This window comes from Lentisalinibacter orientalis, from assembly GCF_040706535.1.
In the GTDB taxonomy this organism is placed as follows: Bacteria; Pseudomonadota; Gammaproteobacteria; order Steroidobacterales; family Woeseiaceae; genus Lentisalinibacter; species Lentisalinibacter orientalis.
This window is the reverse complement of the sequence record NZ_JAPDRJ010000001.1, coordinates 56,667-114,337: the sequence shown is the minus strand read 5'-3', so window position 1 is coordinate 114,337 and position 57,671 is coordinate 56,667. Positions and strand designations below refer to the sequence as shown.

The following is a 57,671-nucleotide window of genomic DNA, read 5'->3' as shown; positions in this document are numbered from 1 at the left end:
GTACCAGAACGTGGATTCGGTCGAGCTGGGCGTCACCACCATCGATCACTACTTCGACACCCTCGGCGGCATCAACCGGGCCGTGAACTCGGCCGCCGGGCAGAGCGTGCCGGTGTACATCGGCGACCAGACCCGGGGCGAGGGCACCGTGCGCACGCTGTCCGAGCAGGTGGCGCTGGAGACCCGCACCCGCATGCTCAACCCGAAGTGGTACGAGGGCATGCTGAAGCACGGCTACGAGGGTGTGCGCCAGATCGAGTCCCACATCACCAACACCATGGGCTGGTCGGCCACTACCGGACAGGTGGCACCCTGGGTGTACCGGCAGCTGACGCAGACCTTCGTCCTGGACGAGGAGATGCGCCAGCGACTGGCCGACCTGAATCCGACGGCCTCGGCGCGGGTGGCGAGCCGCCTGCTGGAGGCCCACGAACGACAATACTGGACGCCCGACGAGAGCATGCTCGAAGCATTGCAGCGGGCGGGCGATGAACTGGAAGACCGGCTGGAAGGCGTGGTCGAGGGGGTAGCAGTAGCATGAATGTAACGAGCGTTCCGATGTCCGAAATCGGCAACCGAAGCCGCGGCCTGGACGGCGAGGGCAGCGTGCAGGTGCACATGGAGCCCGAGAAGATCGGCCGGGCGAAGGTGTTCGCCGTCTACGGCAAGGGCGGCATCGGCAAGAGCACGACGTCGTCGAATCTGTCCGTGGCGTTCTCGAAGCTCGGCAAGCGGGTGCTGCAGATCGGCTGCGACCCGAAGCACGACTCCACCTTCACGCTGACGAAGCGGCTGGTGCCCACGGTGATCGACGTGCTCGAGTCCGTGGACTTCCATCCGGAGGAACTCAGGCCCGAGGACTTCGTGTACGAGGGCTACAACGGCGTCATGTGCGTCGAGGCCGGCGGTCCGCCCGCGGGCACCGGCTGCGGCGGCTACGTCGTCGGCCAGACGGTGAAACTGCTGAAGCAGAACCACCTGCTGGACGACACCGACGTGGTCATCTTCGACGTGCTCGGCGACGTGGTCTGCGGCGGTTTCGCGGCGCCCCTGCAGCACGCCGACCGCGCCCTGATCGTCACCGCCAACGACTTCGACTCCATCTTCGCGATGAACCGCATCGTCGCGGCCATCCAGGCGAAGGCGAAGAACTACAACGTGCGCCTCGGCGGCGTCGTCGCGAACCGCAGCGCCGGCACCGACGAGATCGACCGCTTCAACGAGGCCATCGGGCTGGATCGGGTGGCCCACTTCCCGGACCTGGACGTCATCCGGCGCAGCCGGCTGAAGAAGTCCACGCTGTTCGAGATGGAGGACGCCGAAGGGCTGGAGGCCGTGCGGCAGGAATACCTGCGCCTGGCCCAGGCCCTGTGGGACGGAACGGACCCGATGGATGCCACGCCGATGAAGGACCGGGACATCTTCGATTTTCTGGGATTCGATTGATGACGACCATGACCTACCAGGAACGCCGCGGCGAGCTGGAGACCTATTTCGACCGGACGGCGGTCGACGCCTGGCGTCGGCTTACCTCCGACGAGGCGGTGGGACGCATACGCGCCACGGTGCGCGCGGGCCGCGACCGCATGCGTGAGCAGCTGCTGTCCTGGCTGCCGGAGAATCTGGAGGGCCGCACCATCCTCGATGCGGGCTGCGGCACCGGCGCGCTGGCGGTCGAGGCCGCCCGCCGCGGCGCCCACGTGACCGCCGTCGACCTGTCGCCGACGCTGATCGAGCTGGCCCGGGAGCGTCTGCCGTCCGAGCTTGGCGCCGGCCGCATCGACTTCCGCGTGGGCGATATGTTCGACGAGAGCCTCGGCCGCTTCGACCACGTGGTGGCCATGGACTCCCTGATCCACTACGACGCGCCGGACATCGTCCGCGTGCTCAGTGGCTTCGGCCGGCTCGCCGGCACGTCCATCCTGTTCACGTTCGCGCCGCGCACGCCGGCGCTTGCGCTGATGCATGCCGCCGGCCGCCTGATCCCGAACCGTCATCACCGCGCGCCCGCCATCGTGCCGGTGGGCCGGGGAGCGCTGCACCGGCGCATCGGCGAGGCGCCGGCCCTGGAGGGCTGGCGGACGGGTCGCGACGAGCGCATCGCCAGCGGCTTCTACACCTCCCACGCCCAGGAGTTGATCCACGCATGAGATCCCTGAACGGCAGGCTGGCGAAGAGCTGGCGGGGCGTGAGTCCCGCGCTGCTGCCCTTCGCCGATGCGGCCTCGGCCGAGCTCCCGCTCGGGCGGCTGCTGCGCCTGTCGCTGTTCCAGGTCTCCGTGGGCATGGCCATGGTGCTGATCGCCGGCACCCTGAACCGGGTGATGATCGTCGAGCTCGGCGTGGCCGCCTCGCTGGTGGCCGCCATGGTCGCCCTGCCGATCGTGTTCGCTCCGTTCCGGGCGCTGGTGGGATTCCGTTCGGATACCCATCGTTCGGTGCTGGGCTGGCGCCGGGTGCCCTACATCTGGTTCGGCACCCTGCTGCAGTTCGGCGGCCTGGCCATCATGCCGTTCGCGCTGATCCTGTTGTCCGGCGACTCGAATGGTCCGGCCTGGATCGGCCATGCCAGCGCGGCGCTCGCGTTCCTGCTGGTCGGCGCCGGCCTGCATACCACCCAGACCGCCGGCCTCGCGCTGGCCACCGACCTGGCGCCGGAGGAATCGCGCCCGCGGGTGGTCGCATTGCTGTACGTCATGCTGCTGGTCGGCATGGTGGTGAGTGCGCTGGTGTTCGGCGCGCTGCTGCGCGACTTCAGTCAGGTGCGCCTCATCCAGGTGATCCAGGGGGCGGCGCTCGCGACCTTCGCGCTGAACATGCTGGCGTTGTGGAAGCAGGAGGCGATGCAGCCGGAGAAGACCGACCGCAGCCTGCCTCGGCCGTCGTTCGCCGACGCCTGGCGCGCGTTCGCCGAGGCGCCCGGCGCCCGGCGCTTCCTGGTGGCCGTGGGTCTCGGGACCGCGGCCTTCAGCATGCAGGACATCCTGCTCGAGCCCTACGGCGGCCACATCCTCGGCCTGAGCGTCGGTGCCACCACCGCACTGACCGCGCTGCTGGCCGGCGGCACCCTCGTTGGCTTCGCGCTGGCCGCGCGGCATCTCGCCCGCGGCGGCGACGCCTTCCGGCTGGCCGGCGTCGGCGCGCTGGTGGGGCTGTTCGCCTTCCCGGCCGTGATCTTCGCCGCGCCGCTCGCCTCGGCCAACCTGTTCCGGGCGGGCACCGTGCTGATCGGATTCGGTGCGGGGCTTTTCTCCGTGGGTACCCTCACCGCCGCCATGGCGATGAACCGGGGGCGCTACACGGGACTCGCACTCGGCGCATGGGGTGCGGTGCAGGCCAGCGCGGCCGGCATCGCTATTGCCGCGGGCGGCGCCATCCGCGACCTGGTGTCGGGACTGGCGAGCGCCGGCGTTTTCGGACCGGCCATGAACGACGCCTCGGCCGGCTACAGCTTCGTCTACCACCTGGAAATACTGTTGTTATTTGCGACGTTGATCGCGATAGGACCGCTCGTGCGTCATGCGCCTGCGAGCCCCGAGCGGTCGCCATCGAGGTTCGGCCTGGCGGAATTCCCGGGCTGAGCGGTTTGCCTCAAGGAGATTGACTATGGAAACCGGCGCTATTACTGGCTACATCGACGTAGCACAACTCGTTCTCTACGCTTTCTGGATATTCTTCGCCGGCCTGATCATCTATCTGCGCCGGGAAGACAAGCGGGAAGGCTATCCGCTGGAGTCGGAACGCTCCGGCAGCGTCACCGTGCAGGGCTTCCCGGCGGTGCCGTCGCCGAAGACCTTCCTGCTGCGCGACGGCCATACCGTGCAGTCGCCGCGCCGGGAGGAGCCGGAGACGGACATCAAGGCGAAGCCCGCCGCGCCGTTCCCCGGCGCGCCGCTGATCCCGGAAGGCGACGGCGTGGGCGCCGGCGTCGGCCCGGGTGCCTTCGCCAATCGTGCCGACGAGCCCGATCAGACCTACGATGGCCGCGCCCGCATCGTGCCGATGCGCAGCGTGAGCGAGGCGGAGGTGGACCGCCGTGACGCGGATCCCCGCGGCATGGACCTGGTCGGCACCGACGGCGAAGTGGCCGGTACCATCAAGGACCTGTGGCTCGACCTGTCCGAGCCCCACGTGCGTTACCTCGAGGCCGAGGTGGGCGGTGCGACGGGCCCGCGGCGCATACTCGTGCCGATCTACTTCGCGAAGATCGACGGCGGCCGCGGCCGGGTCAAGGTGGACGCGCTCAAGGGCCATCAGCTCGCGCACGTGCCCGGTACGGCCAACCCGGACCTCGTCACGCTGCGCGAGGAAGATCGCATCATGGGCTACTTCGGCAGCGGCACGCTGTACGCCGATCCGGTGCGCCAGGAGCCGCTGATATGAGTCATCACGACCACGCCCCCGAGTACATGCCCGGGATCCCGGAGCCGCTGCCGGAGGGCGAGCGACTGCTCTGGCAGGGCTCGCCCCGCTGGCAGAACCTCGCGATCAGCGCGCTGCACGTGCGCAAGCTGGTGTTCTACTTCGCATTGCTGGCCGCCTGGCGCATCGGCACCGACCTGGTCGGCGGCCAGGGCGTCGGTGCCGCGCTGGCGGGCGCAGCGGGCCTGGCCGTACCGGCCGGCCTCGCCGTCGGCGTGCTGCTGCTGATCGCCTGGCAGATGGGGCGCACGACCATCTACACGGTGACCACCGAACGGGTGATGCTGCGTTTCGGCATCGCGCTGCCGATGACGGCCAATATTCCGTACTCGCTGGTGCAGTCGGCGGCGGTGAAGATCGGCTCGGACGGTTCCGGCGACATACCGGTGAACGTGAAGCCCGGCAACGGCGTCTCGTGGCTGATCTTCTGGCCGCACGTGCGGCCCTGGAGCTTCGGCAATGCCCAGCCCATGCTGCGCGGCATCCCGGATGCGGAGCGGGTGGCGGGACTGCTGGCCGATGCGCTGGCTCAATATTCGAACCAGACGTCGAACCAGACGGCGGGCCAGAGCGTGGCGCGGTCGCAGGGCGGAGAGCGATTGGCCGACGAGGCAACGGCCGGCTCGTTCGCCGCCGCGGCACGCTGAGGCGGCTCCCGTGAGCGACGCACACGGCGACCGCATCCCCCGCCCGGCCATCTTCGGCGCGCTGGCGCTGGTGGTGCTCACCATACTCGCCGCCGCCGGGGCGCGGCTGACCGGCGTGGGTACGGTCGAGGTGCCTCCCTCGGCCGCGGTCGAGAGCCGCGAACTCGCGTTCGAGGATGCCGCGGACGGCTCGGTGGTCGTGCGGGATCCGGCGGCGGGGGACGTGCTCTACGTCGTCGAGCCGGGCACCAACGGCTTCCTGCGCGGCGTGCTGCGCGGCCTGGCGCGGGACCGCAAGCTCCGCGGCATCGGGCCGGAGCCGGCCTTCGTGCTCACTCGCTGGGCCGACGGCAGGCTGACGCTGGAGGACCCGGAGACCGAGCGCCGGCTGTATCTGGGTCCATTCGGCAGCGACAACGTGAAGATATTCGTCACGCTGCTGCAGGCGGGCGCGGGAGAGACCGCGCAGACGGCCGCCAACGGCGCGGCGACGCAACGATAAAGAGGAGAGAAGGATGGAAGCGACGATGGATGCGGGCCGGGACCGGCCCGGGGTCAACGAATCCACCACGGCGGCGACGACGGAGACGCTGCTGACGCCGCGCTTCTACACCACCGACTTTGCGGCGATGGACCGGCTGGACGTCGGCCCGGTGCGCGAGGAATGGGAAGCGATGATGGACGAGTTCCGCAACGACTCCAATCGCAACCACTTCGTGCGGCCGCCGGAGTTCGAAGACGAGATACGCGAGCTGCCGGAGGCCCTGCGCCAGGAGTTCATCGACTTCATGGTGAGTTCCGTCACCTCGGAGTTCTCCGGCTGCGTGCTGTATGCCGACATCAAGCGCGCGGTGGACAACCCGGACGTCAAGGAGTTGATGGGTTTCATGGCCCGGGACGAGTCCCGCCACGCGGGCTTCATCAACCGCTCGCTGAAAGACTTCGGCGTGGCGGTGGACCTCGGTTTCCTGCGCCGGGCCAAGAAGTACACTTTCTTCAAGCCGAAATACATCTTCTACGCCACCTACCTGTCGGAGAAGATCGGCTACGCGCGCTACATCACCATCTACCGGCACTTCGAGAAGCACCCGGAGCGCCGTTTCCATCCCATCTTCCGCTGGTTCGAGCAGTGGTGTAACGACGAGTACCGCCACGGCGAGGCTTTCGCCCTGATCATGCGCGCCAACCCGCACCTGCTGCGCGGCGCGAACAAGCTGTGGATCCGGTTCTTCCTGCTGGCGGTGTACGCCACGATGTACGTGCGCGACCACACCCGCCCCGAGATGTACGACGCGATGCAGATGGACCCCACCGAGTACGACTACCGGGTGTTCGAGATCACCAACGCGATCACGAAGCAAGTCTTCCCGCTGCAGCTCGACATCGACGATCCCCGCTTCCGCCGCGGGCTCGAGCGGCTGCGCCGCATCTCCGAGTCCGCAGCAGCGGCGAAAGAGCGCGGCGGACTCATGGGTCTGGCGAAGCGTGGCGCGCTCGCGGCGGCCGGCTTCGCCGTCTTCGCCCGACTGTATACTCTGCCGGCGAAACGAAACGAGCTCCCCGCGACGGTGCGGATGGCGCCGGTCTGGTAAAGAGTGAACTGGTAGAGGAAGCGCTGCGTGCCCGAATATGTCCTGCCGGTACTGTATGCCCTGTTCCTGTGGTGGTTCAGCACCGGCGTGGTCTTCTATCTGGACGGGCTGCCGAAGCGCACTTTCCCCTGGAGCATGGCCGGCGCCACGGCGGTGCTGGTGGCCGCACTGGTCGGCCTCGCCGCCGCGGCCGACAATACCACCGTCGGCGGCGCCTACCTCTCCTTCAGCTGCGGGCTGCTGGCCTGGGTGTGGGTGGAGGCGAGTTACTACCTCGGTTATCTGACCGGGCCCCGCAAGCACCGCTGCGAGGAGGGCTGCTCGGGCTGGCGCCATTTCGGGCACGCGCTGCAGACCAGCTACTATCACGAGGCCGCCATCGTGGCCGTGGCGCTGGTGATGGTGTTCCTGACCGCCGGCGAGCCGAACCGGCTCGGCCTGTGGACCTTCGTCGTGCTGCTCGCGATGCACGAGAGCGCCCGCCTGAACGTGTTCCTGGGCGTGCGCAACCTCAACGAAGACTTGCTGCCCGAGCATCTCGGGTATCTCGCCAGTTTCCTCCGGCGCCGCTCGATGAATCTGCTGTTTCCCTTCTCGGTCACGGTCGCGACGCTCGTGACGGCCTGGATGATCGGGGCGGCGGCGACTGCGGCCGCGCCCCACGATGCCGTGGCGTGGACATTCCTGTCCGCGCTGATGGCGGTGGCGGTGCTGGAGCACTGGTTCCTGGTGCTGCCGCTCGACGTATCGGCGCTCTGGCGCTGGAGTCTGGGTTCCCGGGGCGCGGGGGCGCCGGAGCCGGAGGAGCGTGCCGATGACGGCCCCGCGTCGGTTTTCGCCGGCCGCTACTGAAACCCGCGACCGGAGTCTCTGAGATGGCGGCACCTTTCCCGTTTTCCGCGATCGTCGGTCAGGACGAGATGAAACTCGCCCTGATGATCGCCGCCGTCGATCCCGGCATCGGCGGCGTGCTGGTGTTCGGCGACCGTGGCACGGGCAAGTCGACCACCGTGCGTGCGCTGGCGGCGCTGCTGCCGAAGATGCGGGCCGTGACGGGCTGCCGCTACGGCTGCGATCCCGATGCCACGGACGATCTGTGCGACGAGTGCCGCGAGCGCAGTCGGCACGGCGAACTGCAGAGCCGCACGCTGCCGGTGCCGGTGGTCGACCTGCCCCTCGGTGCCACCGAGGATCGCGTGGTGGGCGCGCTGGATCTGGAGCTGGCCCTGACCCAGGGCGAGAAGGCCTTCGAGCCCGGCCTGCTGGCGCGCGCTCATCGCGGCTTCCTCTACATCGACGAGGTGAACCTGCTGGAGGACCACCTGGTGGACCTGCTGCTGGACGTGGCCGCCTCCGGCGAGAACGTGGTGGAGCGCGAGGGGCTCAGCGTGCGCCATCCGGCGCGTTTCGTACTGATCGGCAGCGGCAACCCGGAGGAGGGCGAGCTGCGGCCGCAGCTGCTGGACCGCTTCGGGCTGTCGGTGGAGGTGCGCACGCCGGAGGAACTGGCCACCCGCATCGAGGTCATCCGGCGCCGGGACGAATACGAGCGCGGCCCCGCCGCGTTCGTCGCCAAGTGGAAGCGCCGCGACGGCCGCCTGCGGACGAAGATACGCAAGGCGCGCGAGCACATCGACGACGTCGCCGTCTCCGATGCCATGCTGGAACAGGCGGCCCGGCTCTGCATCGCTCTCGGCACCGACGGGCTGCGGGGCGAGCTGACGCTGGTGCGTGCGGCCCGGGCGCTGGCGGCGCTGGAGGGTGCCGACGAGGTGACAGAGAAACACCTGCGCGAGGTGGCGGGCCCGGCGCTCCGTCACCGGCTGCGGCGCAACCCGCTCGACGACTCCGGCTCCGGCGTGCGCGTGGAGCGGGCGCTGGACGAGGTGCTCGGGCCGTGAGCGCCGCCTGGTCCGACGCGCTGCGGGCCGCGTGTCTGTTCGCGATGGATCCGGCGGGTTTCGGCGGCATGAATCTCAGGGCCCACGCGGGCCCGGTCAGGGACGAGTGGCTCCGGGTTTTGCGCAGCCTGCTGCCGGCCGGGACACCGTTCCGCCGGATACCGGTGCACGTCACCGAGGCGCGCCTGCTGGGCGGCCTCGACCTCGCCGCGACGCTGGGTCAGGGACGGCCGGTGGCGGAGTCGGGGCTGCTGGCCGAGGCCGACGGCGGCGTGCTGCTGCTGACCTCCGCCGAACGGGCGGAGCGCGCCACCGTCGCCCACCTCACAGCGGCGCTGGACACCGGCCGGGTGGTCCTGGAACGGGACGGGATTGCTGCGCGGCAGGCGGCCCGCGTCGGCATCGTGGCGCTGGACGAAGGGCTGGACGAGGACGAGCAGCCGGCCGCCGCCCTGCGCGACCGGCTGGCATTCCACCTCGACCTGAGCGCGATCGGCTATCGCGAGACCCGCGAGGTGCCCGCCGGATGCACCCCCGGCCGGATCGAGGCCGCCCGCCGCGTGCTGCCCGGCGTCACGGCCGACGAGCGCTACGCCGAGGCACTCTGCGGGGCGGCGCTCGCCCTTGGCGTGGATTCGCTGCGTGCCTCCCTGCTGGCGCTGCGGGCCGCCCGGGCGCTGGCCGCGCTGGCCGGTCGCGACGAGGTGACGGACGAGGACGCCGCCGGCGCCGCACGGCTCGTGCTGGCGCCCCGTGCCACCCGTCTCCCGCAGACGGAGACCGAGGAAGAAGAACGGCCCGAGGACCGGCCCGAAGACCGGGAGCCCGACTCGCCGCCGGAAGAGCGTCAGGAGGAGGGCATCCCCGACGGCCCGCTGCCGGATCAGGTGCTGGAGGCGGCTCGGGCGGCACTGCCGGCGGCGCTGCTGGATGCGCTGCTGGCGGCCGGCGGGGCGCTGCGCTCCGGCACTGCCGGCAAGGCCGGTGCCGTGCAGACCTCGCGGCTGCGCGGCCGGCCGACCGGCGCGCGAGCCGGCGAGCTGCGGGACGGCGCGCGCCTGAACGTGATCGAGACCCTGCGGGCCGCCGCGCCCTGGCAGCCGCTGCGCCGGGAGGAGACGGCCCGCGGCCGCGGCGCCGCGCAACGCGGTGCGCGGGTGGAGGTGCGCAAGAGCGACTTCCGCATCACCCGCTTCCGTCAGCGCACCGAGACCACGAGCATCTTCGTGGTGGATGCCTCCGGGTCGGCCGCCATGCACCGGCTGGCGGAGGCGAAAGGCGCCGTCGAACTCCTGCTGGCGGATTGCTACGTGCGCCGGGACCGGGTGGCGCTGATCGCATTCCGCGGGGCGGGTGCCGAACTGCTGCTGCCGCCCACGCGCTCGCTGGTGCGGGCGAAGCGCGGCCTCGCACAACTGCCCGGCGGCGGCGGCACCCCGCTGGCGGCCGCCATCGATTCCTCGCTGACCATCGCGGAGGCGGCACGGCGCCGCGGGGAGACGCCGCTGGTCGTGTTCCTGACCGACGGCCGCGCCAACGTGGGACGCGACGGCGTCGGCGGCCGCACCCGAGCGCGGGAGGACGCCCTGCAGGCGGCCCGGTCGCTGCGCGTGGCGGCTCTCTCCACGCTCGTGATCGACACCTCGCCGCGGGCGCGACCCGACGCGAGGGAACTCGCCGAGGCCATGGCCGCACGCTATCTGCCGCTGCCCCAGGCGGACGCGGCGGCGCTGTCCCGGGCCGTGCGGCAGGAAGGCGAACTGGCGGCAGGAGCCACTCATGCGGCGGCCTGACGCCGGCGTTGCGGTGGCCCGCCGGGACCTGGCTCCGGCCGGGCGGGACGACGGCAACGCCCGCACCGGCGCGACGCTGCAATGGGAGTCCGACGGCCGCGACTGGCCGAACCGGCAGGCGAGCCGCTTCGTGGAGGCCGGCGGGATCCGCTGGCACGTCCAGCGGGCCGGCAACGGCCCGGTGGCGCTGCTGCTCCACGGCACCGGGGCATCCACGCATTCCTGGCGGGATCTGCTGCCGGAGCTGGCGCGCGAGTTCACGGTGGTGGCGCCGGATCTGCCCGGTCACGGCTTCACCTCGGCGGCGGCCGGCGATGGCTATTCCCTGCCGGGCATGGCCGGCGCCGTCGCAGCACTGCTGGCGTCGCTGGACGTATCGCCCCGGCTGGTGGTGGGCCATTCGGCCGGCGCGGCCATCGCGTTGCGCATGGTGCTGGACGGAAGCATCGAACCGGGCGGAGTCGTGAGTATCAACGGCGCGCTGCTGCCGTTCCGGGGGCTGCCGGGCCAGCTGTTCTCGCCGGCCGCGCGGCTGCTCGCGCGGCTGGATTTCGTGCCGCGGCTGGTCGCCCGCCGTGCGGCCGACCCCGGCGCCGTCACCCGCCTGCTGCGGGACACCGGCTCCCGGCTGGATGACGAGGGCGTGGCGCTGTATCGGCGGCTCATGTGCAGTCCGGCACACGTTGCGGCTACCATCGCCATGATGTCCCGCTGGGACCTGGCGCCGATGATCCGGCAATATCCGGAGCTGACGGTACCGCTGCTCCTGGTCGTCGGCGAGCAGGACGGCACGGTCGCGCCGCAGGAAGCCGACCGGGTCGCGCGCCTGGTGCCCGGCGCCCGGGTGGAGCGGCTGGTGGGACTGGGGCATCTGGCTCACGAAGAGGAGCCGGGAACGGTGGCGGAACTGATCGTCGGTTTCGCGCGGAGCGTGGAGGCGGGGGGCGCCGTACGATGACGACTTTGGATACCCGCACGCGAGGCGGGCTTCAATTCCGCGACGCATTGCCGCCGTCGCGGGGCGACGGCGACCTGGCCGCGTGCAGGCAGCTACTCCGCCACGGCTCGCGGACCTTCCACGCGGCCTCCTATCTGCTGCCGCGCCGGGTGCGCGAACCGGCGACGGCCCTCTACGCCTTCTGCCGGCTCGCCGACGATGCCGTAGACGAGATCGCGGACCACACCCGCGGCAACCGGGCCGTGCTGGCCGATCTGGACTACCGGCTGCAGCGCGCCTATGCCGGCGATCCCCTGCCGATCGCCGCAGACCGCGCCTTCGCCCGCGTGGTGCGGGAGCACCGCATCCCGCAGGCCCTGCCCGCCGCCCTGCTGGAGGGCTTCCGCTGGGATGCCGAGGGACGGCGCTACGAGACGCTGGAGGAGCTGCACGCCTATGCGGCGAGGGTGGCAGGCACGGTCGGCACGATGATGGCGATGCTGATGGGCGTGCGCTGCCGGCAGCAGCTGGCCCGGGCCTGCGATCTGGGCGTGGCCATGCAGCTGTCGAACATCGCCCGCGACGTGGGCGAGGACGCGCGGGCGGGCCGGCTGTACCTGCCGCTGTCGTGGCTGCGCGAGGCCGGTATCGTGCCCGACGAGTGGCTCACCCGCCCCACACATTGCGGCGCCCTCGGCGGCGTGGTGGAACGCCTGCTGCGTGAGGCCGACCTGCTCTACGACCGGGCGGAGGCGGGGATATCCCGGCTGCCCTGGACCTGTCGTCCCGGCATCCACGCAGCCCGGTTCCTGTACGCCGGCATCGGCGATCAGGTGCGCCGGCGCCGGCTCGATTCGGTGAGCGGCCGCGCGGTGGTGCCGGCGAGCCGCAAGGCCCGCCTGCTGGCTCGCGGGCTCGCCTCGGCAGCGATGCCGCCCGTGGACGATGCAGCGCCGCCCCTGCCGGCCACCGCGTTCCTGGTGGACGCCGCGGCCGCCGCGCCACCGGCGGCGGCGCCGCAGCCGGCCGGACTGAGAAGCTGGGCCTACTGGCTGCTGGACCTGTTCGCGCAACTCGAGCGCAGGGAACGCGCCGGGCCGGGCGATGCGGTGGCGGTCGCCGAGGAATAACCCCCGCCCTCCCACAGCCGGGTCGGGCCTGAAGGCCCTCCTACATGGTGTCAGCGGCGCGGTGCCCGGAAGGGCAGCAGGCACTGCACCCAGGGGGACGCAAAGCGATCCAGCGACAGGCTCTCGTGGACGCCCGTGAGCGTCTCGCCGAACAGCCGTGCGGCGACGATCGAGCGGGCGTAGAAGGGCGTGTCTTCCAGCGTGCGCAGCACCCTGGCGCCGCCCGGTTCCTCGGCGCGGGTGGTCCGCGCCACGCGCCAGGCCGTGGCGGGCAGCATCGCGGCGGGCGGCGCGTCGAAATCCGCGACACCGCCGTCCCGGGCGAAGCGCAGCGCCAGCGAGTGGCGGCTGCCGTCCCGGCGGACGGCGTCGTAGAGCACGGCCGCGTCCCGGCCGGCGTCCATGCGCGACCAGTTCCAGCCGACGAAGTCGCGCTCCAGGGCATCGTCGCCCCAGTTGCTGTCCAGGTAGCCGCTGCCGCTCCAGCGGGAGGCGGGCGAAGACAGGTCCACTTCCACCCGGGCCCGGGGCGCGAGCGGCTGCCAGTGGTGGCGCCCGTCTGCGTCGAGAGCATAGGGTCCCGCGCCGGGAATCTCCGGGCGCACGCGCACGGTGCCGCGCAGGCGCGTGGGCACCGGCACGGTGACCTCGTCGATCTCGAACAGCAGGTCCTCGCCGTCCCGCCGGACCCGGCTCGGGCCGATGCGGAACTCGTCGGCGCCACGCTCGACCCGCTCGGCCGGCCGCTCCGTGAACGCCCAGCGTTTGGACCGCGGCCGGTACAGCACCGCATTCAGGGCGCAGTGACCCGCAGGGTCGGTTGGTGAGCGCCGGCGTGCCATGGCGTACCAGGGCGAGAAGACGCTGCCGACGAACGCGATCAGGGTCAGTGCCTGGCGGCCGTCGGAGCTCATCGCGTCCACATACCACCAGCGGTAGCCGTCGGCGGGGACCGGTGCGTCGAAAGGCGGGTAGGGCGAGGACAACCGATTGACTCCGTCTCTTCGTGTGTCTATTCTAACTGACACCAAATCTGACAATCTAGCATGACACTCTAATGTGACTACCTGGAGGCGGGCATGGAAGGCATATCGCGGATCGAGTCGGCGCTGGCTGCGGCGCTGGAGCAGGGGAGCGCGCAACCGAAGTGCCCGCCAAAGCTCGCCGAGGCGATGCATTATGCCGTCTTCCCCGGCGGCGCGCGGGTGCGCCCGCGGCTGTGTCTCGCGGTCGCCGAGGCCTGCGGCAGCGAGGCGAGCCGTTCGGCCGTGGCCGCCGCGGCCGCGCTGGAGTTGCTGCACTGTGCCTCCCTCGTGCACGACGATATGCCCTGCTTCGACGATGCCGCGCTCCGGCGGGGCAAGCCGTCGCTGCACCGGGCGATGGGAGAGCCGCTGGCGCTCCTCACCGGCGACGCACTGATCGTGCTCGCCTTCGAAGTCATCGCGGACGGTGCCGCGGGCGCGGACCGCAGCCTGGCGCCGCTGCTGCTCACCGTCAGCCGTGCAGTCGGCGGGCCCGCCGGTCTCGTGGCCGGCCAGGCCTGGGAGTGCGAGCCCCGGGTGGTGCTGGCCGACTACCACCGCGCGAAGACGGCGGCCTTGTTCGTCGCCGCCACCGAAGCCGGCGCCATCGCCTCGGATGCGGATCCCGCGCACTGGCGGGCGCTGGGCGAGCGCCTCGGCGAGGCCTACCAGGTCGCAGACGACCTCCGCGATGCCGCGGGCGATTGCGAGGAACTCGGCAAGCCCGTCGGTCGCGATGCCGCGCTGGGCCGTCCCAGCGCCGCCACCGAACTCGGCATCACACGCGCGCTCGGCCGGATGGAAGAACTGGTGGACGCCGCCATCGCCGCCATACCGGACTGCCCCGGCGCGGAGAGCCTGGAGGATCTGATCCACCACGAGTCCCGCCGCCTGGTGCCGAAAGACCTGGCGCGCCTGGTGGCGTGACGCCGTGGTCCGGCAGCCTGTGCCGGCCCTGAGGGACAGGCTGGCCGGGTGGCGCGACGCACTGCTCGCCAGTGCCCGGTTCCAGCGCTGGGCGGCGGCTTTCCCTCTTACGCGCCCCATCGCCCGTCGCCGCGCGCGGGAACTGTTCGATCTCTGCGCGGGCTTCGTCTATTCCCAGGTGCTGTTCGCCTGCGTCGAGCTGGATCTGTTCGAGCGGCTGGCGGAGGGGCCCCGCGACGGCGCCGCCCTGGCGCGGGACTGTGACCTGCCGGAGAGCGCGGCGACACGCCTGTTCGACGCCGCCGCGTCGTTGCGGCTGCTGAGCCGGCGCCCGGACGGGCGTTATGCGCTGGGTGCCCTCGGCGCGGCGCTGCGCGGCAACCCGGGCGTGGCCGCCATGGTTCGTCATCATCGCCTGCTCTATGCGGATCTGGCCGATCCGCTGGCATTGCTGCGCGGCGAGCGGCCCGATACCGCGCTGGGCGCCTACTGGGCCTACGCCACCGAGGCTGAGCCGGCCGGCGCCGCGGCGGAGCGCGTCGCCGACTACTCGGAACTCATGTCGGCCTCCCAGCCCTTCGTCGCCGCCGAGGTGCTCGCGGCGGTATCGCTGAAGCGCTGTCGCCGCCTGCTGGACGTCGGCGGCGGCCAGGGCACTTTCCTCATCGCCGCCGGGCAGCGCTGGCCCCACCTGCAGCTGGCACTGTTCGATCTGCCGGCGGTCGCCGAGCGTGCGCGGCGCCGTCTCGACGAGGCGGGTCTCGGCGGGCGTGCCACGGTGACCGGTGGCGATTTCCTCCACGACCCCCTGCCCGGCGGGGCCGATGTGATCTCTCTCGTGCGGGTCATCCACGATCACGACGATGCCGCCGCCGCAACGATCCTGGCCCGCGCGCACACGGCCCTCGAGCCGGGCGGGCGGCTCCTGCTCGCCGAACCGATGGCCGGCACCCGGGGCGCAGAACCGGTGGGCGACGCCTACTTCGGCCTCTATCTGTTCGCCATGCGCAGCGGCCGGCCGCGCACCCTCGAAGAGCTCCGTTCGCTCCTCGGCACCGCCGGATTCACCGGCATACGGCCGGTTCCCACACGGGTGCCGCTGCTAACCCGGGTCATCGTGGCGGAGCGCGCACGGACTTAGGCGAAAGTCCTTACACCAAAAGCGTCAATAGAACTTGACAATAGGGACAGTCAAGCTAGACTGACGCATAAGGCGTTAAAGGCTGTCCGTGTCGGGCAGCCGGAGTGTGTGACTCAGTGACTATGGATGCCCTTGCCGTCGTGCTGGAGAAACCGGAGCAACTGGTGCTCAGCCGGCTGGACCTGACGTCGCCCGAAGCGGGCGACGTCGTGGTGGACATCCGCTGGAGCGGGATCAGCACGGGCACCGAGCGTCTGCTCTGGTCCGGTCGCATGCCCCCGTTCCCCGGCATGGGTTATCCGCTGGTCCCCGGTTACGAGTCCGTCGGCGTGGTCCGCGAGGCCGGGCCCGCCTCCGGCCGCCGCGCCGGCGAGTTCGTGTTCGTGCCCGGTGCCCGCTGTTTCGGCGAGGTGCGCGGGCTGTTCGGCGGCGCCGCCTCCCGGGTGGTCGTGGCCGGCGAGCGCGTCATACCGGTGGACGAGGATTTGCAGGAAGATGCGGTGCTGCTGGCGCTGGCCGCCACGGCCTACCACGCCATTGCCGGCGCCGACCCGCCGACATCGCTGCCCGAACTGATTATTGGCCACGGCGTGCTCGGGCGGTTGCTCGCGCGCCTGGCGGTGATGCTCGGCGACCGCCCGGTGACGGTGTGGGAGAAGGATCCGTCCCGGGCCGGCGGCGCGCTCGGCTACCGGGTGCTGGATCCGGCCGAGGACGAGCGCCGCGACTATGCCGTCATCTGCGACGTGAGCGGCGATGCCTCGCTCCTCGACGAGCTGATCGCCCGGCTGGCGCCCGGCGGCGAAATCGTGCTCGCCGGCTTCTATCACGAGCCGGTCTCGTTCTCGTTCCCGCCGGCCTTCATGCGCGAGGCCCGGCTGCGCATCGCCGCCGAATGGCGCCCCGACGACATGGTCGCCGTGCGCGATCTCGTCGCGAGCGGCGGGCTGTCACTGGCCGGCCTCATCACCCATCGACATCCGGCCGGCGAGGCCGCCGATGCCTATCGCACGGCGTTCGGCGATGCCGCCTGCCTGAAGATGGTTCTGGACTGGAAAGACGCGACTGGAAAGAACGCAAGTAGCGGGAGAGATTCATGAGCGAAAGGCGAACCGAGGGCGGCGTGACCGTGCAGCTTCCCGACAGCATGCAGGCCAGGCTGCGGGCCGAGGCTTCCATAGAGCCCGATCCCGTGCCCACGGGCGAGGCCACGAAAGAGACGCAGATCATCGCCATCTACGGCAAGGGCGGCATCGGCAAGAGCTTCACGCTCTCCAACCTGAGCTACATGATGGCCCAGCAGGGCAAGAAGGTGTTGCTGATCGGCTGCGATCCGAAGAGCGACACCACCTCGCTGCTGTTCGGCGGCAAGGCCTGCCCGACCATCATCGAGACGTCCTCGAAGAAGAAGCTCGCCGGCGAGGAGGTCGAGATCGGCGACGTCTGCTTCGTGCGCGACGGCGTCTTCGCCATGGAACTCGGCGGCCCCGAGGTGGGCCGCGGCTGCGGCGGGCGCGGCATCATCCACGGCTTCGAGCTGATGGAGAAACTCGGCTTCCACGACTGGGACTTCGACTACGTGCTGCTCGACTTCCTCGGCGACGTGGTGTGCGGCGGCTTCGGCCTGCCGATCGCCCGCGACATGTGCCAGAAGGTGATCGTGGTCGGCTCCAACGACCTGCAGTCCCTCTATGTCGCCAACAACGTCTGCTCGGCGGTGGAGTACTTCCGCAAGCTGGGCGGCAACGTGGGCGTGGCCGGCATGGTCATCAACAAGGACGACGGAACCGGCGAAGCCAGCGCATTCGCGGATGCCGTCGGCATCCCCGTGCTCTCCGCCATCCCGGCGGACGAGGACATCCGGCGCAAGAGCGCCAACTATCAGATCGTCGGCATGCCCGGCGGTCAGTGGGGGCCGCTGTTCGAGGAACTCGCCAGCAACGTGGCGGACGCGCCGCCGCAGCATCCCACGCCGCTGGAGCACGACGGCCTCCTGAACCTGTTCAAGTCCGAGGACGTCGGCCGGGGCATCCAGCTGCAGCCGGCGACCCAGGCGGACATGTGCGGCAAGAACCACGTCGAGAAACCTTCACTGGAGGTCGTCTACGAGCAGATCTGAGCCGGGGGCAGCAACGACAATAATGACGGACAAGAGCGACAAGACGGACATCAACGTGGAGGCCACCCGCGGGGACGGCCATGGCTGCCACGCCGGCCGCGACAAGATGCGCGAGGCGGCGGCCGCGGCGGGCAACGGCGAGGCGCTCGAGCGCTACGCGGAGGATTATCCGCTGGGGCCCCACGACCAGCCCCAGAGCATGTGCCCCGCCTTCGGCTCGCTGCGCGTGGGCCTGCGCATGCGCCGCACGGCCACCATCCTGTCGGGCTCGGCCTGCTGCGTCTACGGCCTCACCTTCACCTCGCATTTCTACGGCGCCCGCCGCACGGTCGGCTATGTGCCGTTTAACTCGGAGACCCTGGTCACCGGCAGGCTCTACGAGGACATCAAGGAAGCCGTGGAGAAGATGGCCGACCCGGAGCATTACGACGCCATCGTCATCACGAATCTCTGCGTGCCCACGGCCTCCGGCGTGCCGCTCCGCCTGCTGCCGAAGGAGATAAACGGCGTACGCATCATCGGCATCGACGTGCCCGGCTTCGGGGTGCCCACCCACGCCGAGGCGAAGGACGTGCTGGCCGGGGCCATGCTCGCCTATGCCCGCACGGAAGCCGAGCACGGTCCGGTGCAGGCGCCTCGCGAGGGTGTCGAGGACCGGCCCACCGTGACGCTGGTGGGCGAGATGTTCCCGGCCGACCCGGTCGGCATCGGCATGATGCTCGAGCCCATGGGTCTCGCCGCCGGCCCGGTGGTCCCGACCCGGGAATGGCGCGAGCTGTACGCGGCGCTGGACTGCGCCGTGGCCGCCGCCATCCATCCGTTCTACACCGCTTCCTTCCGGGAGTTCGAGGCGGCCGGTCGGCCGATCGTCGGCTCGGCTCCGGTGGGTCACGACGGCACCGCCGCGTGGCTGGAGGCGATCGGAGAGGCCTGCAACGTGCCCGCCGAGCGCATCGCCGCGGCGAAGAACGCGGTGCTGCCGGCAATCCGCGGCGCGCTCGCGGAGGCGCCGATCAACGGGCGCATTACCCTGTCCGGTTACGAAGGCTCCGAGTTGCTGGTGGCACGGCTGCTGGTGGAGAGCGGTGCGGACGTCCGCTACGTGGGCAGCGCCTGTCCGCGCACCCGCTGGTCCGACGCCGACCGCGAATGGCTGGAGGCGAAAGGCGTCCAGGTGCAGTTCCGGGCCTCGCTCGAGCAGGACCTGGCCGCCATGCGCGAGTTCGAGCCCGATCTCGCCATCGGCACCACCCCGGTGGTGCAGAAGGCGAAGGAACTGGCGATACCCGGCCTGTACTTCACCAACCTGATCTCGGCGCGGCCGCTGATGGGCCCCGCCGGCGCGGGCTCGCTGGCGCAGGTCGTCAATGCGGCGCTCGCCAACAAGACCCGCTTCGACGAGATGCGGGCGTTCTTCGAAGGCGTCGGCTCCGGGGATACGGCGGGCGTCTGGGAGGACCGGCCGGCGGAGCGCCCCGAGTTCCGCGAGAACTACCGCCGTCAGCTCGAGAGGCTGGCGAAGAAAAAGGCGTCGGAGGCGATGGTCTGATGCTGGTTCTGGATATGGATCGGGCGGGCGGCTACTGGGGGTCGGTGTACGTCTTCACCGCCATCAAGGGCCTGCAGGTCATCATCGACGGTCCGGTGGGCTGCGAGAACCTGCCCGTGACCTCCGTGCTGCACTACACCGACGGCCTGCCGCCCCACGAGCTGCCCGTCGTGGTGACGGGGCTCGGCGAGGACGAGCTCGGCCAGCACGGCACGGAAGAAGCCATGAAGCGGGCCCACGCCACGCTGGATCCGGATCTGCCTTCGGTGGTCGTGACCGGCTCCATCGCCGAGATGATCGGCGGCGGCGTGACGCCGGAAGGCACCAACATCAAGCGCTTCCTGCCGCGCACCATCGACGAGGACCAGTGGCAGAGTGCCAACCGCGCGATGCAGTGGCTGTGGACGGAGTACGGCACGAAACGCATCCGCAAGCCGAAGAAGCGCAAGGACGGCGAGAAGCCGCTGGTCAACATCATCGGCCCGATCTACGGCTACTTCAACACGGTCTCCGATCTCGCCGAGATCCGGCGGCTGGTGGAGGGCATCGGCGCCGAAGTCAATATGGTGTTCCCGCTAGGCAGCCATCTCGCCGACGTGCAGAAGCTCTCGGATGCCGAGGTGAACGTCTGCATGTACCGGGAGTTCGGCCGGCTGCTGTGCGAGACGCTGGAGCGCCCCTATCTGCAGGCGCCGATCGGCGTGCATTCGACGACCAAGTTCCTGCGCAAGCTGGGCGAGCTGCTGGATCTCGATCCGGAGCCGTTCATCGAGCGCGAGAAACACACCACCATCAAGCCGGTGTGGGACCTGTGGCGCTCGGTCACCCAGGACTTCTTCGGTACGGCGAGCTTCGCCGTGGTGGCCAACGAGACCTACGAGCGCGGCCTGCGGAATTACCTGGAACACGAACTCGGTCTGCCCTGCACGTTCTCGTTCGCACGCAGCGCGGGGAAGAAGCCCGACAACGAAGCCGTGCGTGCAGCGGTGCGGGAGAAGACGCCCCTGATCCTGTTCGGCAGCTACAACGAGCGCATGTATCTCGCCGAGAACGGCTCACGGGCCATGTACATCCCGGCCTCGTTCCCGGGCACGGCGATCCGCCGGCACACGGGCACGCCGTTCATGGGTTATGCGGGCGCCACCTACGTGGTGCAGGAGGTGTGCAATGCGCTGTTCGACGCGCTGTTCCACATCCTGCCGCTGGCCACCGACATGGACAGCGTCGAGGCCACGCCCACGCGGCTGCACCAGGAGCTGCCCTGGGAGGACGCCGCCAAGGCGGACCTGGACCGGGTGGTGGAGGAGCTGCCGGTGCTGATCCGGATCTCCGCGGCGAAGCGCCTGCGCGACGCCGCCGAGCGCCGGGCGCGCAGCCGGGGCGAAGAGCGGGTGACCGAAGAACACGTGGCCGACGCCCGGGCCGCGCTGAAAGAAGGACGGGCGGCATGAACGGTCCGTTGGGGACATGAGGAGAGAAGACTGATGGCTGAAATGCACAAGACGATGGATGCAAGAGCGAGCCTGTCGGCCCGCGGCGCGAAGCAGTATCACCTGATATTCGCGGTGGGATTCACGATCTTCCTGATGATCGCGATTGCCGGCCGGCTGCTGCCGCGTCGCTGGCGCAACGTGCCCCCGGGCGCGCCGGCCGACATGTCGATATTCGAAGAGGCCCGGGCCATGGCGAACACCTACGTGCCGTTCGCCTTCATGGCCTGAGTCCGGAAGTTTCGTCCCCTGAGGGGACGGGAAGGGGTCGTGGTCCTGGTCACGGCCATCCCCGCCGCGCGGGATTTGCGCGGTAACCGGCCGCGAGGCCGATCTGGAGGTGAGATATATGTCTGAGTCTTTCACCGGGCTGACAGACGAACAAGCACAGGCTTTCCACAAGCTGTTCGTCGTTAGCTTCATCGTGTTCACGGCAATCGCCATCGTTGCGCACTTCCTAGTGTGGCAATGGCGGCCGTGGCTTCCGCCGGAAGGTGGCTATGCGTCCCTCATCGATGGTGCGCGGATGGCTGCTGAACCGCTCATCCAGTACCTGTCATAAGGAGGAAAGAATATGTGGCGTTTATGGCAACTATTCGATCCGCGGAGGACGCTGATCGCGTTGTTCACGTTCCTTTTCGTGCTGGCCCTGTTGATCCATTTCATCCTGCTCAGCACGGATCGGTTCAACTGGATAGAAGGCCCGAGTGCTTCGGCGCAGGACCTGCCGGCGGCCACCGCGCCGCTAGAGCAGCCCGCACGGGTCGCCAGACTGACGTAACCGCGTCGACCGCCGGAGGTGGTGGGCAGGCCCAGGGCCTGCCCGACCCTGCCCGCCACCCTCTGCGGACTACATGGAGCCGCGTGCGAACGCGGCCCTGACGGAGATTAAAAGCGATGGCGATGCTCAGCTTTGAAAGAAAATATCGCGTTCGTGGCGGTACGTTCATCGGTGGCGACCTGTTCGATTTCTGGGTCGGCCCGTTCTGGGTCGGCTTCTTCGGAGTCACCACCATCTTCTTTACCGTTCTCGGGACGCTCCTGATCATCTATGGCGCGGCGATAGGGCCGACCTGGAATATCTGGCAGATCAATATCGCACCGCCGGATCTGAGCTACGGTCTCGCCCTCGCACCGCTCAAGGAAGGGGGGCTCTGGCAGCTCATCACCTTCTGCGCGCTGGGCGCGTTCGTCTCATGGGCGCTGCGCCAGGCGGAGATATCACGCAAGCTCGGCATGGGGTATCACGTCCCCATCGCCTTCGGCGTTGCAATCTTCGCGTACTTCACGCTGGTAGTGATCCGCCCGGTGCTGCTGGGTGCCTGGGGACACGGCTTCCCCTACGGGATCCTCAGTCATCTCGACTGGGTCTCCAACGTGGGCTACCAGTACCTGCACTTCCACTACAACCCCGCGCACATGATCGCGGTGACCTTCTTCTTCACGACGACACTGGCACTGTCGCTGCACGGCTCGCTGATCCTGTCGGCGGCCAACCCGAAGAAAGGCCAGGTGGTGAAAGGCGGCGAACACGAGAACACCTACTTCCGTGACGCAATCGGCTATTCCATCGGCGCGCTCGGCATCCACCGCCTCGGCCTGTTCCTGGCCCTGTCGGCCGGTTTCTGGAGCGCCGTCTGCATCGTGATCAGCGGCCCGTTCTGGACGCGCGGCTGGCCCGAGTGGTGGAACTGGTGGCTCGATCTGCCGATCTGGCGCTAGGAAAGGGGAACGAACATGGCGCAATACCAGAACATATTTACCCAGGTGCAGGTGAACATGCCGCCCGAGCCCGGGGTGGCGCTGCCGCCCGGCAGCTGGCCGCGGCTGGGGTCACCGAGACTGCAGTACTGGTTCGGCAAGATCGGCGACGCCCAGGTGGGCCCGTTCTATCTGGGCTGGCTGGGACTCTCCTCGCTCATCTGCGGCTTCATAGCCATCGAGATCATCGGTCTGAACATGTGGGCCTCGGTCAACTGGGATCCGATCCAGTTCGTCCGGCAGCTGCCGTGGCTCGCGCTCGAGCCGCCGTCGCCGGAGTACGGTCTCAGTCTGCCGCCGCTCGCGGAAGGCGGCTGGTGGCTGCTGGCGGGATTCTTCCTGACCGCATCCATCGGACTGTGGTGGCTCAGGATGTACCGGCGCGCCCGCGCGCTCGGCATGGGCACCCACGTGGCGTGGGCCTTCGCGGCCGCCATCTGGCTGTATCTCGTGCTAGGCTTCATCCGGCCGGTGCTGATGGGCAGCTGGGGTGAGGCGGTGCCGTTCGGCATCTTCCCGCATCTCGACTGGACCGCGGCCTTCTCGATCCGCTACGGCAACCTGTTCTACAACCCGTTCCACATGCTGTCCATCGCCTTCCTGTACGGCGCCACGCTGCTGTTCGCGATGCACGGCGCCACGGTGCTGGCGACGGGACGCTACGGCGGCGACCGCGAGGTGGAGCAGATCGTGGACCGGGGCACCGCCTCGGAGCGCATGGGCCTGTTCTGGCGCTGGACCATGGGCTTCAACGCCAACATCGAGTCCATCCACCGCTGGGCCTGGTGGTTTGCGGTGCTGTGTCCGCTGACCGGCGGCATCGGCATCCTGCTGACCGGCACGGTGGTCGACAACTGGTACCTGTGGGGTGTCAAGCACGGCATCGCTCCGGCCTATCCGCTGGTCTTCCCCGAAGTACCGGCAGATCCGGGCATGCTGCCGGGAGGTCCGCAATGAGAAACTGGACAATGAAACCCGCAGGGTGGCTGTTGACGGCTGCGGTGCTGCTCGCCACGGCGGGCTGCGAGTGGCCGCCCCAGGAGACCGAACAGGTCGGCTATCGCGGCACGGCCATGGAGCTCGTCAAGAGCCCCGAGACCATTGCCGCGAACGCGGACCTGCACGCGGTTCCCGCGCCTCAGCCGCCGTCGAGCACCGACGGCCCGAAGGCGAGGGACATCTACCAGAACGTTCAGGTTCTCGGCGATCTCTCCGTGGGCGAGTTCACGCGCCTGATGCTGGCCATTACCGAGTGGGTGTCGCCGGAACAGGGCTGCAACTACTGCCACGTCGGCGAGAACTTCGCCGACGACTCGCTGTACACCAAGACCGTGTCGCGGCGGATGCTGCAGATGAACCTGGACATCAACGGCAACTGGCAGGACCACGTCAAGCAGACCGGCGTGACCTGTTACACCTGTCACCGCGGCCAGAACGTGCCCGGCGAGATCTGGTTCGACCAGCTGCCGCGGGAGTCGGCTGCCGGCTTCACGGCCGACAACGGTACCCAGAACATCGGCGGGATGGCATCGGTGGCCTATTCGTCACTGCCCGGCGACCCGTTCGACCAGTTCCTGGACGACTATCGCCAGGTACGCGTGATCGCCGACAGCGCACTGCCGCAGAAGAACAACCAGGGTGCGAGCATCCAGGCCACGGAATACACCTACGGCCTGATGATGCACATGTCCACCTCGCTCGGCGTGAACTGCACCTTCTGCCACAACTCGCGGGCCTTCGCCCAGTGGGACGAGAGCACGCCCCAGCGCCTCACCTCCTGGCACGGTGTGACCCTGGTGCGGAACCTGAACGCCGAGTACATGGTGCCCCTGAAGCCCGTCTATCCCGAGAATCGCCTCGGGCCAAAGGGCGATGCACCGAAGGCGAACTGCGCGACCTGTCACCGCGGCGCGAACAAGCCGCTGAACGGTCAGAGCATGTTGCCGGATTATCCCAACCTGGCCCCCTGAGGGCCGGCGCGGGAGACAGGAATCGGCAAGCGGTCGGCCAGAAACCGCACCGATGGAGAAGCGCCGCCTCGTGCGGCGCTTTTTCCTTCTGGAGCGCCGCCGCGTTTCCGTCTAGGCCTCTTTCTCCACCCGCCGCCGCACCCGGCGGATCAGGAACCACACCAGCGCCGCCACCGGAATGACCGACAGCGCTGACAGCACCCGGCCACTCGGTACCAGCCCCACCTGCTCCATCAGGGCGTAGGGCCGGTCCAGCAGGCCGACGGAATAATAGGTGATGGCGGCCACGGACAGGCCTTCCACGGTGGTCTGCAAGCGAAGCTGCATGCGGCTGCGTCGGTCCATGGACGAGAGCAGCGTCCGGTTCTGTTCCTGCAGGTGCAGGTTGACCCGCGCCTGCAGCAGCGAGGTGGCCGAGGACAGCCGGCCGGAGATCTGCTGGATCTCGGACTGGATGGCCGTGACCGTGCGCATGGCCGGGCCGAGCCGCCGGCCGAGAAAGGTCGAGAGCATCGGCACCCGGCCGAACGGCTCCTCGTCCAGCGCCTCGAGCCGCTCGTTCACCAGCTGGTAGTAGGCGCGGGTGGCGCCGAAGCGGAAACTGGCCCGCGTCTGCAGCTCTTCGAGGCTGCCCGACAGTTCGGTGATGTCGATCAGGATCTCGCGCTCGGCCTCCATGGTGTCCGCGTGGCGCAGCTGCTCCAGCAGCGCCGACAGGCCGGTGTTGATGCGGGCGAGTTCGGCGGTCATGCTGCGCGCCAGCGGGAAGCCCAGCAGGGCGAGGATGCGGTAGGTCTCGAGTTCCACCAGCAGCTGCAGCAGCTGACCGGTCTGCGCCGGTCTGAGGTCGCCGACGAAGACCACGTAGCGTGCGCTGTCGTCGCTGTGCAGCCGGAAACTGGTCCAGATCGTCGCACGCCCGCCGATCACCCGGGCACCGGTCACCGTGTGGTTCTCCAGGTGCTCCCGGACCTTGCTCGCATCGATCTCGGTGTAGTCGTCCGGGATCAGTTTCACGCTGTTCTGGATCATCAGGCGGCCGGGCAGCGCGGCGAGCCACTCCTCCGGCACCACCCGCTTGCGCACGAGCATGCCGTCCGGGGATTCGCTCTGCCAGATGAACAGATAGGAGCAGAACTCACGGTGCCGCTCGAGGCGCACGTTGTAGCCGTCGCCCTCGAGCAGCAGCGTGTTCGACTTTGGAGCGTCGGCGGGCGGCGACTGGCCGATCAGCCCGTAGAAATGGCTGATGACCTCCTCCGCGTCGATATCCGCGGTCAAAGTCACCAGGTGCCGGACCGAGGTGGGCGGGGTGATCTTCGGGAAGGGCCGCGCGTGGATCTCTTCGTAGAGTCGCCGGGCCGTGGCATCCAGCTTCGCGACAGATTGCTCTTCCATGCTCGACTCCCGGTACCCTTGCCTCGCCCCGTCCGTCCGCATCCTAGCATCGCACCGGGCGGTGCGCCCGCCCGCCGCGTTAGAATACGACATTACGACCCGATTACGGATTGCCCACGGAGCAGTCATGTTCGATACCGCCGAACTCGGCCAGAGCGTCGCCAAGGCCGAATTCAAGGAGCGCGAGAAAGCCCTGCGCGGCGAGCTGCTGGAGCTGCAGTATCGCATCCTCGAGCTGGCCCGCTTTCCGGTCATCATCGACTTCGCCGGTGTCGACGGCGGGGGCAAGTCCACCACGGTGAACATCCTCAACAAATGGATGGATCCCCGCTTCGTTCGCACCATCGGTTACCAGGATCCCACCGAAGAGGAGCGGGCCCGACCCCGGTTCTGGCGCTACTGGCTGGATCTGCCGCCGAAGGGCCGCACCGGCCTGTTCCTCAGCGGGCGTTACTCCCGTCCGTTGCTGAAGCGGGTCTACGGCGAACTCGACGGCAGCGTGTTCGACGACCGGCTGGGCGAGATCATCCGCTTCGAGAATGCGCTGGGTGACGACGGCGCGCTGATCCTGAAGTTCTGGATGCATCTCAGCCGCGACCGGCAGAAGGAGCGTCTGGAGGCGTTGTCCGCCGACCCGGCGCTCGCCTACAAGGTGGGGGAGCAGGACTGGCGCAATCACGAGAACTACGACACCTTCGTCGCCGCCGCCGAGAAGATCATCACGCGCACGAACCGGGCGCTGGCGCCCTGGTACATCGTGGAGGGCGCCGACGAGAACTTCCGTCATCTGCGGGTCGGCGAGATTCTGGTCGCCGAACTGCGCCGCCACCTGGAGCAGCACGAGCGTCAGGCGGCCCGGGAGCGCCAGGCGGAGCCGGCAGCCACCCACCGCGAGGACAGCGAGGAAGATCCTGCCCGCAGGCTCACGGTCTTCGACCGGCTGGACCTCTCCCTGGCACTGCCGCGCCGCGAATACAAGAAGCAGCTGAAGAAACGCCGTGCCCGCCTCGGCGAACTGGCCCGGCAGGCCACGGCGGAGGGGCTGTCGACGGTGCTCGTGTTCGAGGGCCCCGATGCGGCGGGCAAGGGCGGCGCCATCCGCCGCACCGTCTGGGGCCTGGATGCGCGCACCTACCGGGTGCATCAGTTCGCCGCGCCCACCGAGGAAGAGCGCGCCCAGCATTATCTCTGGCGCTTCTGGCGCCGGCTGCCGCGGGCGGGACACGTGGCCATCTTCGACCGCAGCTGGTACGGGCGCGTGCTGGTGGAGCGCACGGAGGGCTTCGCCAGCGAGGACGAGTGGCGCCGGGCCTACAACGAGATCAACGACTTCGAGTGGCAGATCACGGACCGGGGGATGCTGCTGATGAAGTTCTGGCTGCACGTCAGCAAGGAAGAGCAGCTGGTCCGCTTCCGCCAGCGCGCCGAGTCGGCCTACAAGCACTGGAAGCTGACCGACGAGGACTGGCGCAACCGGGAACGCTGGGACGACTACGCCGTGGCCGCCCACGACATGATCCAGTACACCAGCACCCGGGGCGCGCCCTGGATCCTGGTGGAGGGCGACGACAAGCACCACGCCCGGCTGAAGGTGATCGACGCCATCGTCGAGCACCTGGAGCAGAAGCTGAATCAGGGCTGAGCGCTGGCGCCGCTCCGCCGGAGACTCAGGCCGGCGCCGCGCCGGCGTCGGTATAGAGGTGGCAGCGCACGTAATGGGGTTTCGCCGCGGTGCCCGCATTGACCTTCGGCGGCACCACCTCCCGGCACTGGGGCATCGCCTCCGGGCAGCGGGGATGGAAAGGGCAGCCCGACGGCGGATGCATGGGCGAGGGCACATCGCCGCCCAGCACGATGCGCTTCGATTTCCGCTTCACGTCCGGCACCGGTATGGCCGACATCAGCGCCCGGGTGTAGGGGTGCTTCGGATCCCGGTACAGGTCCTCGCTGGTGGCGAACTCCACCAGCGCGCCGAGGTACATCACCCCCACGTCGTCGCTGACGTGCTGGATGACGGCCAGATCGTGGGAGATGAACAGGAACGCGACCCCGTGCTCGCGCTGCAGCCGGGCGATGACGTTCAGCACCTGTGACTGCACCGAGACGTCCAGCGCGGACACCGGCTCGTCGGCCACGATGAAGCTCGGGTTCAGCGCCAGGGCACGGGCGATGCCGATGCGCTGGCGCTGGCCGCCGGAGAACTCGTGGGGGTAGCGCGACAGCACCTGCTTCCGGAGACCGACGATGTCCAGCAGTTCCTCCACGCGCCGGCGGCGCTCGGCCGGGGTGCCGATGCCGTGCACGTCCAGCGGCTCCTGGATGGTCTGGCCGATGAGGCGCCGGGGGCTGAGCGAGGCGTAGGGGTCCTGGTAGATGATCTGCATCTCCCGGCGCTTCGCCTTCATGGCGTCCGCGGACAGCGCCAGGACGTCCTCGCCATTCAGGTGCACCGCGCCGCCGGTCGGCTCGGTCAGGCGCAGCACCGCGCGGCCCAGCGTCGACTTGCCGCAGCCGGACTCGCCCACCAGGCCCAGGGTGCGCTGACGCTCCAGCTCGAAACTCACCCCGTCCACGGCCCGCACCCAGGCCTGCACGCGCCGGAACAGACCGCCCCGCACCGGGAAGTGCTTCTTCAGATCGACGACTTTCAGCAGCGGGGTCGGCACGGTGCGTCCTCAGGCCAGCGGGTGGAAACAGGAGACGGCGGCGGGCGAGCCGGGGCCGCCGTCGAGGGCGGGGCGTTCGCGGCGGCAGTCGTCCTCGGCCCGCGGGCAGCGGTCGGCGAAACGGCAGCCGGGGGGCAGGTGCATCAGGTCCGGGACCATGCCGGGTATCACCGGCAGTTCGGCGAGTTTCTCGGCGCGGAGGCGGGGGATGGAATCGAGCAGGCCCCGGGAATACGGATGCCGGGGCGCCTCGAACAGGCGGTCGATCTCGGCCCGCTCGATGACCTCGCCGCAGTACATGACGAGCGCCCGGTGGCAGGTCTCGGCCACCACGCCCAGGTCGTGGGTGATCAGCACCACCGCCATGTGGAACTCTTCCTGCAGCTTCACGATCTGCTCCAGTACCTGGGCCTGGGTGGTGACGTCCAGTGCGGTGGTGGGCTCGTCGGCGATCAGCACCTTCGGGTCGCAGGAGAGCGCCATGGCGATCATCACCCGCTGGCGCATGCCGCCGGACATCTCGTGGGGGTATTCGTCGATGCGTTTGTCCGGCACCGGGATGCCGACCCGCGCCAGCATCTCCACCGCCACGGCCCGGGCCTGGCGGCGGGTGTATTGCTTGTGCCGGCGCAGCACGTCGACCATCTGGCTGCCGACGGTCAGCACCGGGTTCAGCGCCGTCATGGGCTCCTGGAAGATCATGGAGATCTCGTGGCCGCGCAGGTCGCGCAGCTCCTCCTCGGGCATCTTCGTCAGATCGCGGCCGCCGAGGCGGATCTCGCCGGAGACGATGCGCCCGGGCGGCGAGGGGATGAGTCCCAGGATGGACAGCCCCGTCACCGTCTTGCCGCAGCCGGACTCGCCCACGATGCCCAGCGTCTCGTCGGGATACACGTCGAAGCTCACCCCGTCCACGGCGCGCACCGGGCCGTAGCGGGTGGTGAACTCCACCACCAGGTCGCGCACGCTGAGTACGGGCTCGCGGGCGCTCACGACTCGGCCACCTTCTTCGGATCCAGCGCGTCCTGCAGCGCGTCGGAGAACATGTTGAACGCCATCACCAGGCCGAACAGGAACACCGAGGCCCAGATGAAGTTGTTGAAGTAGCCCGCCAGCACCTCCAGCGTGGATTCGGAGATCATCAGCCCCCAGCTCACGCCGTCCTGCACGCCGAGGCCCAGGAACGACAGGATGACCTCGGACTTGATGGCGGCCACGAACACGATGGTGGCCTGCACCAGCAGGATGTGGAACGTGTTCGGCACGATATGGCGGAAGATGATGGTCGTCTGGGGCACGCCGATGGCCCGGGAGGCCTCCACGAACTCGAAGTTCCTGAGCTTGATCACCTCGCCTCGCACCAGCCGTCCGGTGGTGGTCCAGAACACCGACACCATGGCCACGTGCATCGACCAGGCGTTGCCTTCCAGCGCGAAGGCCACGGCGGCCACGAACAGGTAGAACGGGATGGAGTCCAGCACGCCCTTCATCCACAGGATGATCTCGTCGATCCAGGTCCCGCTGAAGAATCCGGCCAGGGCGCCGAGCAAGGCGCCGATGATCGTGGAGAGTACCGCCACGATCAGGCCGATCTCGAAGGCCGTCTTGGTGCTGTAGACCGCGCGCTGGTAGATATCCTGGCCGATGATGTTGGTGCCGAACCAGTGCTCCGCGCTCATGGGCGCCCACTTGGGCCCCTCGACGTCGCTCCACTCCATGCCCCAGACGCCCAGCCACACGCCCAGCGCCATGACGAAATAGGCGAAGACGACGCCGAGTCCGACCATGCCCGCGCGGTCGCGGCGGAACTTGTAGACCGCCTTGCCCCAGATGGACTCCGCCCGGTCGGGCTCGGCCGACGGGTTGGGGTCCACGCCGCCGCGCAGCTGGTCCGAGGTTTCCGGTATGGCACTCATTTCAGCGACACCCTGGGATCCACGGCCCGGTACATGATGTCGGTGAGCAGCAGGGTGATGACGAAGAGCACCGCGGTGAGTCCGACCACCGCCTTCAGCACCGGCTGGTCGCCCGTGGTGATGGCGTCGAAGGTGACCTTGCCGACGCCCGGTATGCCGAAATAGCTCTCGATCAGCAGGCTGCCGCTCACGATCACCAGCGGGATGGAGAACATGATGCGGGTGATGATGGGGATGGCCGAGTTCTTCAGGATGTGCTTGTACAGCAGCTTGCCCGGCGGGATGCCGAAGGCCCGTGCCGTGCGCACGTGATCCCGCGTCATCTCCTCCACCAGCACGGCGCGGTAGAAGCGGGTGTTGTAGCCGAGCGCCACGAACACGGTGGCCAGCGTCGGCACGGTCACGTACATGACGTAGTCGTGCAGCGAATGCACGTTCCAGCCCCGCACCGGGAAGAGGTTCAGACCGTAGCTCGAGGAGAGCAGCAGCTGGAAGCCGATGATGACGATGAGGAAGGACACGCTCATGCCCACCACCGAGAAACCCATGATGGCCTTGTCGATCCAGCCGCTGCGGTGGTAGGCGGCGACGAGCGCCAGCAGGATGCCGAGCACGTTGCCGAGGATGAACCCGGGCGTGATGAGCGCCAGCGAGATGGGGATGCTGCGCCCGAGCATCTCGCTCACCGGCTCGCCGGTGGAGTCGGACAGACCGAAGTCGAGCGTCACGAGTTCCTTCAGGTACTCGCCGTAGCGCACGAAGAACGGGCGGTCGTAGCCGAGCTCTTTGCGGACTTCGGCGATCTGCTCCTCGGTGGGGTTCTTGCCCAGCAGCTCGTAGGTCTGGTCGGGCCCGAAGTACACCATCAGCAGGAAGCTCACGAACGTGACGCCCAGTATCAGCGGGATGCCGCCGATGAGCTTCCTGACGGCGTACTGCAGGACTTCCATCGTCAGGTCTCCCCGGCGCCGTCGGCGATGTCCACGAAGCGCATGAAGAAGCCGCCGACGATCTGGCGGTCCGGCATGGCGATCACGTCCTTGTGCCAGAGGTAGACCCGGGTGCGGGACAGGCCGGTGATGGCCACGCAGTCGTCGATGACCATCTGGTTCATGCGGCGGTAAATCTCGGTGCGCTCCGGGCTGGGCAGCATCACCGCGGACTGTTCGTAGAGGCGGTCATACGCCGGGTTCGACCAGTTCGAGTTGTTGGAGCCGGGAGAGTGGTTCGGTCCGTAGAACAGCTGCAGCGTGTTCTCCGCGTCCGGGTAGTCGAGGCCCCAGCCCATGGCGACCAGCGGCAGGCGGCTCTGGGAGACGTCCTTGATGAAGTCCCCGAAAGTCGCGTACTGCTTCAGCACGATCTTCTCCCGGGGATAACCGATCTTCTTCATGAAACCGCGGAACTGCTCGTAGAACAGCCGCTGGCTGACGCCGGCCTGGGCGCCGTAGACCAGCTCCGGCAGGTTGTCCGCGTTCCAGCCGTTCTCCGTCAGCAGCCGGCGGGCTCCCTCGATGTCCAGCGTGACGCTGTCCCGGGACAGCTCCGGATCGTACTCGGGCACCGCCGGCGGGATGACGCCGGGGAAGACCTGGCCGAGACCGAAGTAGAAGCTCTCGTTGCGCCGGTGCCAGTCGAAACCCTTGATCATGGCGCAGCGCAGCGCGTGGTTGCGGCGCTCGCGCTCGGGATCGTCGTTGTAGCCGATCTCCGGGAAGTCCATGTTGAAGTTCATGAACACGAAGCCGGACTCCACACCGTGGTGCATGTGGTAGCGCCCGGCGATCTCCGGCGTGGGCGTGATCGGGTCCTTCGAGGCCAGGATGCGATCCACCTGTTCGTTCGGCACGGTCAGATACTGGATCTCGTTGCCTTTCGTGAAGGAGTTCCACCGGGCGGCGTTCTCCGTGATGAAGTCGATCTGCAGGCGGTCGACGAACGGCGGCGAGCGGCCCTCGATGGCTTCCACGCCGGTGTAGGCCTGCGTGGCCGGGTCGTAGCCCTCGGCGGCGAGGTCCACGGGTTCCTGCCGGAAGTTCTCGTTGCGTTCGTAGACCACCCGGGACGAGTCGTAGGCGATCACGCGGAACGGGCCCGAACCGACGGGGTGGGAGCCGAACTCCCGCCCGTATTTCTCGACGGCTTCGCGCGGCACGACCGCGGCGTAACCCTGGGTCAGCGTGTAGATGAACTGGGGATACGGCTTCTCCAGGGTGACCTGGACCGTGTAGCGGTCGAGGGCGCGCAGGCCCTCGACTTCGGCGTCGTAGTCCGAACCGGCGTCCTTCCATTCGTCCAGCCCGACTATGCGCCCCTGCCACAGCCATGCGCCGCGCGGCCGCTGGGACGGATCGAAATGCCGCTTCAGGCTGTAGATGAAGTCCTCGGCCGTCACCTCGCGGCCGACGCCGTCCGCGAAGGCGGGGTCGTCGATGAAGTGCACGCCCTGCTTGATGCGGATGGTATAGACCAGGCCGTCGTCGGAGATCTCCGGCATCGCCGAAGCCAGATTGGGAGTGACCTCGTAGGGCCGCGCCAGGTACTTGAAACGGTAGAGGGTGTCGTAGGCGTTCAGGACGACCGTATTGGCGTAGATGTTGGAAGACTGGACGGGGTCGATGGTGGAGGGGGCGCCATCCAGGGAGTGGCGGTAGACCTTGACGCCCGCCGGAGCGGCGGGAGCCGCCGGAGCACCATCGTCGGCCGCGGCCTGCTCGGACTGGCCGCAGCCGGACAGCGCGAGCATGCCGGCGCAGGCCAGCACAATGGGGATGACGACCGGGATGACGGTCGGGATGACGGTCGGGATGACAATACGTCGCGGATGGGCCATGCCCCGTCTCCGCCCTTCAGGCACAAGCGCCGAAAGCTACCACTTCCGGCTCCCGCGCAACAGGACCCGGCGTTCGTTTTTCCTTTCTCTCAGGGACAGCGTCGCCCGGGCTGCAGCTGCACGAGTTCCTCGACGAGGAGAGCGTCGCCGCTGTCCGTCGGCTCGAGGCGGCCGCGGACCGTCGCCATCGCGTTCTCGCCACGTGGTACCCGGCCGTACTGATGCAGCAGGCGGCGATAATCTCCCCGGGGCACTATGGGCCAGGTGAGGCCGCTGCGGCATTCGTGAAAACGGCGCTCCCCGTCGGCGACCCGGTATTCGCCCTCCAGCACGACCGTGTCGGTGAACGGCACGAGGTCGCCGCTTCTTTCGAGGCGATGGGGCAGGTCGGAGGCTACCCGCATCGCCAGCAGGCCCGGTCCGGGCCTGTCGAACGCGCGCTCCGGCCCGCCGCTGCGCAGCCGGAGCGCGGGCTCGGCCTCGTCCCACACCCAGCGTCCGATGCTGTAGTAACGCTCGCCGTCGCCGTCGTCTGCCAGGTAGTGCTGGCGCAGGAAGAAGGCACCGTCCGGACGCAGCCACAACGTGACGTCGATGCCCGGGCAGTCGGCGCAGGGGAAGGTGCCTTTCCATAATCCGGAGGAGGGTGCGGCGACCGGTAGCCGCTCGCCGGTCTCGGCGCTGTCGTTGCCGTCGGTGCAGCCACCGAGCAGGAGGAGGGGAGGCAGCAGCCAAGTCCATGACCAGAATGGCTTTTCTCGCGTCATCCCGGTCATTTTCCTGTCCGCCCGGACAGTTTGTGCTTCGCGTCGTCAGACATAAATTGTGTAGCCAGTCAACCCTGTGGTTATACTGAGCCCAGATATACGAACGATAATAAATCGCCCTTCCAGTAAGTCATCGTCCCCTAATAAGAACCTCTGCCTCAAGGGTGGAGAAAAGGGTTGGAGAATATGATGCGTAGTGCGTTGTCCCGCCGGGGTGTCCGGCCAGGTTTCGTGTGTCTGGCCGCCGCACTGGTCCTGTTTCTCGGCGTCAACGCGCCGGCCCAGCAACAGCAGTTCGTCACGCCGGGGCCGAACGTCAACATCGTCGGCCCGACGCCGGACCCGGACTTCGACCGCATCCCGGACTGGCGCCTGAAACAGCAGAACGAGCCGTCCTGCGTCGTCAGGCCGAATAACCCGGCCTACATACTCTGTGCCTTCAACGACATGCGTGCCTCGGACTGGCCCTCCATCCAGGGCGACGGCTGGATCGGCGTGGCCGAGAGCAACGACTTCGGCAAGACGTGGAAGAGCAGGCTCGTGCCGGGCTACGTCGGCCATCCCACGTCGTCCATCGGCCAGGGCTTCGCGGCGGATCCCGCGCTGGTCGCCATCCCCGGCATCGGTACGCCGGGCATGTCGCTGCTGTCGTACATCGCCAGCTTCAGAGACAGCGACCAGGGCGTGCTCGCCCTGCAGCGTTTCGTCGACTTCAACCAGGAGGACGGCGATTTCAACAAGCCGGAGACGTTCGTTCGCATCATCGACCTGGGCACCGAAGGCCGTTTCATCGACAAGGTGGCGTCGCTGTATGCGATAAAGGAAACGCAGGCCGGCGACACGGCCGAGTCGCAGCCGAAGATCACCCAGTCCATCAACGTCGAGGGCGTCAGCGAGCCGATCGAGGTGACCACGCCCGACGGTGTCATCGTCGTCGCCTATTCCGTGTTCACCGGCTCCGGCAACTCGGTCAAGCTCTACGCGATCGTCTGCGAGGACAACGGGGCGACCTGTGCCAACCCGAAGAAGGTGTCCGAAGAACTGAACGTGGTCACGGGCGTGTCGCTCGCTTACCTTCCAGACAAGGGCATCTCGCTCACCTATCGTCGCAGCCGCGACTCCAACGAGACGGACGCCATCGTGCATGCGTTCTCGTCCAACCTGGGCAAGTCCTGGGCGAAGACGGAGACGACCTTTCCGATCTGCCCGTTCGACCAGCAGGCGAGCGGGGCCACGTTCCGCAACTTCACCTTCCCGTGGATGGCGGACGATGGCGAGCGCGTATGGGTGTTCTCCGCCGATCGGGTCGTCTACGACGAGTCCGAGCAGCGCTGGCGCAGTACCGCCGCGGTCGGTGGCTGTGAACAGCTGGCGGGTGCTCCCTTCGGCACCTATCCGGGCATCCCGCGCATCGTGGGCATGTCCTCGACCGACGGGAAGAACTGGTACGGCAGCGCGGACTACCCGGACGAGCCGTTCATCCTCGACCTCAATCTCGGCGGCAACGGCAGCGGTATACAGCGTGACACCGGACCGGTCGCCATCGGCCCGGGCGGCGAGAGCCCGACCGGCTATCAGGTGCTGCCCTTCGCACACGGTACGAAGGGGCGCGTGGACGTGGCCTGGTGGGACACGCGCCGCGAGGAGTCGACGCGGCCGCGCCCGGCGGACGAGATACCGCTGATCTACGACTATAACGGCCCGGGTTCGCGCATCTTCCGTACGGCCGACATCTATATGACCCGCATCGAGGGTTGCTCGGCGACGTCGGCCCAGGGAGGCTGCACGCCGAGGCAGCCGATCGACGACGGCCTGCTCTCGCCGGTGCGCGTATCCAACTATGACACCATCGTCCTGTCCGACGGCACGGTGCAGGAGGCGCAGACCAACCGTCTGAACCTGCGCACGCACGCCAGCGGCACGCTGGCCTACAACGGTGATTACGGCTCCATAGCGACGCCGCTCGTGCGCAAGACGCCGAGTGGCCGCTGGATCCAGAACAGCCTGCCGGAGCAGCCGGACGAGAGCGGCGGCTTCATAGCGAAGGAGAATATCTTCGTCGCCTGGGGCGAGAACCGGGACATCCGCATCGGCGATCCTTTCGCCACGCAGCTCCTGTTCGCGCCGGTCCAGGGTACCGAGGCGCCGGGGCTCCAGGCGCCTGGCCTGCAGGCACCGGGTTTCCAGGCGCCGGGTTTCCAGGCCGCGAACGACGAAGAGGGCGCGGAGGCGACGCTGGCCGGGCAGCCCAGGCAGGCGCCGGAACTCAAGGCGGTGACCGAGCCCGACGACGATCCCACCCAGCCGGACGACTCACCGGCTTTCTGCAGTTCGGTGAACTTCAGCCTCAGCCGCAGCCGGGACACGAATGTCTACAGCTCGCTGGTGGAAGACGTGCCGACGCTGGTCGCGCTCACCCAGAGCCGCCGCTTCAACACAGTGCAGCGCATGTTCCCGCTGGTGATCAGCAACCCCGGGACCCAGCCGTCGTCCTATTGCCTGAAGATCATGAACCAGCCGGCCGACTACCTGTGCGCCTCGCCGACCAGTTGCAGCCCGGCGCGCGCCTCGTTCGATCCGCTGCCGGCGTTCAACTATTTCGACGACATCCTCCTTCAGGAGGCGCCCCGGCGCACCCTGCTGGAAGTTCCCGTGGCGGCGCAGGCCTCGGCGGCGCGCTCGGCATTCGTCACCAGCAGCGACGCGGAGACCGTCATCCGGGTGAATGCCTACGAAGGGTCCTGCCCGGCGGACGGCGTTTCGTTCGGCGGGCTCGTCAGCACCGTGGAACTGAGTGACGGCAAGCTGTTCGATCCGGTGTTCTGCGAGGGCAGGACCGATCCGACCTCGCCGGACTACGACCCGGCCTGCGACTCGGTGGAGAACGCCGAGGCGCACAACATCAGTCTCGCCTCACCGGGTCTGCAGGCGCCGATACTGCAGGCGCCGGGTCTGCAGGCGCCGGGTCTGCAGGCGCCGGGCTTCCAGGCGCCGGGTTATCAGGCGCCGGGATTGCAGGCGCCCGGTTTTCAGGCGCCGGGACTGCAGGCGCCCGGCTACCAGGCCGGATCGCTGACCAGTCCCGGTTTGCAGGCGCCGGGCTTCCAGGCGCCGAGCCTGCAGGCGGCCGCCGAGGGTGACATCGTTTATCAGGACGTGGTGTATGTGGTGACGGCCGACGGCAATGTGACTACGACCTACTCCGGTGACGTCGCACTCTTCGGCCTGGATCCGGACAGCCATCAGGTCCAGCTGATCGCCTGGTCGCCGAATATCCAGAATACGACCGGCCTGACCGCTGCGGACGGGCAGTGCGTACTGGCGCCGACGTCCGACAACGAGATACTGGCGACGGCCGACCTGGTCGCCCCGGGCCTCCAGGCACCCGGCCTGCAGGCGGGCAGCCTGGCCGATGTCGCGCTGCCGACGGCCTTCACGCCGGAGGACCAGACTCCCTACGACGGCGCCCTGTCGTTTGCTGCGCAGCCCGGCGAGCAGGTGGTGATTACCGCCCGCATCTGGGCAACCGGTCCTTCCCGGGAAGAGCTGCAACGTCTCGACGCCTGTTACCAGGCGGCGGAGAAAAACGAGCCTGCACCGGCCGGGTGTTCGCCCCAGGACGGCAAGGGCGTCGCCGCGAAGGTCGCATTCGGCGCCGCGGCCCACGGTTGCAGCACGCTGGACGTGAACACCGGCCAGCCCGGCGACCCCGACTTCAACGAACAGGTCGACTGCATCGACACCGGTTTCGAGAAGATCGCCCCGCCGGATCTGATACCGCCGGAGTTCTTCCCGGCCGACGGCGGCACGGTGACCTACGAGGCGACGTCGCCCGCGGGTGCGCCGGTGCCGACGCCCGGCACGTTGCCGGATGCCATCTCGGTCAGCGATCCGAATCTCGACCCGGCCAGCGTCGGCTGTACGTCCGGGACGCTGACGATCCAGGACGGCACCACTCTCTTCCCGTTCGGCGATACCGCCGTCACCTGTACGGCCAGCGATACGGAAGGCAACATTGCCACCGCCGGCATCACCGTCTCGGTCGATGACTTCACGGATCCGGTGACGAGCGTTGCGGGTATCTTCACCGGCGTCGAGGCGACGGGTCCCGGTGGCGCCACGGTGAGCTTCACCGTCTCCGCCACCGACAATACGGCCACGCAGACCACCTGTTCGGCAACCGGTGCCACGATCGTCGAGGATGCGGCCAGTCCGGGACTGTTTACCGGCACCTTCGATGTGGGCACGACGCCCGTGTCGTGCACGACGACGGACCAGGGCGGCAACAGCGTCATCGACGCCTTCGACGTCTCGGTGGTCGACACGACGCCGCCGGTGGTCACCGTCTCCACGACACCGGTCGACACCTCCGCCGTCGAGGCGACCGGCCCCTCGGGTGCTTCGGTCTCCTTCACCGTCAGCGCGGTCGATCTCTACGATCCGTCGCCCGGTAGTGTCTGTACGGTGGATGCCGACGGAACGGTCATCACGTCGCCTGCCACTTTTGCGGTGGGGACGACATCGGTGACCTGTACCGGCACGGACTCCTCCGGCAATGCGGCGAGCGCTCCGTTCTCGGTGACGGTCGTGGATACGACGGCGCCGACCATCACGGTGCCGGGCGATATCACCGGCGTGGAGGCCACCGGTCCGGACGGCGCGATCGTCGATTTCGACGACACGGCGACCTATGACGTGACGGCCACCGATGCCGTCGATACCGACGTCGAGATCGTCTGTACGCCGGCCTCCGGCAGCACGTTCCCGCTGGGTACGACGGCGGTCAACTGTACGGCGACAGACGACAGCGGCAACAGCGGTACCGGCATGTTCAGCGTGCAGGTCGTCGATACCACCGCCCCGTCGCTGACGGTCCCGTCAGACTTCACGGTAATCGCGACCGGTGCCGATGGTGCGGTCGTGGACTACGACGCGGACGTGAGCGCGACCGATCTCGTGGACAGCGACGTGGAGGTCACCTGTGCGCCGGCCTCGGGCAGCCTGTTCCCGCTCGGCGATACCGCGGTGTCCTGCACGGCGACGGACGACGCCGGCAACGAGACCACTGCCGGATTCACCGTCACCGTCGGCCTCGACGCGAGCGGCATCACGACCACCCAGAACCCGAACAATCTCAAGTCGGGCACCTCCATCCCGCTTGTCTGGGCATGGCTTGGCGCCGACGGGACGCCGATTGACACCGGGCCGGCCAGTCAGCGCATCCAGATATCGCCCTGTGCGGACCCGGGCAATCCGGTCGTGAACGAGGATCCGGGCTCCAGTGGCATCCGCCAGAAGAACGATTTCACCTGGCAGTTCAACTGGCAGGCGGTGGGGCCGGACGGCCAGGATCTGCCCGCGGAGCGGGGCGGCACGTTCTACTGCGCGATGGTGGAGGACGTGACCACGGGACAGAGGCAGTACGGGGAGCTGAAGCTCAAGCCCTAGCGCCGGCCGCCGAGGCCGTCAAGGCAACCGCTGGCGGGCGTCCTCGACGAGGCGCCCGCCGGTCTCCCAGCGGGACAGGAACGCGCGGTAGTTCTCGTGAGCGGCGGCCTTGATGTCCAGCGCCTCCTGTGCGCGGCCCTGCCAGTAGGGCATCGTCGCCATGTAGCGATAGGTAGGCGTGTCGTCCAGGAAGACCGCGGAGGCCTCGCCGCGGCGCTGGTCGGCGACGGTGAACTCGTCCAGCGCCTCCGCGTAGTATTCGCCGGCCAGGTAGGTCTGGCCGAGTTCGAAGTGGATCAGCCACAGGTCGGCCAGTTCGATGGCTTCACGCATGTTATCCACGGCGGTGACGTAGTCCCCGTCCTCGCGGGCGATCATCCCTTTCAGCATCAGGCCGTAGGCCCGGCTCTGGGGCTGTAGCTGGCTCGCCAGATCGTCCGCGATCTCTCCCGCCTTCTCCAGACGTCCGGTCATCACGTAGATGATGCCGGCGGGCACGCGCTCGGCGAGGTCGGAGGCCAGCGCCAGTCCGTCCCTGACCGCTGCGACGGCCTCGTCGTACTGGCCCTCCGCCAGCCGGGCGTGCGCAAGGGCCAGATATTTCCTCGCCGCCGCCTGCGGGTTCTCGTTGGCGAGATCGGTCTCGATGGCGTCCGTAAGTATCTGCCGCGCTGACTCGAACCGGCCCGTGTAGATGTCGATGTCGGCCAGGCCCAGGCTGGCCAGGGAGGGACCGTGTTCGCTCTTCGAGGCCGCGGCCATCTTCCGGTATGCTTCCCGCGCCGCATCGGGTTCGCCCTGGGCCAGCGCGGCGATGGCGAGCGGCAGATAAGCGGAGCCGTAGTCGGGATTCCGTTCGAGGACCTTCTGCGCTTCCGCCCTGGCCTTGTCGAATTCGCCCGAGTACATCGCATAGAGCGCGTAGTTGGTCCGATACAGCTCGCTCGTCGGATAGATCTCCAGGATGTGGCGGCCCTGCCCGGCGGCCTTGTCGAACTCCAGTCCGAGGAAATACGAGACCGCGAGGTTGTTGTGCCCGGCCGCATCCGCGGGATACTTCTCGACCAGGCGCTCGAAGCTCTCGATGGCCTTGTCGATGTTGCGACTGACTCCGGCGTAATAGAGCCCCTGCGTGCGCAGGCGCTCACGCTCGGTCATCGTATCCATCAGCGACAGCGCCTTCTTCCAGAGCTCCTCCGCTTCTTGCGCCCGGCCCAGTTTAAAGGCGCTGAGTGCCCAGCCCGAATAGGCCCGACCAAAGCGCGGATCCATCCTGGTGGCTTCCTCGAATTTCGCGATGGCACCCTCGTGCTCGCCCTCGAAAGCGAGATCGATGGCCGTCGTATAGGCCTGCGCCGCCTCGATGGAGGCCGCGGTGAAGGTTTCGGCCGTGGCCGCCTCGCCGCTCTTGAGCGTCACGTCGCCCAGAGCCTCGCGGATATCGGCGGAGAGTTCACCCACGGCCGCCAGTACCGCGTCTTTTGCTTTGGCGGTGCGGGTTGTCTCCGAGGCGGTTTCGCCGCTCTGTGGATCAACGGCGCGCACGCTCAGCTCGTAGCCCGGGCCGTCCGCGGCAATGCGGCCCGCGAGCACCAGGTCGATGCCCTGGCGCACCGCGATCAGGCGTGCCACCTGCGCATCGATACCGTCCGTGTCCGGGGATACCTGCCTGGCCACCCTCTCCGCCGCGTTGCGCTGATACGCGGTGATGTGCGGGGCGGATTCGATGCCGATGTTCAGCGCCTGCTCGAGCAGTCCGTCGAACAGGGAGTCGCCCGTCGTGTTCTCGAAGTCCGCGATCAGGACGGACGTGGGCTCGAGTTCCGCCTGCACTTCCGGCGTGGTGCGTGTGACGTTCAGGTAGACGGAGAAGATGAGGGCGACGGAGAGGACGCCGATCGCGATGAAGTCGGCCTGTCGGCCGCTGACCAGCGGCTGGGTGGCTTCATCGACCTCCGATTCGCGGACGACGCCGCGCTCCGTGATTTCGAAGACCCAGGCCAGGACCAGGGCGACAGGGAAGCCGATGAACGCAACGATGACGAGCCAGCGCAGTGCCCACTCCGGCGCTTCGAAAGTGGGCAGCAGCACGCTCGCTGCTTCGATCAGAATCCAGGAGACGCCTACGTACAGGCCGGCGACTCGGAACACGCTCCGCCGGCGCAGTTCCTGAATGAACCTGTTCATTATTCGCGTTGCTCGCCGTGCCGCCAAAGGCGGTCCGAGTCTAGCACAGGGCTCTGGAGCCCAGTAACGGCGAAGCCCGGCGCACCGTTAGGCGGGAAACGGCTGCGGGAGTTATCCTAGCCCGCTTTGTTCCCGGTAGCCGGCCTGCCGGCCGCTGCCCGTAAGAGTTGCACAGAAGGAACTGCCAGCATGACACCAAGACTCCTCGGCACCGTTGCCGCACTCGCTCTGGCTCTCCAGCCGGCGGCGGCAGAAGAGGTGATCGACGAGATCCAGGTAACCGCCACGCGGATCCCGGCGACGGTGACCGACGTCCCCACCGGGGTCATACTCATCCCGGCCGAAGAAATCGCGGCGGGGACGCTGGTGACCGATGCGCTGGGCCAGACCGCCGGCGTCTACCTGCAGCAGACCACCCCCGGGCAGGGCGTGGCCATCATCAGGGGTTTGAAAGGGTCCGAGGTGCTGCACCTGGTCGACGGCATCCGCCTGAATAATGCGATATTCCGGAATGCTCCCACCCAGTATCTGGCCCTGGTGGCACCTGTCTGGGTCGAGCGGATCGAGGTCGTCAGGGGCTCGGAAGCCTCCCTGTACGGCAGCGATGCGATGGGCGGCGTCGTGCAGGTTCTCTCCAGAAAACCCGCGTTCGAGGGGACGGATCAACAGTCCCGGGGACGGATCGCCATCGGTGGCAACACGGGCGAGCGGGGCGGTTCCGTGGCGGGGAGCGTCGAGACGGGCAACGAGCGCTTCGCGATGCTGGCGAGCATCGATTACCGCAACATCGGCGACCGGCGCACGGGCGACGGCGAGACCGTGGAGCCGAGCGGCTTCGAATCGGAGGCCGCTCGGCTCGCATTCACGGGCCGCCCGGCAGACGATCTGCGCTGGCTGCTCGACGTCCAGTATCTGCGCCAGCCGGAAACGCCGCGCGTCGACGAGCTGGTGCCCGGTTTCGGCCAGACGGAACCCTCCTCGGCCGAGTTCTTCTTCGAGCCCAACGAACGCCACTTCGTGCACTTCCAGGGCGAGCGGACGGACGGGCCGCTGGGCAGCGACTGGAGACTGGATCTCGCCTGGCAGCAGATCGTTGACGACCGCCGAAATCGCGAGACCGGCTCCGATGTCCGCCGTTTCGAGGACAACCGGAGCGATCTCTTCGGGCTAACGCTGAACGGCTCGCGTCAGGTCGGCCCGACCGGCTGGACCTGGGGCGCCGAATGGTATTACGACACGGTGAGCAGCACGCGGACCGCGCTGGATCTCGCCACTGGCGCCACCGAGGCAATCGCCGCGCGCTTCCCCGACGGTTCCACCATGGAGCAGCGGGCGGTCTACGTGCACGCGCTGAGCGATATCGGCGAACGGCACCGCATCTCGGCGGGCCTCAGATACAGCTCGGCGCGCATAGAGCTGGCCTCGACCGTGACATCTCCCGCTGCCACGCTGACGCCGGACGACGTCAGCGGCGACATCGGCTGGGTGTACCGGCTCGACGATCGCTGGAATCTCGTGGCGAACGTCGGCCGGGGCTTCCGCGCGCCGAATATCTTCGATCTCGGCACGCTCGGACCGCGGCCCGGGAACCGCTTCAATATCGCCAACACCTCGCTGGGGCCCGAGCAGGTCTATCAGTACGACATCGGCTTCAAGGGTGCCGGCGACGGCTGGCAGTTCGAGTTCATGGTGTACCGTCTCGACTATCGGGACCGGATCACCTCGGTGCTCACCGGGGAGACGACCCCGGACGGCCGCGACATCGTGCAGAGCCGCAACCTCGCCGAGGCGGAGATCTGGGGCGTTGAGTCGGGTCTGCGCCTGCGCTGGAGCGAGCGATGGGGGCTGGACGCCGTCCTCAACTACACCTATGGCGAGGAACGGGAGCCGGGCAGCCCGGCCGAACCCGCCGACCGCATCCCGCCCCTGAACGGGCGGCTGGGGCTGACCTGGGAGCCCGTGGACCGACTCGAGCTGGAGTCTTACCTGGAGTTCGCCGCCGCGCAGAACCGCCTCGCCGCGCGCGACATCCGTGACGTGCGCATCGACCCGGAAGGCACGCCGGGCTGGACGACGCTGAACTTCCATGCCACCTGGCGCCCGGAGGCGAACTGGCGCATCCGCCTGGCCGCCGAGAACGTCCTCGACAAGGCGTACAGGACCCATGGCTCGGGCATCGACGCGGTGGGCCGCAGCGTGGCCTTCAACGTCTCTTACGACTGGTAGGCGATCGCATTCCGATCGACCATCCGGCCATCCGGCACCGTGGCTGAGCGGCTACCAGCCGCCGCCTCCGCCGCCCCCTCCGCCGCCGCCGGACGAACCGCCGCCGCCGCCGCCCGAGGAGGAACCCGGCGGTGTGGCCGCCGAGGCAATCGCCGAGTTCAGCGAGCTGCCGACGGCCCGGCTCATCTTCACCGGGTTGCCGGCGTCCCAGCGCCCGGCGTACCAGCGCGGGTGCCAGTCGCTGCCGGTCTCGCCGCGCAGCCGGGCGAAGACGTCGGCGAACTGCTCGGCCCAGGGCTGCTCCACCTCCAGCGCGAGGGCGAAGGGCAGGTAGGCTTCGAAGAGTTCCGGCGTTCGCTCCGGCGGATTCCTCAGGTTCAGCTCGTCCTTCTCCGCCACCTCCAGATAGAGGCGGAAGCCTTCCACCTTGTCGAGCAGCCTGCGCCCGTGCGGCGTCGGCGCCTTCAGCAGCCAGGCGAACAGGACGACGCCGGCTCCGCCGGCCGCGAGAGCGATGGCGGCGAACAGGGTAAGCCGGTCGGCGATCGCAGCGCCGATACCGGCACCGAGGAGCAGCACGACCGCGGGCAGCAGCAAGCCGCTGTTGCTGACGAAATAGCGCTGGTAGTAGTCCCGCTTCAACGCCTTCTCGTGGGCCTTCATGGCGCCGCCGACGATGCTGTGGTACTGGTTGTCCAGCGCCATCCGGTTGGCGCTGGCGAACAGGTGTGAAAGTATCGCGGATTCGCCCGGGGCCAGGGAGCCGTCGTCGGTCTTCGCCGTGCGGTCGAGCGCGTAGTCGCCGTCGTCCTCCTCGATGGTGACGAAGCCCTTCACCGCCAGGTTGAGCACGGCCGCGGTGAAGGTGCGTTTGTCGTAGCCCATCTCCGCCACGTAGCGGAGCGAGGCCGGCGAGTAGCCTTCGGGCGGCTCGTAGTGGGGAAAGATCACGCCGGGTTCCGGATCGACGCCGGTGCGCCGCCAGGCGGTCAGCAGGTAGAACAGGGAGCCGGCGGCGCCCGAGAGGGCGATCAGCAGGCCCAGGTTCTGCGACAGCAGGAAGCGCAGGTCGTCCGCCGCCGTGGGTTCGGCCACGTGGCCTTTGGGCCAGGAGACGACGATGGTCAGCCCCTCTTCGGGGCGAAGCTCGCGGGTGCCGCGGAAGACCGCGTTGCCGCGGAAATCCACGCTTGCCTCGTAGTCCTGTCCCGTCGCGCCGAAAGGACCGGTATAGGCCTCCACCCCGACGTCGGCCGCGTCGACACTGTCCGGCAGGCGCACCGTGGCCGCCGCCTCGTCGATGGGGAAGGCCCACTGGTTGCCGGTGACGTTCCAGTACAGCTCGTCGTGGTCGTCGAAGTAGCCGAGCACCCGATCCACGGTGTAGGTGATCTCGTAGACGTGCCGGCCGCGCGGCACCAGCTCATCCGCGGAGCCGATGTACAGGCGTATTCCGTTGCTGCGCCGCTCGGTATGGTGGGGCTCGGCCGATCCGTTACGCCGCACGGAGCGGAACTCCGGCACGATGCGGATGCGGTTGCCGGCTTCGTCCTCGTAATCGGTGGGGAGGTCCCGGTAGATGCCGCGCCGGATGCGTTCGCCCTCGGCGCTGACCTCGATGGTCTCCGTGACGGTGATCGGGCCGGCGGCCGGCACGGCGATCTCCGCGTGGTAGCGGTGGATGCGCTCGTCGGCGACGGCAGCCGTGGCCATCATGGCCGCCAGCGCGAGCGTGGCCAGCGCGGTCATTCCCGCCCGGAGCATCAGGCGCCCAGCTTCACGGCCGGCGCGGCTTCGGTGCCGGCCTCCGCGTCGAAATATTCGGCCTCCCGGAAGCCGAGGGTGCGGGCGACGATCAGGTCCGGGAACGACTGGATGCGGGTATTCAGGTCGCGCACCGCGCCGTTGTAGAAACGGCGCGCGTACTGCAGCTTGTCCTCGGTGTCGACCAGCTGCTCCTGCAGGTCGAGGAAATTCCGGTTGGCCTTCAGGTCCGGGTAGCTCTCGGCCACGGCCAGCAGCCGGTCGATGCCGCGGGCGAGCTCGTCTTCGAGCCGCGCTTTCGCCGCCGGCCGGTCCGTCTCGTCGCTGCGGCGGCGCAGTTCCGTCACCGCCGTCATGGTGGCCCTCTCGTAGTCCGCGTAGGCCCGCACCGCCTCGACGAGCCGGGGGATCAGGTCGTGGCGGCGCTGCAGCTGCACGTCGATGTCGCTCCAGCCGGCCTGGGTGCGGTTACGGTCGCGGACAAGGCGGTTGAAGATGAGGACGGCCCAGACGGCGAGGCCGAGCAGCGCGAGGATGAGCAGCGTCTCCGCCACCGGCGTGTCAGGCGTCCGCCGTGCGGGCCGAGGCCAGCAGGTCGTGGAGTGCGGGGTTCTTCGTCTGCAGCTCTTCCTCGTTCAGGCCCAGCACCTCGTGGGGGAAGACCAGCCATTCGTCGGTCTCGTGGTTCCAGTAGTCGGGCGTCATGCTCGTGCGGTTGCGCGCGGGCTTGAACCAGGGGACCGCGATGCGCACGTCCCCGGGCATGTTGGCCCGGGTCTTGCGCTTCAGCTCCTCCATCACGGCGGCGATGCTCTTGCCGCTGTCGAACACGTCGTCGACGATCAGCAACCGGTCGTCGTGGCAGATCTTGTCCACGATGTAGTCGAGGCCCAGCACTTTCACCACGGCGTCCTGCTGGTCGATGCCCCGGTAGGAAGAGGTGCGGATGGCGATGTGGTCGGAGTCGACGCCGAAGTAGTAGAGCAGCTCCTGCACGGCCATGCCCACCGGGGTCCCGCCGCGCCAGATGGCCATGATCATGGTCGGCCGGAAGCCGCTCTCGAGGATTCTGGCTCCGAGCAGGAACGATTCTTCCAGCAGTCGCTGGGCCGAGATATAGATTTTGTCCATCCTGTCCTTCGGAGCGTGCGGCGGGCGGCTCAGCCTCTATAATGTGGCATCCCAGACCGCCGATGTTAACGTTTTTTGCCCGGGGGCATCGACACGCCATGGAACGCCGCTTCATCGCCGCCAACGACCTGCTGCTGGATTCCTTTCGGCTCGCCGTCGATATCCACGACGCCGGATTCCGTCCCGATTTCCTGGTGGGCCTCTGGCGCGGCGGCACGGCCGTCGGCATCGCGGTGCAGGAGGGGCTGGAGTATCTGGGCGTGGAGACGGACCACATCGCGGTGCGCACCTCCTACACGGGGCCGGATTCCTACCACAAGCGCGACCATGCAGTGGCGGGCATACGGGTGCACGCGCTGCAGTATCTCGTGGACCGCCTCGAGGCGGAGCATCGCCTGCTGATCGTGGACGACGTCTACTCCACGGGCGCGAGCGTGCAGGCGGTCATCGCCGAGCTGACCCGCAAGACGCGCCGCAACCTGCCCCACGACATCCGCACGGCCACGGTCTGGTATCGCCCGACGGAGCGCACCGTCGCGCCGCCCGACTTCTTCATCCACGAGACGGCCGACTGGCTGGTGCTGCCCTACGAGCTGCAGGGGCTGAGCCGTGACGAGATCCGCGCCAACAAGCCGGCGGCGGCCCGGCTGATCGAGGAACTGGCGGGCAAGCTGGCGGAAAAGACAGGGCCGGCCTGAAGCCCGCCTTTGCGCGGGATTTGCGCCGGCCTCAGGCCGGACGGACCGGCTCTCCCAGGATATGCGTGGCGCGCACGCAGCGTTCGTCGCCGAGCATCAGCAGGGCGAACAGGAGCTCGGCGAGATCCTCCGCCGCGGCCGTCCGCCGCCGCTGCAGGGTGCCGGCGGCGGGGTCCAGCACCACGAAATCCGCTTCCTTGCCGGTCTCGAAGTTGCCGATGCGATCATCCCAGGCGAGCGCGTGCGCCGCACCCAGGGTGGCGAGATAGAGCGCCTGCCACGGTGACAGCATCTGCTCCTGGAGATGCAGCACCTTGTAGGCTTCGGCCGCCGTGCCGAGCAGGCTGAGCGTCGTGCCGGCGCCGATGTCGGTGCCGAGCCCCACCGGGATGCCGTGGCCCCGCGCCCGGGCCAGGTCGAACAGGCCGCTGCCCATGAACGAGTTCGAGGTGGGGCAGAATGCGATCGCGCCGCCCGCCTCCGCCATGAGCGGGTAGTCCTCGTCCTGCAGGTGCAGGCAGTGGGCGAAGACCGCGCGCTCGCGCAGGAGGCCGGCGGCGCGGTATACGTCCAGGTAGCTGTTCCGGTCGGGGAACAGCTCGGCCACCCAGGCCACCTCGGCTCGATTCTCGGCGAGGTGGGTATGCACGAACACCTCCGGAAACTCTCCGGCCAGGCGGCCGGCCAGTGCCAGTTGCTCCGGGCTCGAGGTGGGGGCGAAGCGGGGCGTTATCGCGTACTCGAGGCGCTCCCTGCCGTGCCAGCGCTGCAGCAGTTCCCGGCTCTCGGCGTAGCCGCTCTCCGCCGTGTCCTGCAGATAATCCGGGCAGTTGCGGTCCATCAGTACCTTGCCGCAGGCCACCCGCAGCCGGCGTGCCAGGGCGGCCTCGAACAGTGCGTCCACCGAGGCGGCGTGGACGGTGGGGAAGATCAGTGCGGAGGTGGTGCCGTGGGCCAGCATCAGATCCAGGAAGTCGCCAGCGACGCGGTCCGCCAGCGCGCGGTCGGCGTAGCGGCGTTCCGTCGGGTAGGTATAGCGCTCTAGCCACTGCAGCAGCTGCTCGCCGTACGAGGCCACCATGTCGATCTGCGGATAATGCACGTGGCAGTCGATGAAGCCGGGCACCAGGAGGCAGCCGCTGTAGTCGGTGACGGTCACCGGGTCGCCGCCCTGGTCGGCCAGCTCCGCCAGCAGGGGCTCGGCCGGGCCGACCCGCGCCACCTTCCCGTCCTCGGTGACGAGCAGCCCGTCTTCGAAAAACTCCAGCGCCGAGCCGGCATCGCCGTCGCCCGGGTCGGCGAGCAGGTGCAGGACGGAGGCGCGGAAGGCGCGGACCGCGGGGCGGCTCACGGCGACGCTCCGGCGCCGGCGGACGGCGGGTCGGGGACGGCGGGTACGAGCACCGGGCGGTCCAGCGTGTGGGTGTCGCAATTATCCGTGCTGGCCACGTCGTCGATGATCAGGAACTCCTGGCCTTCCGCGAGACCGATCAGCGGCACGTGCCAGGTGCCGGCCCGGTAATTCACGCCCTGGCTGCCGTCGGTCAGGAAGGCGCGCAGGTCGTCGGCGGACGGCGCCGCGCCGGCCGGTGCCACCACCACGACGAAGCGGAACCCCGCGAGCGGCACGAATGCCTGGCTGCCGCGGGGATGACGCTCCACCATCGGGCAGGTGACGGGCTGGCTCGCCGCGCGGCGGCAGCGGGCGATGCTCACGCCGACGCGCCCCTCGGCCGTGAGCCGGGCCAGGTCGTCGTAGCGTTCGAAGCGGGCATCGTTCATGGGGTCCGCGTTCGCAGTCCCCGCAGCGATCACCTCGCCGTAGGGATGGAACGCCTCCGCCGACAGCGGCTCGAGGGTCAGCATGCGCGGGGTACTGGTGTCAGTCACCGGCGTCTCCGGTTGCGCGCCCCGTGCCTGAGCCTGCTGCATGGCCCGTCGCATGGCCACTTGCATGACCCAGGAGGCGCAGTCGGCTCACGCCGCCGTCCGGATAGATGGCGAGACGCACGTGTGTCACGGTGCCGAGATCGTTCAGTTCGCTGCGGAAGCGGTGGCGGGTATCGGCGCCGAGCGGCACGGCGGGCAATAGCTCCGGCCAGTCGGCCGATTGCTCGAGCAAGGAGTCGAGGTCCGCGCCCTCGATGCGGGCGGCCTGCAGGGACGCGCGGGCCGGGTAGTTGCCCTTGAAGTGCGCGGTGTCGATCTCGGCCTCCTCGATGCGCCCGGGCCGGCCGAGCGCCAGTATCACCCAGTCGTGGCCGGGGCCGCGCCGGCGCCGGGTCTCCCAGCCGTCGCCCATGTTCACGCCGCGGCCGGGCACGTTGAGGTTGTGCATGCTGCCGAAGTGCTCGTCGCTGCAGGCCAGCGCCCGGCCGCCGTGCTCCAGCGCGAACAGGTCCACGGGACCAGACGGTGCCGCGGCGTCCGGGTCGGGCCGCACCTCGCCGTAGATGCGCAGCCGCGCGACGCCGCCGTCGGGGTAGATGTTCAGGCGCAGGTGCGAGACCGGCTCCCGGTCGTCCACCGGCAGATAGTGGTGCGAGTCGCCGGCCAGTTCGACGCGGGGCAGCAGCACCCGCCAGGCGGCACCCGTGCCCGGTATCTCCTCATCGGTGTAGCACGCCTCGATGGAGGCGGCCTCGGGATAGTTGCCGGTGAAGTGGGAGGTGTCGATGTCCAGGCCGTGCACGACACCCGGCAGGCCGAGCCGGACGACGCACCAGTCGTGGCCGGGTTCCCGGCGCCGGCGGGTCTCCCAGCCGTCCATCCACTTGCCGTGTTCGTCGTACTCGTCCGGCAGGAATACCGGTGCCTCGGGCTTGATGAGCCGCTCCTTCGCGCCGAAGAACTCGTCGTTGGCCTCCACCACACGGGTGCCGAAGCGGGGCTGCTCCAGCGGCGTCCACTGGTGGAAAGGGTGGCGGCTGCTCATCGTGGGTCTCCCTCAACCGGCTGTTCGCTCATCTGATCGAGTCTGAGCCGGGCGATGCGGTGGATCTCGTCCAGCGCCCGGCGTAGCTCGGTCTCCGGCTCATTGCCCAGCCGCTCGCCGAAGGCGTCAAGGATGTCGCCGCGGCTGGCGCCGCGCACGGCCATCACGAAGGGGAAGCTGAAGCGCCGGTGATAGGCCTCGTTGAGATGCTGGAAGCGCTCGTATTCTCCCGGTGTGCACTGGTCGAGTCCGGCGCTCTGCTGCTCGGCGGTGGACTCCTCGGTGAGCGTGCCCGCCACGGCGGCCTTGCCGGCGAGATCCGGATGGGCGCGGACGAGCGCGAGCTGGCGCTCCCGGCCGGCGTCCTCCACCACCGCGGCGAGCCGCGCCGCCAGGTCATCGATCGGGACATGGACGGGCGCATGGGCTTCCGCCGGCAGGTCGCCGCGGGCCCAGGCTTCCCGCGCCACCCAGGGCGAGGACTCGTAGACGCCGCCATAGCGCGCGACGAAGGCCGCCTCGTCGCCCGGTATCCGCAATAGCCTGGCGCCGGAGACGCTCATGACGCGGGTGGGTCGTGACGCTCGAGCCAGTGACGGGCGATGTCGATGCGCCGCGCCACCCAGACCCGGTCGTGGTCGGCGACATAGTCGAGGAAACGGGCCACCGCCTGCGCCCGGCCCGGGCGGCCGGCGAGCCGGCAGTGCAGGCCGACAGACATCATGCGCGGCCGGCGCTCGCCCTCCGTGTACAGGCAGTCGAAGGTATCGCGGAGGTACTGGTAGAACTGGTCGCCGCTGTTGAACCCCTGTGCCGTGGCGAAGCGCATGTCGTTGGCATCCAGCGTGTAGGGCACCATGAGCTGGGGCCGGCCGCAGCTCGTATCCCAGTAGGGCAGGTCGTCGGCATAGCTGTCGGCGCTGTAGGTAAAGCCGCCGTGCTCCACGACGAGGCCGAGCGTGTCGGGGCTGCAGCGGCCGAGATACCAGCCCTCCGGCGGCGCCCCGGTGAGCGCCGTGTGGATGCGCACCGCTTCCTGCAGGTGCGCGCGTTCTGTCTCCCGGTCGACGAACTGGTAGTCGATCCAGCGATAGCCGTGGCTCGCCACTTCCCAGCCGGCCGCGAGCATCGCTTCCACGGCGGTCGGGTTGCGCTGCATGGCCATGGCGACGCCGAACACCGTCACCGGCAGGTCACGTTCCGTGAACAGCCGGTGCAGGCGCCAGAAGCCGGCGCGGGCGCCGTACTCGTAGAGCGACTCCATGTTCATGTGGCGCACGCCCTCGTAGGCCTCGGCGCCGACGATCTCGGACAGGAAGGCCTCCGAATGGCTGTCGCCGTGGAGCACGCAGCGCTCGCCGCCTTCCTCGTAGTTGATGACGAACTGCACCGCGACTCTGGCGCCGCCCGGCCAGTCCGCCGCGGGCGGGCGGGGGCCGTAGCCGGCGAGGTCCCGGGGATAGTCGGTCCCACTCATGGCTCGGGCTCCGTCGCGAGCGAGCGGTACCAGCCGTCGATGACGGCGCGCTCCTCCCCGGTCATGCGCGTCAGATTGCCGATGGGCATGGCCTGCAGCACCACGGTCTGTTGATGGATGCGTGGGGCGGCCGCCAGCACCTGTTCCGGCGTCTCGAGCATCACCCCCGCCGGCGGCGCGGCGAAGCCGGGATGGCTCGGCTCGGCGGCGTGGCAGGAGACGCAGCGCGCCTCCAGCACCGCCCGGGCCTGTTCCAGCGAGACCGGGGCGCCTGCGCCGCGGCCGTCCGCCCGGGGCGCGATGGCGGCGGCGACGCCCGCGAGCAGCAGCGCCGCGGCCAGCGGCGGCAGCAGCGGATTGCGGCCGGAGTGCCGGGCCACGAAGTACACGCGGATCAGCGCACCGGCGAGCGAGATGGCGATCAGGATCAGCCAGTTGTACTCGTGGGCCCAGGTCATCGCGTAGTGATTGCTGATCATCACGAACAGCACCGGCAGCGTGAAGTAGGTGTTGTGCACGGAGCGTTGCTTGCCGCGCAGGCCGTCGGCCGGGTCGGGCGCCTCGCCTGCGGCGGCCGCCGCCACCATGCGTTTCTGGCCGGGGATGATCACGAAGAAGACGTTGGCCACCATGATGGTGCCGAGCACGGCGCCGAAGTGGATGTAGGCGCCCCGGCCGCTGAAGGTCTGGCACAGCCCCCACGCGGCCGCCGTCACCAGCACCAGCAGCACGGCGGCCAGACCTTTCTCCGTGCGCCCCAGGGGGGAGCGGCACAGGGCGTCGTACACGAGCCAGCCGCCGGCCAGCCAGGCGATGGAGATGGCAATGGCTGTGGCCGGCGCGAGGTCGGCCACGGCGGGGTCGATGAGGTACACCTCGGCACCCAGCCAGTAGACGAGCCCGAGCAGGAACATGCCGGACAGCCAGGTGCTGTAGGCCTCCCACTTGAACCAATGCAGCGTCTCCGGCAGGACCGGCGGCGACACCCGGTACTTCTGCGCGTGGTAGAAGCCGCCGCCGTGCACCGACCAGATCTCCCCGCCCACGCCGCGCTCAGCATCCTTGCGCGAGGCCGGCGGCACCAGGTGGTTGTCCAGCCAGACGAAATAGAACGACGAGCCGATCCAGGCGATGCCGACGATGAAATGCAGCCAGCGGCCGAGGAGGTTCAGCCACTCGATCGCGTAGGCCGTCATGCGCCGGCCCCGCTTTTCGCCGGTCGCGCCGGTGCGAGATCCGCCTGCGCCGTCATGCGCTCGCGCTCCCGCAGCAACTGGGCGGCGACGGCCACCGCGATCTCCGCCGGCCGCTTGCCGCCGATGCCCTCGATGCCGATGGGGCAGACCATGCGGCCGATCTCTTCCGGCGCGAGGCCGAGCGCGCGCAGGCGCTTCTCGAAACGCCGCTTCTTCGAGCGCGATCCGATCAGTCCGCAGAAGGGAATGTCGTCGCGCGGCAGCAGCCTCGCGCAGATCTCGAGATCCAGCGGATGGCTGTGGGTCATCACCAGGCAGAACGTGCCGTCAGGCAGGCCGGCGGCCGCCGCCGGCGGGTCTGCGGTCACCACCGCGTGCACGTTGTGCGGCAGGGATTCGTGGGCCAGCAGCGGCCGGCTGTCGATCCAGTCTACCCGGCAGGGCAGCGGTGCCAGCACGTGCACCAGCGCGCTGCCCACGTGGCCGGCGCCGAACACGGCGATACGGAAGTCGGGCTCGCGCACCGCCGTCAGCAGATAATCGCGTCCGCCGAGAGTGCACACCGCGGCGCCGGCGTCGTCGGCGAGGAGCGCCTCGATGGCCGGGCGGAAGTCGTCGTCGGCTCCCGTTGCGCCGGGATGGCCGGGATGGTCGCGATGGTCGCGATTGCCCGCCGCGTGCACGCGCGCGATGTCGTCTGCGTCACCGTCCACGGGCGTGACAAGGATCGCGGCACCGGCGCGGGTCATGCCGATCTCCTCGCGGCTCGCCACGGCGCCGGCCAGTTGCCCGAGCCAGTCGGCCACGTCCGCGGCGACCGTCTCGAAGTGGATGTCGACGATGCCGCCGCAGCACTGGCCGAAACTCGAACCCAGCGGGAAGCGCCGCAGCTCGAAACGCGGCTGCGGCGAGTCCGTCCCGAGGCGTTCCCAGGCCATGCGCGCACAGCGGTACTCGAGTTCACCGCCGCCGATGGTGCCCAGGGTCTCCTCGCGGGTGACGATCATGCGTGCGCCCGGCTCCCGGGGCGTAGAGCCGCGCACGGCCGCCACGGTCACCAGTACGAAGGCCTCGCCCCGCGCGCGCAGCTCGAGCGCGTTCGCCACCCACTCGTTCACGGCGCCTCCCGGCTGCGCAGCTCGGCCACTGCCGCCAGCACGGCCTCCGGCGTGGCCGGCGCCGCGAGGCGGGGGCTGCCGCGGTAATCGCCGGCCGCGGCGACCGCGTCCCGGATGGCGTGGAAGACCGACAACGCCAGCATGAGCGGCGGCTCGCCCACGGCCTTGGAGCGGTGGATGGTCTCTTCCCGGTTACCCGCCGAGTCGAGCATGGTCACCCGGAAATCAACCGGCAGGTCCGAGCACACCGGTATCTTGTAGGTGGACGGCGCGTGGGTTCTGAGCGCGCCGGATTCGTCCCACCACAGTTCCTCGGTGGTGAGCCAGCCCATGCCCTGGATGAAGCCGCCCTCGATCTGGCCAAGGTCGATGGCGGGATTCAGCGAGCGGCCGCAGTCGTGCAGGATGTCCACCCGCAGCACCCGGGATTCGCCGGTGAGAATGTCAATCGCCACCTCGCTCACCGCGGCGCCGCAGGCGTAGTAATAGAAGGGCCGTCCGCTCAGCGTCTTGCGGTCGTAATGGATCTTCGGCGTGCGGTAGTAGCCGGTGGCGGAGAGCGGGATGCGGGCGTAGTAGGCCAGCTGCACGAGCTCCGTGAAGCCGGTCTCCTCCTCGCCGATGCGCACGCGTCCGTCGCGTAACTCGATGCGGTCCGGAGCCACGCCGTAGCGTTCCGCCGCGAAGGTCACCAGACGCTCGCGGATGCTCCGGCAGGCATCCCGGGCCGCCATCCCGTTCAGGTCGGAACCGGCGGAGGCGGCCGTGGCCGAGGCGTTCGGTACCTTGCTCGTGTCGGCGGCGGTGATCTTGATGCGGTCCATGTCGATGCCGAATTCCTCGGCGACCACCTGTGCCACCTTGGTGTTCAGGCCCTGGCCCATCTCCGTGCCGCCGTGGTTGAGGTGCACGGTGCCGTCGGTGTAGACGTGCACCAGCGCGCCGGCCTGATTCAGATGCGTGGCGGTGAAGGAGATGCCGAACTTCACCGGCGTGAGGGCAATACCGCGCTTGATCAGCGGCTCGTCCCGGTTGGCCGCAAGGATCTCCGCCCGGCGGGCGTCGTAATCGCTGTCCCGCCGCAGCCGGTCGATCAGTTCGGGCAGCACGTTGTCCTCGAACTTCTGGCCGTAATGGGTCACGTCGCGCTCGCCGATGCCGTAGAGGTTGCGCAGCCGGATCTCCAGCGGATCGCGGCCGAGGTGTCGGGCGATCTCGTCGATCACGTACTCGATGCCGAACATGCCCTGGGGACCGCCGAAGCCGCGGAACGCCGTGTTGGAGACCGTGTGGGTCTTGCAACGGTGGGAGACCACGCTCACGTCGCTCAGGAAGTAGGCGTTGTCGCAGTGGAAGATGGTGCGGTCGTTCACCGCACCGGAGAGGTCCGCGGACATGCCGCAGCGCGAGGCGAAGGTGAACTCGATGCCGCGGATCAGTCCGTCGTCGTCGAAGCCCACGTCGTAGTCGATCCGGTAGTCGTGGCGCTTGCCGGTCATGATCATGTCGACGTCCCGGTCCAGACGCAGCTTGGCCGGGCGCCCCGTGTGCCGGGTCATGAGGGCGGCGATGCAGGCGATCAGCGCCGGCTGGCTCTCCTTGCCGCCGAAGCCGCCGCCCATGCGGCGGCATTCCACCACGACGTCCTTTGCCTCCAGTCCGACGGCGTGCGCGATCGCATGCTGCACCTCGCCGGGATGCTGCGTGGAGCTGTAGACGTAGAGATCGCCGTCTTCGCGCGGCAGCGCCATGGCGATCTGACCTTCCAGGTAGAAGTGGTCCTGGCCGCCGACGGCGGTGCGGCCGGACAGCCGGTGCGCGGAGCCCTCGATCGCACTGCGGGCGTCGCCGCGCTCGAGGCGCACGGAGGGCAGCACGAAGGACTCGCTCCGCACCGCGGTATCCGGGTCCAGGATCGGCTCGAGGTCGCCGTATTCCACCCGCGCAAGGGCCGCCGCCTTGCGGGCCTGGTCGACGGTGGCCGCGGCCACGGCGAACAGGGGCTGGCCCACGTACTGCACCACGTCCTCGGCGAATATCGGGTCGTCCGCCACGACGGGACCGTAGTTGTTCTCGCCCGCGATATCGGCCGCGGTGATGACCGCCGCCACGCCGGGTGCCGCGGCGACCGCCGCCAGATCCAGGCGCTCGATCGTCGCGTGTGCGCGTGCGCTCATGCCTACGGCCACGTGCAGGAGGTCGCGGGGTTCCGGGATGTCGTCGGTGTAGAGCGCACGGCCGCTGACGTGCAGGTGGCCGCTGTCGTGGGGTATCGCCCGTCCCACGGTGCGCAGGCTGCCGCTTGCGGTGCGCTTGTCACCGTCCATGGGTATCTCTTCCATGGGCATAAAGCCTCGTCGTGATACCGGCAGCGGTGCTCTCGATGTGGAAACGGCGCAGCAGGTTCTTCGCTACGTCGCGCCGGTAGGCGTCGCCCGCGCGCATGTCGGTGATCGGAGTGAAGTCGGCGTCCATCGCCGCCATGGCGCGTTCGACCGCGGCCTCGTCCCAGGCTCCGCCCGCGAGGGACTGCTCGGCGGCGGCGGCCCGCTTCGGTATGGCCGCCATGCCGCCGCAGGCGATGCGGGCGCTCGCCACGCGGCCGTCTTCGACGTCCAGAGCGAAAGCGGCGCAGACGGCCGAGATGTCCTGGTCGAACCGCTTGGAAACTTTGTACGCCGCCACCAGCCGGCCGGGGCGGCGGCGCGGGATGCGCACGGCCGCCACGAACTCGCCCGGCGCGAGGTCGGTCTTGCGGTAATCGTGGTAGAAGTCCTCGAGCGCGAGCTCGCGGCGGCCGTCGCGGCTCGCCAGCACCACCCGCGCGCCCAGCGCGATCAGTGCCGGCATCGAGTCGCCGATGGGCGAGCCGTTGGCCACGTTGCCCGCCAGCGTGCCGGTGTTGCGGATGGGCGGCGAGGCGAAGCGCAGGAACAGCTCTTCCAGCTCCGGATACTCGTCGACGAGGGGTGGCATGGCGTCGGTCAGGGTGACGGCCGCGCCGATGCTCAGCCACTCGCCGTCCGCGGATACTTCGGCGAGTTCCCGCACGCGGCCGACGTAGATCACCGTGTCCAGTTCCCGGTGCTGTTTGGTCACCCACAGGCCCACGTCCGTGCCGCCGGCGAGCAGGCAGGCGTCCGGGTACTCGGCCAGGAGAGCCGCGAGCCCGGAGGCCGTCGTCGGTGCGTAATAGCGGCGCCCGTCGTGCTCGAGCGCGAGCATACCGGCGCCGGCCGGGTCATCGGCCAGGGACCTCAGCCCGGCCCGCGTGTCACCGTCGGCGGGCAGGTCGGACTCGTAGTCGTACATGCGCCGCGCGGCCTCCACGATGGGACGGTAACCCGTGCACCGGCACAGGTTGCCGGCCAGCGCGTCGTCGATTTCGCGGCGGGAGGGATCCCGGCGCGTCCGGTACAGGGCGAACAGTGACATCACGAATCCCGGAGTGCAGAAGCCGCACTGGGAGCCGTGGCACTCGTACATGGCCTGCTGCACCGGATGCAGC

At 68.9% G+C, this 57,671-nt stretch carries 50 protein-coding genes (2 of these 50 cut by a window edge); 29 read left to right on the top strand and 21 right to left on the bottom strand.

All coding sequences use genetic code 11. The annotated features are described in order from the left end of the window. The 13 genes in view from ACJMK0_RS00495 to ACJMK0_RS00435 are tightly spaced (at most 27 nt apart) and all read left to right on the top strand, a layout consistent with a single transcriptional unit that may run on beyond the window. On the top strand, positions 1–541 hold the 3' portion of the coding sequence (locus tag ACJMK0_RS00495; RefSeq protein ID WP_405234856.1) for a magnesium chelatase subunit H. 3,182 nt of this gene lie to the left of the window's left edge; the window shows 541 of its 3,723 coding nt (coding positions 3,183–3,723); its start codon lies beyond the left edge, outside the window; it ends in the stop codon at positions 539–541. A gap of 17 nt (positions 542–558) precedes the next feature. After that, a complete protein-coding gene (gene bchL / locus ACJMK0_RS00490) occupies positions 559–1,446 on the top strand; it encodes a ferredoxin:protochlorophyllide reductase (ATP-dependent) iron-sulfur ATP-binding protein (RefSeq protein WP_405234855.1) in 888 nt (295 codons plus the stop codon). Further along, positions 1,446–2,150: a magnesium protoporphyrin IX methyltransferase gene (bchM, locus tag ACJMK0_RS00485; protein ID WP_405234854.1), complete on the top strand. Its 705-nt coding sequence runs from the start codon at positions 1,446–1,448 to the stop codon at positions 2,148–2,150. The genes bchL and bchM overlap by 1 nt, the downstream gene beginning before the upstream one ends. Next, entirely contained in the window at positions 2,147–3,580 is a 1,434-nt protein-coding gene (locus tag ACJMK0_RS00480) for a BCD family MFS transporter (protein WP_405234853.1), read from the top strand. The genes bchM and ACJMK0_RS00480 overlap by 4 nt, the downstream gene beginning before the upstream one ends. Before the next feature lie 25 nt (positions 3,581–3,605). Next, positions 3,606–4,382, top strand: a complete 777-nt coding sequence (puhA, locus tag ACJMK0_RS00475) for a photosynthetic reaction center subunit H (RefSeq protein ID WP_405234852.1) — start codon at positions 3,606–3,608, stop codon at positions 4,380–4,382. Next, positions 4,379–5,068 (top strand): photosynthetic complex putative assembly protein PuhB, encoded by a 690-nt coding sequence (puhB, locus tag ACJMK0_RS00470; protein WP_405234851.1) that lies wholly within the window; start codon positions 4,379–4,381, stop codon positions 5,066–5,068. Before puhA ends, puhB begins: the two co-directional genes overlap by 4 nt. Before the next feature lie 10 nt (positions 5,069–5,078). Further along, positions 5,079–5,570 carry a photosynthetic complex assembly protein PuhC gene (gene puhC, locus ACJMK0_RS00465; protein WP_405234850.1) on the top strand — a complete coding sequence of 164 codons (492 nt, stop codon included), beginning with the start codon at positions 5,079–5,081 and terminating at the stop codon, positions 5,568–5,570. 25 nt (positions 5,571–5,595) lie between these two features. Further along, positions 5,596–6,660, top strand: a complete 1,065-nt coding sequence (acsF, locus tag ACJMK0_RS00460; RefSeq protein WP_405237858.1) for a magnesium-protoporphyrin IX monomethyl ester (oxidative) cyclase — start codon at positions 5,596–5,598, stop codon at positions 6,658–6,660. A gap of 27 nt (positions 6,661–6,687) precedes the next feature. Next, positions 6,688–7,512, top strand: coding sequence for a putative photosynthetic complex assembly protein PuhE (puhE, locus tag ACJMK0_RS00455; RefSeq protein ID WP_405234849.1), 825 nt, complete (start codon positions 6,688–6,690; stop codon positions 7,510–7,512). A gap of 23 nt (positions 7,513–7,535) precedes the next feature. After that, positions 7,536–8,561, top strand: a complete 1,026-nt coding sequence (bchI, locus tag ACJMK0_RS00450; RefSeq protein WP_405234848.1) for a magnesium chelatase ATPase subunit I — start codon at positions 7,536–7,538, stop codon at positions 8,559–8,561. Then, a complete protein-coding gene (locus tag ACJMK0_RS00445; protein WP_405234847.1) occupies positions 8,558–10,354 on the top strand; it encodes a magnesium chelatase subunit D in 1,797 nt (598 codons plus the stop codon). Before bchI ends, ACJMK0_RS00445 begins: the two co-directional genes overlap by 4 nt. Beyond that, positions 10,341–11,312, top strand: coding sequence for an alpha/beta fold hydrolase BchO (gene bchO, locus ACJMK0_RS00440; protein WP_405234846.1), 972 nt, complete (start codon positions 10,341–10,343; stop codon positions 11,310–11,312). The genes ACJMK0_RS00445 and bchO overlap by 14 nt, the downstream gene beginning before the upstream one ends. Continuing rightward, positions 11,309–12,421, top strand: coding sequence for a phytoene/squalene synthase family protein (locus ACJMK0_RS00435; RefSeq protein ID WP_405234845.1), 1,113 nt, complete (start codon positions 11,309–11,311; stop codon positions 12,419–12,421). Before bchO ends, ACJMK0_RS00435 begins: the two co-directional genes overlap by 4 nt. A gap of 50 nt (positions 12,422–12,471) precedes the next feature. Here ACJMK0_RS00435 and ACJMK0_RS00430 read toward each other — a convergent pair whose 3' ends face one another. Continuing rightward, on the bottom strand, positions 12,472–13,407 hold the full coding sequence (locus ACJMK0_RS00430) for a carotenoid 1,2-hydratase (RefSeq protein ID WP_405234844.1): 936 nt from the start codon (positions 13,405–13,407) through the stop codon (positions 12,472–12,474). Positions 13,408–13,500: 93 nt separating this feature from the next. On the opposite strand from ACJMK0_RS00430, the gene ACJMK0_RS00425 reads away from it, so the two are divergent. The 12 genes from ACJMK0_RS00425 (at position 13,501) to pufC (ending at position 24,403) form a co-directional block, all read left to right on the top strand. After that, entirely contained in the window at positions 13,501–14,373 is an 873-nt protein-coding gene (locus ACJMK0_RS00425) for a polyprenyl synthetase family protein (RefSeq protein WP_405234843.1), read from the top strand. Between the two features lie 4 nt (positions 14,374–14,377). After that, entirely contained in the window at positions 14,378–15,514 is a 1,137-nt protein-coding gene (locus ACJMK0_RS00420) for a methyltransferase (protein ID WP_405234842.1), read from the top strand. Between the two features lie 122 nt (positions 15,515–15,636). Continuing rightward, the gene (gene bchC / locus ACJMK0_RS00415; protein WP_405237856.1) at positions 15,637–16,614 is read left to right on the top strand and encodes a chlorophyll synthesis pathway protein BchC; all 978 of its coding nucleotides are present in this window, start codon (positions 15,637–15,639) and stop codon (positions 16,612–16,614) included. A 47-nt stretch (positions 16,615–16,661) separates the two neighbouring features. Then, a complete protein-coding gene (locus ACJMK0_RS00410) occupies positions 16,662–17,633 on the top strand; it encodes a chlorophyllide a reductase iron protein subunit X (RefSeq protein ID WP_405237854.1) in 972 nt (323 codons plus the stop codon). 22 nt (positions 17,634–17,655) lie between these two features. Next, complete coding sequence (gene bchY / locus ACJMK0_RS00405; RefSeq protein ID WP_405234841.1) at positions 17,656–19,182, top strand: chlorophyllide a reductase subunit Y; 1,527 nt, start codon at positions 17,656–17,658, stop codon at positions 19,180–19,182. Beyond that, positions 19,182–20,633 (top strand): chlorophyllide a reductase subunit Z, encoded by a 1,452-nt coding sequence (gene bchZ, locus ACJMK0_RS00400; protein ID WP_405234840.1) that lies wholly within the window; start codon positions 19,182–19,184, stop codon positions 20,631–20,633. Before bchY ends, bchZ begins: the two co-directional genes overlap by 1 nt. A 33-nt stretch (positions 20,634–20,666) precedes the next feature. Continuing rightward, a complete protein-coding gene (locus tag ACJMK0_RS00395) occupies positions 20,667–20,903 on the top strand; it encodes a hypothetical protein (RefSeq protein WP_405234839.1) in 237 nt (78 codons plus the stop codon). Positions 20,904–21,021: 118 nt separating this feature from the next. After that, the gene (gene pufB, locus ACJMK0_RS00390) at positions 21,022–21,234 is read left to right on the top strand and encodes a light-harvesting antenna LH1, beta subunit (protein ID WP_405221653.1); all 213 of its coding nucleotides are present in this window, start codon (positions 21,022–21,024) and stop codon (positions 21,232–21,234) included. A gap of 12 nt (positions 21,235–21,246) precedes the next feature. Continuing rightward, positions 21,247–21,453 (top strand): light-harvesting antenna LH1, alpha subunit, encoded by a 207-nt coding sequence (gene pufA, locus ACJMK0_RS00385; RefSeq protein ID WP_405234838.1) that lies wholly within the window; start codon positions 21,247–21,249, stop codon positions 21,451–21,453. A gap of 116 nt (positions 21,454–21,569) precedes the next feature. Then, complete coding sequence (pufL, locus tag ACJMK0_RS00380) at positions 21,570–22,394, top strand: photosynthetic reaction center subunit L (RefSeq protein WP_405234837.1); 825 nt, start codon at positions 21,570–21,572, stop codon at positions 22,392–22,394. Positions 22,395–22,409: 15 nt separating this feature from the next. Continuing rightward, positions 22,410–23,390 carry a photosynthetic reaction center subunit M gene (gene pufM, locus ACJMK0_RS00375; protein ID WP_405234836.1) on the top strand — a complete coding sequence of 327 codons (981 nt, stop codon included), beginning with the start codon at positions 22,410–22,412 and terminating at the stop codon, positions 23,388–23,390. Next, positions 23,387–24,403, top strand: a complete 1,017-nt coding sequence (gene pufC / locus ACJMK0_RS00370) for a photosynthetic reaction center cytochrome PufC (RefSeq protein WP_405234835.1) — start codon at positions 23,387–23,389, stop codon at positions 24,401–24,403. Before pufM ends, pufC begins: the two co-directional genes overlap by 4 nt. 111 nt (positions 24,404–24,514) lie before the next feature. On the opposite strand, the gene ACJMK0_RS00365 is transcribed toward pufC, so the two are convergent. Then, positions 24,515–25,801, bottom strand: coding sequence for a DUF3422 family protein (locus ACJMK0_RS00365; RefSeq protein WP_405234834.1), 1,287 nt, complete (start codon positions 25,799–25,801; stop codon positions 24,515–24,517). Positions 25,802–25,928: 127 nt separating this feature from the next. Here ACJMK0_RS00365 and pap point away from each other — a divergent pair, with 127 nt between their 5' ends. Beyond that, positions 25,929–27,443: a polyphosphate:AMP phosphotransferase gene (gene pap, locus ACJMK0_RS00360; RefSeq protein WP_405234833.1), complete on the top strand. Its 1,515-nt coding sequence runs from the start codon at positions 25,929–25,931 to the stop codon at positions 27,441–27,443. Positions 27,444–27,468: 25 nt separating this feature from the next. Here pap and ACJMK0_RS00355 read toward each other — a convergent pair whose 3' ends face one another. From ACJMK0_RS00355 to ACJMK0_RS00330, 6 genes are all read right to left on the bottom strand, one after another. Beyond that, positions 27,469–28,467 carry an ABC transporter ATP-binding protein gene (locus tag ACJMK0_RS00355; RefSeq protein WP_405221633.1) on the bottom strand — a complete coding sequence of 333 codons (999 nt, stop codon included), beginning with the start codon at positions 28,465–28,467 and terminating at the stop codon, positions 27,469–27,471. 9 nt (positions 28,468–28,476) lie between these two features. Beyond that, a complete protein-coding gene (locus tag ACJMK0_RS00350; protein ID WP_405234832.1) occupies positions 28,477–29,460 on the bottom strand; it encodes an ABC transporter ATP-binding protein in 984 nt (327 codons plus the stop codon). Continuing rightward, positions 29,457–30,383, bottom strand: a complete 927-nt coding sequence (locus ACJMK0_RS00345) for an ABC transporter permease (RefSeq protein ID WP_405234831.1) — start codon at positions 30,381–30,383, stop codon at positions 29,457–29,459. Before ACJMK0_RS00345 ends, ACJMK0_RS00350 begins: the two co-directional genes overlap by 4 nt. Continuing rightward, on the bottom strand, positions 30,380–31,333 hold the full coding sequence (locus ACJMK0_RS00340; RefSeq protein ID WP_405234830.1) for an ABC transporter permease: 954 nt from the start codon (positions 31,331–31,333) through the stop codon (positions 30,380–30,382). Before ACJMK0_RS00340 ends, ACJMK0_RS00345 begins: the two co-directional genes overlap by 4 nt. Positions 31,334–31,335: 2 nt before the next feature. After that, positions 31,336–33,216: an ABC transporter substrate-binding protein gene (locus tag ACJMK0_RS00335; RefSeq protein ID WP_405234829.1), complete on the bottom strand. Its 1,881-nt coding sequence runs from the start codon at positions 33,214–33,216 to the stop codon at positions 31,336–31,338. 89 nt (positions 33,217–33,305) lie between these two features. Continuing rightward, a complete protein-coding gene (locus ACJMK0_RS00330; RefSeq protein WP_405234828.1) occupies positions 33,306–33,983 on the bottom strand; it encodes a copper resistance protein NlpE N-terminal domain-containing protein in 678 nt (225 codons plus the stop codon). A gap of 231 nt (positions 33,984–34,214) precedes the next feature. Between ACJMK0_RS00330 and ACJMK0_RS00325 the strand changes: the two genes are divergently transcribed. Continuing rightward, positions 34,215–39,431, top strand: a complete 5,217-nt coding sequence (locus tag ACJMK0_RS00325; protein WP_405234827.1) for an HYR domain-containing protein — start codon at positions 34,215–34,217, stop codon at positions 39,429–39,431. Positions 39,432–39,449: 18 nt separating this feature from the next. On the opposite strand, the gene ACJMK0_RS00320 is transcribed toward ACJMK0_RS00325, so the two are convergent. Continuing rightward, positions 39,450–41,618 (bottom strand): tetratricopeptide repeat protein, encoded by a 2,169-nt coding sequence (locus ACJMK0_RS00320; RefSeq protein ID WP_405234826.1) that lies wholly within the window; start codon positions 41,616–41,618, stop codon positions 39,450–39,452. A 189-nt stretch (positions 41,619–41,807) separates the two neighbouring features. On the opposite strand from ACJMK0_RS00320, the gene ACJMK0_RS00315 reads away from it, so the two are divergent. Beyond that, complete coding sequence (locus tag ACJMK0_RS00315; protein ID WP_405234825.1) at positions 41,808–43,844, top strand: TonB-dependent receptor plug domain-containing protein; 2,037 nt, start codon at positions 41,808–41,810, stop codon at positions 43,842–43,844. A gap of 51 nt (positions 43,845–43,895) precedes the next feature. Here the strand turns inward: ACJMK0_RS00315 and ACJMK0_RS00310 are convergent, their stop codons facing one another. Genes ACJMK0_RS00310 through ACJMK0_RS00300 form a run of 3 tightly spaced genes read right to left on the bottom strand, consistent with a single transcriptional unit; the run spans position 43,896 to position 46,739 of the window. Beyond that, the gene (locus tag ACJMK0_RS00310) at positions 43,896–45,608 is read right to left on the bottom strand and encodes a DUF2207 domain-containing protein (RefSeq protein WP_405234824.1); all 1,713 of its coding nucleotides are present in this window, start codon (positions 45,606–45,608) and stop codon (positions 43,896–43,898) included. After that, positions 45,608–46,162: a LemA family protein gene (locus tag ACJMK0_RS00305; RefSeq protein WP_405234823.1), complete on the bottom strand. Its 555-nt coding sequence runs from the start codon at positions 46,160–46,162 to the stop codon at positions 45,608–45,610. The genes ACJMK0_RS00310 and ACJMK0_RS00305 overlap by 1 nt, the downstream gene beginning before the upstream one ends. A gap of 7 nt (positions 46,163–46,169) precedes the next feature. Next, entirely contained in the window at positions 46,170–46,739 is a 570-nt protein-coding gene (locus ACJMK0_RS00300; RefSeq protein ID WP_405234822.1) for a phosphoribosyltransferase, read from the bottom strand. A gap of 98 nt (positions 46,740–46,837) precedes the next feature. Between ACJMK0_RS00300 and ACJMK0_RS00295 the strand changes: the two genes are divergently transcribed. Next, positions 46,838–47,437, top strand: coding sequence for a phosphoribosyltransferase (locus ACJMK0_RS00295; RefSeq protein WP_405234821.1), 600 nt, complete (start codon positions 46,838–46,840; stop codon positions 47,435–47,437). 31 nt (positions 47,438–47,468) lie between these two features. On the opposite strand, the gene guaD is transcribed toward ACJMK0_RS00295, so the two are convergent. The 9 genes in view from guaD to xdhA are tightly spaced (each overlapping or abutting the next) and all read right to left on the bottom strand, a layout consistent with a single transcriptional unit that may run on beyond the window. Continuing rightward, the gene (gene guaD, locus ACJMK0_RS00290) at positions 47,469–48,788 is read right to left on the bottom strand and encodes a guanine deaminase (protein ID WP_405234820.1); all 1,320 of its coding nucleotides are present in this window, start codon (positions 48,786–48,788) and stop codon (positions 47,469–47,471) included. After that, a complete protein-coding gene (locus ACJMK0_RS00285; protein ID WP_405234819.1) occupies positions 48,785–49,327 on the bottom strand; it encodes an ureidoglycolate lyase in 543 nt (180 codons plus the stop codon). The genes guaD and ACJMK0_RS00285 overlap by 4 nt, the downstream gene beginning before the upstream one ends. Then, positions 49,320–50,372, bottom strand: coding sequence for an allantoicase (alc, locus tag ACJMK0_RS00280; RefSeq protein WP_405234818.1), 1,053 nt, complete (start codon positions 50,370–50,372; stop codon positions 49,320–49,322). The genes ACJMK0_RS00285 and alc overlap by 8 nt, the downstream gene beginning before the upstream one ends. After that, positions 50,369–50,935, bottom strand: coding sequence for a 2-oxo-4-hydroxy-4-carboxy-5-ureidoimidazoline decarboxylase (gene uraD, locus ACJMK0_RS00275; RefSeq protein ID WP_405234817.1), 567 nt, complete (start codon positions 50,933–50,935; stop codon positions 50,369–50,371). Before uraD ends, alc begins: the two co-directional genes overlap by 4 nt. Further along, positions 50,932–51,849 (bottom strand): allantoinase PuuE, encoded by a 918-nt coding sequence (puuE, locus tag ACJMK0_RS00270; protein ID WP_405234816.1) that lies wholly within the window; start codon positions 51,847–51,849, stop codon positions 50,932–50,934. Before puuE ends, uraD begins: the two co-directional genes overlap by 4 nt. Further along, on the bottom strand, positions 51,846–53,045 hold the full coding sequence (locus ACJMK0_RS00265; RefSeq protein WP_405234815.1) for a urate hydroxylase PuuD: 1,200 nt from the start codon (positions 53,043–53,045) through the stop codon (positions 51,846–51,848). The genes puuE and ACJMK0_RS00265 overlap by 4 nt, the downstream gene beginning before the upstream one ends. Next, positions 53,042–54,163, bottom strand: coding sequence for a xanthine dehydrogenase accessory protein XdhC (gene xdhC, locus ACJMK0_RS00260; protein WP_405234814.1), 1,122 nt, complete (start codon positions 54,161–54,163; stop codon positions 53,042–53,044). The genes ACJMK0_RS00265 and xdhC overlap by 4 nt, the downstream gene beginning before the upstream one ends. Continuing rightward, the gene (xdhB, locus tag ACJMK0_RS00255; RefSeq protein WP_405237852.1) at positions 54,160–56,490 is read right to left on the bottom strand and encodes a xanthine dehydrogenase molybdopterin binding subunit; all 2,331 of its coding nucleotides are present in this window, start codon (positions 56,488–56,490) and stop codon (positions 54,160–54,162) included. Before xdhB ends, xdhC begins: the two co-directional genes overlap by 4 nt. Then, on the bottom strand, positions 56,480–57,671 hold the 3' portion of the coding sequence (gene xdhA, locus ACJMK0_RS00250; RefSeq protein ID WP_405234813.1) for a xanthine dehydrogenase small subunit. The gene runs 305 nt beyond the window's last position; the window shows 1,192 of its 1,497 coding nt (coding positions 306–1,497); its start codon lies beyond the right edge, outside the window; its stop codon occupies positions 56,480–56,482. The genes xdhB and xdhA overlap by 11 nt, the downstream gene beginning before the upstream one ends.

Bases quoted from the DNA above. Each gene is read 5' to 3' on its own strand.
- ACJMK0_RS00410 (WP_405237854.1), top strand. From the start codon at position 16,662: ATGCAGGCCAGGCTGCGGGCCGAGGCTTCCATAGAGCCCGATCCCGTG.
- ACJMK0_RS00395 (WP_405234839.1), top strand. From the start codon at position 20,667: ATGGCTGAAATGCACAAGACGATGGATGCAAGAGCGAGCCTGTCGGCC.
- ACJMK0_RS00425 (WP_405234843.1), top strand. From the start codon at position 13,501: ATGGAAGGCATATCGCGGATCGAGTCGGCGCTGGCTGCGGCGCTGGAG.
- bchY (WP_405234841.1), top strand. From the start codon at position 17,656: ATGACGGACAAGAGCGACAAGACGGACATCAACGTGGAGGCCACCCGC.
- ACJMK0_RS00310 (WP_405234824.1), bottom strand. From the start codon at position 45,608: ATGCTCCGGGCGGGAATGACCGCGCTGGCCACGCTCGCGCTGGCGGCC.
- acsF (WP_405237858.1), top strand. From the start codon at position 5,596: ATGGATGCGGGCCGGGACCGGCCCGGGGTCAACGAATCCACCACGGCG.
- ACJMK0_RS00320 (WP_405234826.1), bottom strand. From the start codon at position 41,618: ATGAACAGGTTCATTCAGGAACTGCGCCGGCGGAGCGTGTTCCGAGTC.
- uraD (WP_405234817.1), bottom strand. From the start codon at position 50,935: ATGAGCGTCTCCGGCGCCAGGCTATTGCGGATACCGGGCGACGAGGCG.
- bchO (WP_405234846.1), top strand. From the start codon at position 10,341: ATGCGGCGGCCTGACGCCGGCGTTGCGGTGGCCCGCCGGGACCTGGCT.
- ACJMK0_RS00295 (WP_405234821.1), top strand. From the start codon at position 46,838: ATGGAACGCCGCTTCATCGCCGCCAACGACCTGCTGCTGGATTCCTTT.
- bchZ (WP_405234840.1), top strand. From the start codon at position 19,182: ATGCTGGTTCTGGATATGGATCGGGCGGGCGGCTACTGGGGGTCGGTG.
- ACJMK0_RS00335 (WP_405234829.1), bottom strand. From the start codon at position 33,216: ATGGCCCATCCGCGACGTATTGTCATCCCGACCGTCATCCCGACCGTC.
- ACJMK0_RS00480 (WP_405234853.1), top strand. From the start codon at position 2,147: ATGAGATCCCTGAACGGCAGGCTGGCGAAGAGCTGGCGGGGCGTGAGT.
- pufC (WP_405234835.1), top strand. From the start codon at position 23,387: ATGAGAAACTGGACAATGAAACCCGCAGGGTGGCTGTTGACGGCTGCG.
- ACJMK0_RS00340 (WP_405234830.1), bottom strand. From the start codon at position 31,333: ATGGAAGTCCTGCAGTACGCCGTCAGGAAGCTCATCGGCGGCATCCCG.
- ACJMK0_RS00365 (WP_405234834.1), bottom strand. From the start codon at position 25,801: ATGGAAGAGCAATCTGTCGCGAAGCTGGATGCCACGGCCCGGCGACTC.
- ACJMK0_RS00345 (WP_405234831.1), bottom strand. From the start codon at position 30,383: ATGAGTGCCATACCGGAAACCTCGGACCAGCTGCGCGGCGGCGTGGAC.
- ACJMK0_RS00265 (WP_405234815.1), bottom strand. From the start codon at position 53,045: ATGACGGCCTACGCGATCGAGTGGCTGAACCTCCTCGGCCGCTGGCTG.
- pufA (WP_405234838.1), top strand. From the start codon at position 21,247: ATGTGGCGTTTATGGCAACTATTCGATCCGCGGAGGACGCTGATCGCG.
- puhB (WP_405234851.1), top strand. From the start codon at position 4,379: ATGAGTCATCACGACCACGCCCCCGAGTACATGCCCGGGATCCCGGAG.
- ACJMK0_RS00300 (WP_405234822.1), bottom strand. From the start codon at position 46,739: ATGGACAAAATCTATATCTCGGCCCAGCGACTGCTGGAAGAATCGTTC.
- pufM (WP_405234836.1), top strand. From the start codon at position 22,410: ATGGCGCAATACCAGAACATATTTACCCAGGTGCAGGTGAACATGCCG.
- puuE (WP_405234816.1), bottom strand. From the start codon at position 51,849: ATGAGTGGGACCGACTATCCCCGGGACCTCGCCGGCTACGGCCCCCGC.
- bchM (WP_405234854.1), top strand. From the start codon at position 1,446: ATGACGACCATGACCTACCAGGAACGCCGCGGCGAGCTGGAGACCTAT.
- bchL (WP_405234855.1), top strand. From the start codon at position 559: ATGTCCGAAATCGGCAACCGAAGCCGCGGCCTGGACGGCGAGGGCAGC.
- ACJMK0_RS00315 (WP_405234825.1), top strand. From the start codon at position 41,808: ATGACACCAAGACTCCTCGGCACCGTTGCCGCACTCGCTCTGGCTCTC.
- puhA (WP_405234852.1), top strand. From the start codon at position 3,606: ATGGAAACCGGCGCTATTACTGGCTACATCGACGTAGCACAACTCGTT.
- pap (WP_405234833.1), top strand. From the start codon at position 25,929: ATGTTCGATACCGCCGAACTCGGCCAGAGCGTCGCCAAGGCCGAATTC.
- xdhB (WP_405237852.1), bottom strand. From the start codon at position 56,490: ATGGACGGTGACAAGCGCACCGCAAGCGGCAGCCTGCGCACCGTGGGA.
- pufL (WP_405234837.1), top strand. From the start codon at position 21,570: ATGGCGATGCTCAGCTTTGAAAGAAAATATCGCGTTCGTGGCGGTACG.
- bchC (WP_405237856.1), top strand. From the start codon at position 15,637: ATGGATGCCCTTGCCGTCGTGCTGGAGAAACCGGAGCAACTGGTGCTC.
- ACJMK0_RS00330 (WP_405234828.1), bottom strand. From the start codon at position 33,983: ATGACGCGAGAAAAGCCATTCTGGTCATGGACTTGGCTGCTGCCTCCC.
- ACJMK0_RS00435 (WP_405234845.1), top strand. From the start codon at position 11,309: ATGACGACTTTGGATACCCGCACGCGAGGCGGGCTTCAATTCCGCGAC.
- pufB (WP_405221653.1), top strand. From the start codon at position 21,022: ATGTCTGAGTCTTTCACCGGGCTGACAGACGAACAAGCACAGGCTTTC.
- bchI (WP_405234848.1), top strand. From the start codon at position 7,536: ATGGCGGCACCTTTCCCGTTTTCCGCGATCGTCGGTCAGGACGAGATG.
- alc (WP_405234818.1), bottom strand. From the start codon at position 50,372: ATGAGCAGCCGCCACCCTTTCCACCAGTGGACGCCGCTGGAGCAGCCC.